Genomic DNA, 57,671 nt, shown 5'->3' on the forward strand with positions numbered 1-57,671 from the left:
AGGGCCAGGTCACCGGTCACGTTCAGCGCGGTACGGCACATGTCCAGGAAGTGGTTCACGCCCAGGATCAGGCCGATGCCCAGCGGGTTCACGCCGACCATCGCGCAGATCATCGCCACCACCGGCAGCGAGCCCGACGGCACACCGGCAGTGCCGATGCCACCGAGGATGCAGACCGCCATCACCATGATCTGCTGGCCGATGCTCAGGTCCACGCCGAAGAACTGGGCCAGGAAGATCACCGTCACGCCCTCGAACAGCGCGGTGCCGTTCTGGTTGGCGGTGGCGCCCACGGTCAGCACGAAGCGCGACACGCGCTGCGGCAGGCCCATCTGGTCGGCCACGCGCAGCGCGGTCGGCAGGGTCGCGTTGCTGGAGGCGGTGGAGAACGCCATCACCGTCGCTTCCTGGGTATCGCGGAAGAACGACAGCGGCGAGCGGCCGGACAGCCACACCGCGGTACCGTAGGTCACGATCATGTGCAGGCCGAGTGCCAGCACCACCACGCCCACGTAGGCACCGAGGCGGATGATCAGCTCGAAGCCGAACAGTGCGGCCAGGTTGAACATGAAGCAGGCCACCGCATAGGGGGCCAGGCGGATGACCAGGTTGATCAGGGTCATCGAAATTTCGAACACGCCTTCGATGGCGCGGCGCAGCGGGGCAACCTTCTCGTTGTCGGTCAGCACCATGCCGATGCCGAACATCAGCGCGAAGAACATCAGCGACAGGATCGCACCGTTGTCCGACGCGGCCTGCAGCACGTTGCTCGGCACGATCGACAGCAGCATGTCCATGCCCTTCGGCGTGCCATGGATGCCAGCGACGATTTCCTTGCTGCGCTCGGCGTTCTCCGACAGCATCAGTGCCGCGGTCTGCGGATCGACGCCCGCGCCCGGCTTGAGCACGTTGACCAGTACCAGGCCGATGCCCACCGCGATGCCGGACAGCAGCACGGTGTAGGCCAGCGTCTTCCAGCCGATGCGGCCAAGGGCGCGGATGTCGCCCATCTCCGATACGCCCATGATCAGCGCCGAGAAGATCAGCGGCACGATCAGCATGAAGATCAGGTTGAGGAACAGGCCCGAAGCCGGGGTGGTGACGTAGTCCATTACCCACTTGGCACCGGCCTGCAGACCATCGACGCTGCCGCCCAGGGCATGCACGATCAGTCCCAGGACCAGGCCGATCGCAAAGCCGATGCCCATCTTCCAATGCAGGGGCAACTTCTTCTTGTCGGCAGCAGCTGCTGTCATACGCGGGTTTCCTCGAAAAATGAATGCACTCTAACAAAGCGCGCAAGCGGCGCCGGTTCAGGTTCGCCGCGGTGGATACAGCGGCGCCAGGCCAGTTTCGGCGGTGCCCTTGGCCGCCGACCAGTGCGGTCCGTCACGGAAGACCTCGCGCAGGCGCGCGCGCAACGATGCCAGTTCGCCCTGCCCGCCCCAACGCGCCTGCTGCAGGTCCAGCAATACCTGGCGCTGGGCCGGGTCTTCCAGCCGGGCGATGACCTGTTCGATGCGTTCCACACCAGCCATCGCACACAGCTGTGCTTCCACCTGGTCGAAACCCTCGCCATCCAGCGCGCGGCGCAGTTCGGCCACGCCGGCACGTCCGCTCGCCACAGTCGGCACAGAGGACTTTCCGGCTGCAGGCGCCGCCGCACGCGGGCGGCGACCTCTCTGCCAGCCCCAAATCAGGGTCAACAGCCACAGCAGTGCCAGGCCGATGGCCGCCGCCATCCACGGCCACGGACGCTCGGACAGGCCGCTGGCACGTGGATCAGTCGCGGCGATACGCGCGTCCTGTCCATCAGTGCCGGGCAGCGCGGCGTCGGTGTCGATCGGTGGCAACGGTGCCGGTGAGGCAGTACCAGTACCGGTGCCGGCCGCAACGGCCAGCGTCAGGTCCGGCAACTTCGCTTCCTGTGCCTTGCCGTTGCGTACATCCCACCAGGGCAGGCGCGGCCCCGGTACCACCAGCGAACCTGGCTGGCGCGGCACGATCGAATAGCGGCGAGTGACCTTCAGGCGCGGCGTGCTGCCGTTGAAGGTCTCCTCGTACTGCGCAGGCTCGGCGAACACCTGCGCCGCGTTGCCGACATCGGGGACCGGCAGGTCGGTGAACTGTGCACGGGTGGCGCCTTCGGCAACCGCTTCGACCACCACGTTTGCGGCCTCACCGGTGCGGGCACTGGTCGGCGCACTGGTGTAGCGCAGCTGCAGGCTCTGCAGGGGCAGCCACGGCTGCGCGGCCTGCGCCGGCTGTGCCTGCACCTGCAGCGTGCGGTCGGCACTGGTGGCATTCATGCGGCCGTCGCCACCGCCGAAGAAATCATCGAAGAAGCCACCCGCGCTGCGCCCGCTGAAACGCGCACCCGCGAGTCGCAACGCGCCGCTGCGCTCGGGGATCAGCAGGAAACGTCGTTCGACCACGTTGTAGCGGCGCCCGTTGACCTGGCGCACATCGGTGCGATCGTCGCCCACGCGCTGCAACGACGCACCCGCCGGGGTATCCAGCACCAGCTCGCCGGAGGCAAGCTGCGAGGCGAAATACAGGCGCACCACCACGCCCACGCTCTGCTGTACATACGGCGTATCGTCATCGACAACAGTTTCGATGAAGGCCATCGCATTGCTGTCGGGCCCCGCCACGGCGGCCGCATCGACCTGCAGCGTCAGTGGCGCGGTGCGCACACTGCCCACCTGCAGGCCCGGCACCACCAGCGCACCACTGCGCCGTGGCGTCAGCGCCACGCCATACAGGTTGCGCTGCTGCATGCTGCCATTGCTCCACTCCACCTGGCGGCTGCTGGTCTGGCCGCTCAGGTCGAAGTCGGTGCGCAATGACGTGAAGTCAGGGGCGCCCTGGTCGCTCTCAACATTGAGGGTGACCGTCTCGCCCATCGCGATGCGGTCGCGGTCCAGCCAGGCGCGCGGCTGCGCCCAGGCCATCAGCGGCAGCCACAGCAGCAGTGCCACCAGTACCTGCAGTGACCAGCGCCCGTGCATGTTGATCGCCCGCGTCATCGCCCTTCCCTCTTCCTGCGTTCGTTTTCCAGCTGGAACTTGGCCCGCAGCAATGCGCCCGGATCATCCGGCACACGTCGCATCCACGCCTCGACTGCTTGCTGCTCCTCGCGCTGGCGCGGCGTGCGGCCCTCACCGCCCGGCACTGGCTTGCCGTCCTTGTCGGCCTCACCCTCGCGCGCCTGCTGCATCGCCTGCTGCATGCGCTGACGTTGCTGTTCGTCGGCCTGCGCCTGCGCCTTGGCATCCTCCACCTGCGGCGGTGCCTGCTGGCCATCGCGGCCCCGCTCGCCGGGCTGCGGTTTCGACTGCGAGGTGTCATCGCCGGGCTTGGGTTGCCCCTGCTGGCCTGACGACGGTTGGCCCTGCCCGGGCGACGTCTGGCCCTGCTGCGGCTGCCCCTGTGGGTTCTGCTGGCCCTGCGGGCTCTGTGGTTGCTTCTGCTGCCCGTTCTGCGGCGGCTTCTGCTGATCCTGGCCCTGGCCGCCACCGGATTGCTTGCGCTTGCGTGCGGCATCGACCACGGCGCGGTTGGCCACCGCATCGGCCATGCCCGGATGCAGTGCCAGCGCACGGTCGTAGGCGGCGATCGCGTCGTCGTAGTTGCCTTCGCGCGCCAGCGTGTTGGCCAGGTTGTACCAACCGGCATCGTTGTCGATGCCTTCGAACTGTTTGCGTGCAGTGGCGAAGTCGCCCTTGCGGTACGCCTGAACCCCCTCGGCCAGGCGCTGATGCTGTACCTGGTCGCTACGCTTCCACAGCGTGCCCTGCGCGGGTTGCGAGGCCTGCGTCGCAGGCGCCTGCGCCTGCACGTCATTCATCCATGGCATCAGGCCGACCGCGAGCACTGCTGCCAGCACCGCACGACGACGGAAGGCCAGCAGTGCCAGCAGCATCACCGGCGGCAGCAGCCAGAAGCCTTCGTCACGCCACTGCTTGCCTTCGCCCGGCCGCTGCGCCGCCGTGCCCTCGCGCGCGTCGAGTACACCGAGCGCACGCAGGTCGCTGTCATCGGCGGAGATGCGTGCATAGCGGCCGCCACCTGCAGTAGCGACTGCACGCAGGCTGCCCTCATCCAGCGCAGCCTGGCGGATCTGCCCACTGCCATCGCGGTAGGCCGCACCGGCTGGCGTGCCCAGGCCCAGCACCGACACCTGCAGGCCCAGGCCGCGCGCCTGCGCCGCCGCCAGTGCCGCTTCGCTGTCTGCCTGATCGCTGACCAGCAGGATCTGCCCCTGCAGCGCACCGATCTGCCGCATCAAGCGTGTCGCCCAGTCGATGCCGCGGTCGGCACGCTGGCCATCACGCGGCATCACGTCCGGCGACAACGCATCCAGATACAGCGCGACGTTGCTGCCATCGTCGGTGAGCGGGGCCACGGTGTAGGCGTCATCGGCGTACACCACCAGACCCACCTGTCCGCCCCGGCGCGCGCGCAGCAACTCGCCCAGTTTCGCCCGCGCCTGCAGCAGGCGTGACGGTGGCAGATCGGTTGCCGTGATCCGGCTGGACAAGTCCAGCACCACCAGCAGCGGTGCGCTGGCCTGGAACATCGGTTGCGCCTGTTGGCGCCAGCTCGGCCCCGCCATTGCCAGCGATGCCAGTGCCCAGCCGAGCAGCAACACCCAGGGCAAACGTGCCCGCCGCCTTGCACCGGCGGCCAGCAGGTGCGGCAACAGGTGCGCGTCCACCGCCTGCCGCCACACATCACTGCGCCGTTGCCGGTACAGCGCCAACGCGATGATCAGCGGCAGCGCCAGCAGTGCCCACAACCACTCGGGCCGCAGAAAGTGCAGCGCGTTCCAATCGGGAAGATTCGAAGCAAACGCGATCATCGGCGACGCTCCGGCCACAGCCATGCCAATGCGCCCAGCAGCAATGCCAGGCCCAACGGCCACGCATAGCGTTCCTCGCGCGGGCGCAGGCTCGGCCCCTTTGCGGCGACCGGCTCCAGGCGATCGAGCTCGGCATAGATGCCGGCCAGCTGCGCGGTGTCCCGCGCACGGAAGAACTGGCCACCGGTCATGCTGGCGATCTTCTTCAGGGTGGCCTCATCGACCGGATCCTGGTCGGTGGAAATCGGGATACCAAACAAGCGCATGCTGCCATCGCCGCCAAACGCGACCGTGTGGATGCGCACGCCTTCGGCACGCGCCACTTCCGCGGCGCGCAGCGGCTCCAGCACACCGGCATTGCTGACACCATCGGTCAACAGGATCAGTACGCGCTGCCCCTCCGGCTGGCTGCGCATGCGCTTCACTGCCAGGCCGATGGCATCACCGATGGCGGTCTCGCGCCCGGCCAGGCCGACCACGCTGTCGCGCAGCTGGTCGCGCACGCTGGCCAGGTCCGCGGTCAGCGGCGTGAGCGTGTAGGCGCGGTCGCCGAAGATCAGCAGGCCGACGCGGTCGCCGGCACGACGATCAAGGAAGTCGGCAAGCACGGCCTTGGCCGCGGTGAGGCGATCGACCGCCTGGCCGCCCAGCACCATGTCGCCCTCGCCCATGCTGCCGGACACATCCATCGCCAGCATCATCTGCCGCCCCTGCTGCGGCGGCGTGATGGCTTCGCCCAGCTGCTGCGGTCGCGCCAGCGCGATGCACAGTGCACACCAGCCCAGCCACAGCAGCAACGTGCGCAACCACGACACTTCAACACGGCCGCCACCAGACAGCGCTTCCAGTTCGGCAGCCGCATAAGGCACACGCAGTGCGGCGCCCGGTTCTGCACGGCGCTTCCACCAGTGCATCAGCAGCGGCAACGGCAGCGCCAGCAGGGCCAGCGGCCACGCCAGCTGCAGGTCCGGCCATGGCCAGTAACTTGCCAGCAGGTTCATCGGCGACGCTCCAGCAGCATCGCCAGATAGCGCTCGCGGGCCCAGCTGCGCACAGCCGCCACGTCGTTGCTGTCGACGCGCGGGCGATACGCGCCTTCGGCCAACAGGCTGCGGCGCGCATCGGGCAAGGTGCCCTGCGGGTCCAAGCGTTGCCACCAGGCATCATCGCGCAACGATTCGCTGCCCGGCTTCGCATGGCGTGCGGCACGGCGCAGCAGTCCTGCGATGGCCGCCAGTTCGGCCGCGGCGTCGCTGGTAGTTGCCAGTTCCTGATCGAACTGCTGCAACCAACGCTGGCGACGGCGGCGACGTCGCCACATCAGCACGGCGATCACCAGCAGCACCAGCGCGACCACCGCGCCGATCATCAGGTAACCGGGGGCTGGCGGCCACCAGGACGGTGCCGGTGGCAGCTGCACATCGCGCAACGGCAGCGCGGCGCTCATGCCGGCACCTCGGTCGGTGACGGCGCCAGCCAGGCGTCGCTGGGCGCATCGGTGGACAGCACCTGCACATCAACACGGCGTGCGCCGAGCTGGCGCCGCAGTTCCTGCAGCGGCTCGACGAAGTGTGCCTGCCAGTGCGCCTGCACCTCGCTGCGACGCAGGTCGAGACCGATACGCTGCTGCGCGGTCTGGAACTGCAACGCCGCCGAGGGAGGATGCAGTTCCAGCGGATCGACCAACAGCACCAGGCTGAGGTCGTGATGCTGGGCCAGCGCGCTCCAGCGCGCCGGTGGAATGCGGATGGCCTGCTGCGGATCGGCCAGCACCAGCATGCGTGCCCCCGGGCGCAGCACGCGACCGGCATGATCCAGCGCGCGCTCCAGGCCCAGATCGTCGGCTGGCGGCTGTGCGTACCAGCGGGTCAGCGCGTCGAGCACGCGCAGCACGCCGCGTGGACCACCTGAGGGGGCGATCGGCGCTTCGCGGTCGCTGCCACGCAGCGCACCCACGCGATCGCCACGGCGCTGCGCCGACCACGCGGCAACAGCACCCGCGCGTGCGGCCTGCACCGATTTGAAGCGCACGCGGGTACCGAAGTACAGCGCCGGCGACGTGTCGGCCACGATCAGGCTCACCCGCTCGCGCTCGGCCTGGAACAGTTTGGTATGGGCGCGGCCGGTGCGTGCCGTCACGCGCCAATCGATGTGGCGCGCGTCGTCGCCGGCCACGTATTCGCGCGACTCGGCGTACTCCATGCCGCGGCCGCGCAGTGGGGACGGTGCCTGGCCCGCGTTGCCGGTGCGGCCACGGCGCGGCGGCGGCGGACGCTGTGCCAGCCGGCGCAGCGCGACCAGTTCGGCCAGCTGTGGGCGCAGCCCGTCACCTTCGAGCGCAGACGGGGCCTGTTCCAGGGATGGATCGGTCATGCGCAGGCTCAGGGTGCCGGCACCCGGGCCAGCAGCTCCTGCACCAGGCGCTCGCCATCCCAGCCCTCGGCGGTGGCTTCATAGCTGGGCAGCACGCGATGGCGCAGCACGTCGGCGGCGACTGCGCGCACATCGTCGGGCGTGACGAAGTCACGGCCGGCCAACCACGCCCGCGCGCGGGCGCAGCGCTCCAGTGCGATGGAGCCGCGCGGGCTTGCCCCCCAGGCGATGCGGCGGCCGAGGCCGGCGTCATAGCGCGAGGGATCACGCGACGCCAGCACCAGTTCGATCAGGTAGCGCTCCAGTGCCGGCGCCATGTGCAGGTCCAGCACTTCGCGGCGGGCGTCGAACACATCCTGCATCGGCAGCTTCTCCGGTGCCGGTGCCGCCTCGCCCAGCGCGCCACGGGCACGCTCGCGGGCCAGCCGCAGGATCTCCGATTCGGCGGCCTGGTCGGGGTAGCTGATGCGCACATGCATCAGGAAACGGTCCAGCTGCGCTTCCGGCAGCGGGAACGTGCCTTCCTGCTCGATCGGGTTCTGCGTGGCCATCACCAGGAACAGCGACGGCAATGCGTAGGTGTGGCGACCAACCGTGACCTGGCGCTCACCCATCGCTTCCAGCAGCGCCGACTGCACCTTGGCCGGCGCACGGTTGATTTCGTCGGCCAGCAGGATCGGGTGGAAGATCGGCCCGGGTACGAACTCGAAGCGGCCTTCCTGCGGGCGCCAGATCTCGGTGCCGGTCAGATCGGCCGGCAGCAGGTCGGGGGTGAACTGCACGCGGGCAAAGTCTGCTTCCAGGCGCGAGGCCAGTGCACGGATCGCCGTGGTCTTGGCCAGGCCCGGCGCGCCCTCCACCAGCAGATGGCCGTCGGCCAGCAGCGCGATCAGCAGGCGTTCGACCAGGGCCGCCTGGCCGACGATCTCGGTCGACAACGCATCGCGCAACTGGGTGAACGCCGCATGCAGGCGGGAAGTGGCCGGCGCGGGCGGCGGCGAGACAGATTCGGGCATCGGCGGTGGCAGGTTCATGGGGGCCTTTGACCGGCGCAGGACGGCACGGGTTCCCGACATCATCGCAGGGTGCCCTGCGATTGGCATCAAGAACGGCTGAACGGCCCATCCACGCATGGCGTGGATCTACCTGTGGAAACGAAGAAGGGCCGCGCATGGCGGCCCTTCTTCGTTTCGCGGGTGGCGCGGGCTCAGTTCTGCTTGGCCACGCGCAGCACCTTCGGGGTGACGAACACCAGCAGCTCGGCCTTGTCCTTGTTGCGGCCGCGCTTCTTGAACAGGTTACCCAGGAACGGCACGTCGCCCAGGAACGGCACCTTGCTGATGCTGTTGCGATCGGTGAACTCGTAGACGCCACCGATCACCACGGTCTGCCCATCCTCGACCAGCACCGCGGTGTTGACTTCGCGACGGTTGATCGACGGCACGGTGCCGTAGCCCTCCAGCTGGATCAGCTGGTCGACTTCGTCCTTCTTCACCTGCATGTTGAGGAACACGCGGTTGTCGTTGGTGATGGTCGGGGTGACCTTCAGCTCCAGCACCACTTCCTTGAACTGCACGTTCGGCGTCGCCACGCCGCCAGCGGTACCACCGCTGATGGTGACGTAGCCGATTTCCTTGCCCTGCTTGATCATCGCTTCGCGCTGGTTGGTGGTGACCACGCGCGGGTTGGAGATCACCTCGCCTCGCGATTCCTGCTGCATGGCCGACAGCTCCACGTCCAGCAGGTAACCGGCATTGAGGATCGACAGTGCCAGCGAACCCGGGTTGCTGGCGGCCGCCACCGGCAGGTTCCAGTTCAGGCCACGGGTGATCGCCGAGCCGGACTTCACCGGCGGCGGGCCGATCCGGCCACCCGCGTCCCAGTCGCGCTCGGCCTTGGCATTGGCCAGGTCGGTCGCAACCTGCGACTTGCGGGTCTCGGCATTGGCATCCAGGCTGCCGCTGAAGTACACGTTGTCACGGCTGCCGCTGACACCGAACTTCGCGCCGAGTTCGCGGGCGAAGGTATCGGTGGCGATGACGATGCGGCTTTCGATCAGCACCTGGTCGACCGGGCGGTCGATCACGTTGATCAGCTCGCGCATGCGCGCGATCTTCTTCGGAATGTCGCTGATCATCAGCGTGTTGGTGCGCTCGTCGGCCACGATGCGGCCGCGCGAGGACAGGAAGCCACTGTCTTCCTGCGAGGAGGAACCACCACCACCGCCACCACCACCACCGCCACTGCCGCCGATGCCCTTGGCCTCGGTCAGCGCTTTGAAGATCTGCGTGGCGCTGTGGTAGTTGATCTGGATGTAGTCGGTCTGCAGGTCTTCGCGGTTCTCGATGGCGATGCGCGCGTCTTCCTTCTCCTGCTCGAACTTGGCCAGTTCAGCCTGCGGAGCCACCCAGATCACGCTGCCGTCGCGACGCTTGTCCAGGCCCTTCGCGCGCAGCACGATGTCCAGCGCCTGGTCCCACGGCACATTGACCAGGCGCAGGGTCACATTGCCCTGCACCGAGTCGGACGCAACCACGTTCAGGTTGGACTCCTCGGCGATCAACTGCAGCACGGTGCGCACCGGCACGTCCTGGAAGTTGAAGGTCACCGGCTTGCCGGTGAAACCGCGCTGGCCGACGGCCTTGGCCGCCTGGGTGACGCTGCCGGCGGTGACCGCACCGACGGCGGCCTGGGCCTGCCGCGGGCTGATCTCGACCACGTACTCGTTGCCGCTCTGGTAGGCCAGCGATTCCACTGCACCGCCGGTGCTCAGCACCAGCTGGGTGCCGGCACCGGACGGCTTGGCGTCGATGCGCTGTACCGGCGTGGCGAAGTCGGTGACGTTCATCGGCTTCTGCAGGTTGGCCGGCAGTCGGGCATTGCCGACGTCGACCACGACGCTGTTGCCCTGCGTGCGCAGGTCAGGGATCGCGCCCTGCCCATCGAACTGCACGATCAGGCGCCCGGCGCCGTCATCGCCACGCTTGAAATCGATCTTGGCCACCGACAGGCCTGCCGGCGCGGCGGCCGGTGCCACGGTGGCGCCCACCGGCTTTTCCGCCGGTGCGGCAGCCAGCGCCGGAGCGCAGGCCAGCATCAGCGCGACTCCCAGCGCGCTGACACGGTTCAAGGTAGAGCGCCGGATGGGACGCAGCCCCTTGGCTTGGTGAAAGGTCATCGTGCTATCCCCAGTAAACGATCATTGATCTTCAAGCGAGAGCGTTGCCGGCCGTTCCAGCCAGCCACCCGCGCCATCCGGCACCAGTTCGATCAGCTCCACGCGGTCTTCGAAGACCGCCGTGACCCGCCCGTCGCTCTGCCCCAGGTAACCGCCCGGGCGAACCCGGTAGGTGACCTTGTCCGGCCCCATCACCAGCGCCACGGTGCCTGCACCGGTGCCGATGGTGCCGACCATGTCCAGCGCATCCAGCGGGAAGCCTTCCAGCGGCTCCTTGCGTCGGTTCGGGTCCGGTCGCAATCCGCCGTTCCCCTGCTGCGGATTGGTCCAGGCATCGGTGAACGGATCGCGCATGCCCTGCGCGGAGTATTCAAAGGTCTCGAACTGCTGCATCACCGGCAGCGGCTCCAGCGGTTGCGCCGGTCGCGCACGCTCGCCTTCCACCCACTTCTCAAGATTCGGTGCGTCGCCGGGCGTGCTGGTCACGCCACGGCCGCAACCGGCCAGCAGCAGTACAGCCAGCACCATCGCACCACGTACGGTCTGCGCGCGCATCACTTCTTGCCCTCCTTGCCAGCGTCGGCCGCCTGCTGCGCCTGCACTTCGGTCTCGTCCAGGTAGCGGTAGGTCTTGACCGTACCGGACAGTTCCAGTGCACCGCTGCGGACGTTGCCGCCGGTCTTTTCCTTGGGCTTGAGGTTGATGTCATGCATGGTCAGGATCACCACCCGCGGCAGCGAGGCCACGCCACTGACGAACGCGCCGAACTGGTGGTAACTGCCCACCATGCGCAGCTTGATCGGCTTTTCGGCGTAGAACTCCTTGATCTGCTCCTGCTCCGGTTCGAACAGCTCATTGGTCAGGCCGCTGGACAGCGCGGTCTGCGAGATGTCGATGATCAGGTCGGGCATTTCGGTCTTGCTCGGCAGCTGCCGCAGCATCTGCTGCAGCACCTGCTCCATCTGCGCCAGCTGCTGCTTCAGCGGCCCCAGGTTCACCGCGCGTTCCTGCTGCTTGGTGAACTCGGTGCGCAACTCGACTTCCTTCGATTCCAGGCCGGCCAGTTCCTCGCGCTTGCCGCTGATCAGCAGCATCCACGCCACGAACATGATGACCAGCGCCAGCAACGAGCAGAAGACGATCTTGGCCTTCTGCGGCCAGTTGCCGATGTCGTTGAAATCCAGGTTCTTGATGTCGATCTTCTGGCTCATGCGCGGTCCCCCTGCAGCAGCGCATTGAAGGCCTGCGGCGGCTGCGCCAGGCGGCTGCCCTCAGGCTTCGGGGCAGGTGCCGGGGCCGGCGCGGCAGCCGGAGCGGCCGGCTGGTTGGGCTTGGCCGGAGCGGCCGACGGTGCAGCAGCAGGTGCGGCAGGTGCCGGCGGCGGGCCTGCCGCAGGAGCTGCAGGCGTCGCGGCATCCGGACCTGCGGCCAACGGAGCCACCGGTGCCGGAGCAGCCGTCGCCACCGAGCCATCGGCGTTCAGGCCCGGCGTCGCCGAAACCTCTTCGCTCTGTGCCGGCAGCTTCACCTTGACCACGAACACGTAGGGCAGCGCCTTGATGTCGGCCAGCGGGCCGGCCTTGCCGTCCTTGTCCTTCTCCGGGTCACGCGCTTCGATGATCGACAGCTCCGGGTTGGTCATCCAGCCGGAGGTCTCCAGGTTGCGCATGTAGGCCGAAACGCGGGCGTTGGACTGGGTGCGGCCTTCCAGCGTCAGCACATCCCCTTCCTGCTTCAGCGCGGTCAGCACCACGCCGTCGGGAATGGTGCGCACCAGCGCGTCGAACAGGTGGACCATCTGCGAGCGCTTGGCCTGCAGTTCCTCGATCACCTTCTTGCGGGCCAGCAGTCGTTCCTTCTGCGCGTCGAGACGATCAATCTCCTTGTTCTGTTCCTTGACCTTTTCGATCTCGGCTTCCAGATAGGCGTTGCGGTCCATCTGGCCGCTCACCTGGCGGTCGTAATAGAACCAGATCATCAGCGACAACAGCAGGCCACCGACGGCGGCCATGCCCAGCATTGCGTAGAACTCGCGCTGGCGTTGCTTGCGCCGCTCGGCGCGCCAGGGCAATAGATTGATGCGTGCCATCAGTCAAAGCTCCTCAGCGCCAGACCGGTCGCGATCATCAGCGCGGGGGCATCCTGGGCCAACGCATGCGCGTTCACCTTCGGCCCCAGGGTCATCTGCGCCAGCGGGTTGGCGACCACGGTTGGCACACCCAGCTGTTCCTCGACCATCTCCGGCAGGCCACCCAACACGGCGCAACCGCCGGCCAGCACGATGTGATCGACGCGGTTGAATTCGCTGCCCGCATAGAAGAACTGCAGCAGGCGGCTGATCTGCTGGACCGTGGCTTCCTTGAACGGCTCCAGCACTTCCATCTCGTAGCTTTCCGGCAGGCCGCCCTGGCGCTTGGCCAGCCCGGCTTCCTCGTAGCTCAGGCCATAGCGGCGCATGATCTCGTCGGTCAGCTGCTTGCCACCGAACACCTGCTCGCGGCTGTAGAGGCTACGGCCGCCGCGCAGGACATTGAGGGTGGTCATGGTGGCGCCGATGTCGACCAGCGCAACCACGCCGTCGATGGACACCGGCAGCTCGCTGGCGACCAGAGCGTAGGCGTTCTCGACCGCGAAGGCCTCCACGTCCATCACCTTGGCCTGCAGGCCACCGAGTTCCAGTGCGGACTGGCGAAGTTCGACATTCTCCGAACGCGACGCGGCCAGCAGCACCTGGACCATCTCCGGGTTGTTCGGGATCGACCCGATCACCTCGAAGTCCAGGTTCACTTCCTCGATCGGATACGGAATGTAGTTGACCGCTTCCAGCTCGATCTGGGCTTCCATGTCGTTTTCGTCGAGATCGGCCGGCATCGGGATCACCTTGGTGATCACCGCCGACCCCGCGACGGCGGCAGCGGCCAGTTTGGCCTTGCTGCCTGAACGGTTCATCGCCCGGCGGATGGCCTCACCCACGGCCTCCACTTCAACGATGTTCTTCTCCACCACCGCATTCGGCGGAAGAGGTTCCACAGCGTAATGTTCCACGCGGAAACGATTGCCGCTGCGGGACAGCTGCAAAAGCTTTACCGCAGTCGAACTGATGTCGACGCCAACAAGCGGCGACTGACTTTTTGGGATGAGCCCCACGGTTTCTCCCCTGCCGACGGGCACTTGGACGCAAGAGCTGCGTCCGCGCATTAATAACGTATTCTTAGCAAATGACAACCGCCCTGCTGTGAAATCCCTCACGGATTCACGAAGCAGCCCCTGGCAATTCCCCTTGCGCTCCCCGGTGCCGACCCCAGCCGCCACCTTGCGTAATCTATACTCTGCGACCACGAAATTCGCAATCGGAATCTGAACCCGATGACTCGACTCCGCCGCTGGCTGCGCTGGATCTTCCTGATTGTCCTGGTCCTGGCGCTGATCGGCGCGGCCGCCGTGGGCGGTCTGTACTATGCCGTTTCCTCCAAGCTTCCCGACGTGCAGACCCTGCGCGACGTGGAAATGCAGGAGCCGATGTACGTCTATGCTGCCGACGGCAAGCTGATGGCGGTGTTCGGCGAGACCCGGCGTACCCCGATCACCATGAAGGACGTGCCGGAAAAGCTGAAGCAGGCGTTCCTGGCGACCGAGGACGCCCGCTTCTACGAGCACGGCGGTGTGGACTACATGGGTATCGGCCGCGCGGTGTGGCTGCTGGCCACCACCAGCGACAAGCGCGTGCCGGGTGGTTCCACCATCACCCAGCAGGTCGCCCGCCAGTTCTTCCTCAGCTCCGAGTACAGCTACACCCGCAAGCTGGCCGAGATCCTGCTGGCGCGGAAGATCGAGTCCGAGCTGAGCAAGGACGAGATCTTCGAGCTGTACCTGAACAAGAGTTTCTTCGGCAACCGCGCCTACGGCGTGGCCGCTGCCGCCGAGTTCTACTACGGCAAGAAGCTGAACGAGCTGGATCTGGATGAGATGGCCTCGCTGGCCGGCATCCCCAAGTTCCCCTCGTCGGGCAACCCGATCTCCAACCCGGAACGTGCCCGCCAACGCCGCGACAACTACGTGCTGCAGCGCATGGCCGACCTGAAGTTCGTCAGTCAGGCCGAGGCCGACGCGGCCAAGGCCGTGCCGATGCACGCCACCGCGCATGAGCCGCCGGTGCAGGTCGATGCCCCGTACGTTGCCGAGCTGGTGCGCCAGGAAATGATCGCCCGCTTCGGCGGCGACGTGGTCAACAAGGGTTACCACGTCACCACCACGATCGACTCCACCCTGCAGACCGCCGCCAACCTGGCCATCCGCGATGGCCTGCTGCTGTACGACCACCGCCACGGCTGGCACGGCGTGGAGAAGCAGGTGCAGCTGGGCGCCGGCGACGATACCGCCGCCCTGGCCGAGCACCTGCGCGGCATGTTCGGCCAGGCCGGCCTGCTGCCGGCGATCGTCGCCAGCACCGGTGCCGACGGCAGCGCTACCGTGGTGCTGGCCAACCGCACCGAGATCGTGCTGCCGGCCGGTGCCGCCAAGTGGACCAACAAGACCCCAGGCAAGCTGGTGCAGCGCGGCGACATCGTGCGCGTGCGCGCCGGCGCCAAGGAAGGTGAGTGGCTGCTGGACCAGATCCCGCGCGGCCAGTCCGCACTGGTCTCGCTGGATGCCCACAACGGCGCACTGAAGGCGCTGGTCGGTGGCTTCAGCTTCTCCGGCAACAAGTTCAACCGCGCCACCCAGGCCCGCCGCCAGCCGGGTTCGAGCTTCAAGCCGTTCGTCTACGCGGCCGCCTTCGACAAGGGCTACAACCCGGCCTCGATCGTGCTCGACGCCCCGGTCGTGTTCCGCGATCGCCGCGGCAAGACCTGGGCCCCGCAGAACGACGGCGGCGGTTTCCGCGGCCCGATGCGCCTGCGTGAAGCGCTGGTGCAGTCGCGCAACCTGGTCTCGGTGCGCCTGCTCGATGGCATGGGCGTGGACTATGCGCGCAAGTACATCAGCGAGTTTGGCTTCGCCGAATCTGAGCTGCCGCCGAACCTGTCGATGTCGCTGGGTACCGCCTCGCTGACCCCGCTGTCGGTGGCGCGTGGCTACGCCGTGTTCGCCAATGGCGGCTCGCTCGTGGATACCTGGCTGATCGACCAGGTCAATGACCGCGACGGCAACCTGGTGTTCAAGGAAAACCCGGCGCTGGCCTGCCGCGACTGCGCCGGCAGCAGTGGCCAGCCGGTCAACCAGGTGGTGGACGGCTTCAACTTCGGTGCCCCCGCCCCGAAGGTGGACCCGGCTGCAGCCGCCAAGGCCGAAGCCAAGACCGAAACCCCGGCCGCGCCGGTCAACCCGGATGCCCGCACTGCCCCGCGCGCGATCGACGCCCGTACCGCCTACCAGCTGGTGTCGATGATGCGCGACGTGGTCCAGCGCGGTACCGGCGTGCAGGCCAAGGTGCTCGGCCGCGAGGACGTGGGCGGCAAGACCGGCTCCACCAACGACCACCGCGACGCCTGGTTCTCCGGCTTCGGCGGGCCGTACGTGACCACCGTGTGGGTGGGCCGCGACGACTTCCGCTCGCTGGGTTACCGCGAATACGGTGGCAAGGCCGCCCTGCCGATCTGGATCGACTACATGCGCACCGCGCTGAAGGACACCCCGATCGCGCAGAACGAGCCGCCCAGCGGCATGGTCCAGGCCACCCTCAACGGCGCGACCGAGTGGGTGAAGGTGGAAGACATGGACCGCCTGACCGACTACGACCTGAACCTCAATACGCCGCAGGCCGACGCCGCCGCGTTCGATATCTTCTGAGGAAGAGTGTGGTGGGTGCCAACCTTGGTTGGCACCGATGCGGCTCTGGTAGAGGCCAACCTCGGTTGGCGCCCTGTGCCGACCAAGGTCGGCACCTACCAAAACGTCGGTGGATGCCAACCGTGGGTTGGCACCGATGCTGCCCCTGGTAGCCGCCAACCTTGGTTGGCGCCCTGTGCCGACCAAGGTCGGCACCTACCAGAGCGTTGGTGGGTGCCAACCTTGGTTGGCGCCCCGTGCCGACCAAGGTCGGCACCTACCAAAGCGTTGGTGGGTGCCAACCGTGGGTTGGCATCGACGCTGCCCCTGGTAGCCGCCAACCTTGGTTGGCGCCCTGTGCCGACCAAGGTCGGCACCTACCAGAGCGTTGATGGGTGCCAACCGTTGGTTGGCACCGATGCTGCTCTGGTAGCTGCCAACCTTGGTTGGCGCCCCGAGCCGACCAAGGTCGGCAACTACCAGAGCGGTTGCATCCGCCATACCCACGCAGATGTCACATCCGTGCGCTAGTCTGTAGCCAGGTCGCAACAGGGAGTCATCGCATGCATCGCGCCCGTCAGCATGCTGCCAGCCAGACCCGCGAGCGGCGTCACCGCCTCGCCCACGAAGCCGCCCGCCTGATGGCCGAAGGCGGCATCCGCGACTACCACCAGGCCAAGTTGAAGGCCGCCAGCCGGCTCGGCATCCACGACGATGCCTCCCTGCCCCGCAATACCGAGATCGAGGACGCCCTGCGCGAGTACCAGCGGCTGTTCTCCGGGCCCCAGCACGGCAACGAACTGCAGCGCCGCCGCGAAGCCGCGATGCGCGCGCTGGAGTTCCTGCACGGCTTCGCGCCGCGCCTGGCCGGCCCCGTGCTGGACGGCACCGCCGATGCCAACAGCCCCGTGCAGCTGCACCTGCACAGCGACGACCCGGAAGCCGTGCACCGCTTCCTGGACGAACACGGCATTCCCGCCGAGTCGCGGACGCGTCGCCTGCGCATGGACCGCGAGCGCTGCCTGGACGTGCCGGTGTGGGTATTCAGTGCCGAAGAGTTGACCTTCGACCTGGCCGTGCTGCCGTACGACGCCCTGCGCCAAGCGCCGCTGTCACCGGTGGATGAGAAGCCGATGCGACGCGCGTCGGTGGCGCAGCTGCGGCAGGTGCTGGCCGAGGCGGAGATCACCGCGTACATCGGCGGGTGACGGTAGCGCCGTTCTTGGTGGGTGCGGACCGTTGGTCCGCGCTCGCCTTTGGTAGGTGCGGACCGTTGGTCCGCACGGTCCTTCAGGCGTCCGGATACCTGACCGAAGTGCAGTCGAGCATGGCTCAAGCCCGTCTACCGCAGCTCATGCGGCTCCTTTGCATCGCCAGTCAGCAGGCGTGCCAGCCACGGCGCACCCGCGCGCCGTGGGTACTCCACCATCATCCGGGCGTGCGTGTCCTGCAGATCAGCCAACAGCCAGGTCTGGTTGTAGACGTCGCCGAACGCGTCGGACCAGGCCGTCTGTATCCGCGCGCGCTCACCCCCGTTGAGGTTGGGCATCCTGTCCAGCGGCACCTCCAGCACCGGCGCCAGCGCCTCGTTGATGGCCGTGTTTTCCGCCTGCGCTGCGCGGAGCAGTGACAGCCGATGCTTCAGCTGCCAGCACGGGTACGGGAAGCAGCTGCCCGTGGCCTCGATGTACGCCGCCATGTCGGCCAGCATATGGGCTTTCAGCTGCCACACCATCGCACTGTCCAGCAGCTCCCGTACCCGCATCGTGCGCAGCGTACCGGCCCGGACTTCTTCCGGCGTGGTGAACGGCTCGCCGGGTGTGGTGCCGCCATGTTGCACCAGCACGATGCGATGAATCGCTTCGCCGGTGATGTTCTCCACGCGCAGCGCTGCCACCTCCGGGTGCACGCGCGGCGGCGGCACGCTCACCACCCGCCAGTGGTACCAGAGCACCAGCACCATGCCGGTCAGGCACAGCAGGGTGAACAGCACCCAGCTGTCCAGATTCCGGGTGTAGTAGAAGTACCGCGCCCGCCACAGATAGAACGTGCGGTAGCTGATGAATCTGCTTACCCAACCATACATTGCCATCTCCTCGGCAAGGACCCCGGCGCGACGGGGTGGATTACGCGCGTCACGCCAGGGCTCCATGGCTTACCAGCCGATGCCCACACCGACGCCCATGCTGCGCTCACCGCTGTTGGTGAACGCACCATTGAGGCTGAAGGTGGCCGAGCCCTTCTCGTTGAGCACGCGCTGGTAGCCCACCGCCATCGCCGACTCACCCTCGCTGTAGCCCACGCCCGCACCGAGGCGGTTGTAGGTGGCCAGGCCGGCGGTGTTCATCGCCATCGCGCTCTGCGCACTACTCATCGCCGCCATGCGGTTGAAGCGCTTGTCCATCTTGTCCAGGCGGCGCTCGAAGTTGCTGATCGCACCATCGGTGTACTCGTTGGCACGGGCCAGCATCTTCTCCAGTTCTGCGGTGTCGACCTGCGGCTTGGGCGTGTCGTCCTTGTTGGCCTTCGGCTGCGGTGTGGGCTTGTCGCCCTCGCCTACCGAGGCGACCTGCTGGGAGTCCTTGCCTCCCGGAAGCACAGGAGTTTCCTCGGTCTGCGGCTTCGGCACCGAGGACGACGCCAGTGCACGCGGTGCCGGGGCATCGTCGATGCGCTGCTCCAGCCCATCCATGCGGCCATTGAGCTGCTGCTGCATCGAATGCAGCTGGCCACCGTTGACTGCGTCGCGGCTGCCTGGCGCCACTCGGCCGTCGGCAAGATTGGTCAGCACCATGCCGTTAACGCCATTCAGCGCGATCTGGCTCATGCCGTCGGCACGGGCGGAAGGTGAATCCTGGAAAATCGAATTGAGCTGACCTTCCACCTTGTCCGCGCGACGCCCGGCGGTGATGACGGCGCCATCGAGTGCCATCAACGCATCCTCGACGGTGTTCTGCGTACCGCCCTGCACCGTGTAGGTCGGGGCGATGATGTTGCCATTGGCATCCATGCCTGCGCTTCCGCCGAGGGTGGCGATGGAGTCCTTAAGCTGGGAGACGGTGGTGGCGTCGTGGTCAGCTGTACCGCGCGCGACGTTTACGAGACGACGCTGAAGCAATCCGGCCCCGAATGAAACAACATTAACCTCGGAAGCAACAGAACCCGCACCGATAGCCACACTGTTCGAAGCCGTCTTCTCGACGGCACTCCCTGCCCCTAAAGCCACGCCGTTGCCCGCCTCAACGCTTGAAAACACGCCGAGCGAAAATCCATTCTCTGCAGCAGCATCAACATAAGCAGCTCGTCCCAGCGACACCGAATTTTTCGCTAGAGCAGCCGCAAAGCTACCAACTGCAACAGCCCCTTCCGATGTCATCGAGGCTTCGGCAGAGTCCCCAATAGCAACCGCTACCAGGCCGGCCTTGGCACCCTGGTTCGGCCCACCACTGCCGACATGCAAGAACTTGGACTGTTCCGCAATCGATCCAATTCGATCAATAGCTTCCTGTGCTGAGCGTTTAGCTCCATTCGCAACTTCACTCACCGCATACAACTGCTTGCCGTTGATCGCATCCGAGCTATCCGCATTCAACGTCCCATCCGAAACACCAGTGATTGTCCGACTTCCACCTGCACTGTTGCGCACATCCAGTACTGTACCGCCGTTCTTCTCGCCCAAGCGCACGCTGCCAGACGCAGATACCTGCGCCACCAGTCCACCCAGCGCCGCTGTCTCGGCCAGCGCCTTGGCCGCATCCGTCTTTGCCACGCCAGCTTCCGTAGCCGCAGACCTTGCAATGCCCTCCACCGTCGCCACCTTGTCATTGGTCGCGTTGAGCTGCCTCCCGTTGACGGCCTCATAGCTGCTGGCGCTGACCACACCATCGGCCACGCCGGTCAGCCTCCGATTCGCGTTTGCGCTGTTGCGCACATCCAACACGGTACCGCTGTTCTTCTCACCGATCCGGACATTACCGCTGGCACTGGCCTGGCTGAGCAGCCCGTTGAGCGTTCCAACCTGGGTCAGAGCGGTGTTCGCAGTAGTCTTGGCTTCACTGGCGTCACTCAGTGCGGTGCTGACGTTGCTGTTGGTGGTGTTGAGCTGCCGACCCGTCACCGCATCGGTGCTGGTGGTGGACAACGCTGCGTCCGCGACTCCGGTGATCTTGCGGCTCGCATTGGCGCTGTTCCGCACGTCCAGAACGGTGCCGCTGTTGGCTGCGCCCAGGCGGACATTGCCCGAGGTAGCGGTCTGGCTCAGAAGCCCGGAGAGCGTGTTGGCCTTGGTCAGCGCGCTGTCTGCGCTGGTCTTCGCAGTGTCAGCAACGGATCGGGCGGCCGTGACATTACTGTTGGTCGCATTCAACTGTTTGCCTGATACAGCCTCAGTGCTTGTGGCGCTGATCGTGGCGTCTGCCACACCCGTGATCTTGCGGTTGGCGTTTGCGCTGTTTCGGACGTCCAGTATGGTGCCGCTGTTGCTTCCGCCTACACGGACGTTACCTGAGGCGGACGTCTGGCTCAGCAGTCCAGAGAGCGCACTCGCTTTCGACAATGCACTATCCGCGTTGGTCTTCGCGGAGTCTGCGACGGATCGGGCGGCCGTGAGGTTGCTGTTGGTGGCGTTAAGCTGCTTGCCCGAAACGGCCTCAGTGCTTGTGGCGCTGAGCGTGGCGTCAGCCACGCCCGTGATCTTGCGGTTGGCGTTAGCGCTGTTGCGGACGTCCAGCACAGCACCGCTGTTGCTGCCGCCCAGGCGGACATTGCCAGATGCGGATGTTTGGCTCAGCAATCCACCCAGCGTGTTCGCTTTGTTCAGCGCATTGTCTGCATTGGTCTTCGCGGAGTCGGCCAAAGAACGTGCGGCAGTGACATTGCCATTGGTGGCATTCAGCTGCTTGCCCGTCACCGCGTCCGAACTCGTGCTGTTGAGTCGCGCGTCTGCCACATTCACTACTCGGCGCTTGGTACTGCTGTTGCCAACAGAGACCGTGTTCGCCTCGTTGGCGACCGAGCGCACACCCAATGCCACAGATCCCGACATGGAAGCGCTTGCTTCATAGCCCATTGCCATCGCGTCGTAGGACGCAGTGGACTTGTTGCCCACAGCGATGGCACCTGAATAGCCACTGGTACCGGCACGGGCATCTCCCCCCAACGCAATGCCACCGATACCGCCCCCGGTAGCTACCCGCGAGCCGCTACCAATTGCAATTGCGTTGCCACCGTCGGCTCGCGAATCATTGCCATAAGCCGTGGCACCCCAGCCACCGCCGGCGTATGCGCCGTCACCGACTGCGGTGGCGTACCAATGTTCGATCTTGACATTCGTCCCGATGGCGACATTACGCTCGCCAGTTGAACGGATACCATTTCCGTAGCCGACTGACCGTTTTCCGGAGATGGTGGAGCGAGAACCCACCACGACAGTGTCATCACCGGTTGCCGTTGAATCCCGGTAAGCAACGTCGTTCACAATCGCGAGTTGATAGTACTTGGATTGAGGGGCGATCGATTTCTGTGGAACTCCGCTATCCAGGCCAATGAGCATTGTAGGCAGGCCCGCATGCATTCCTATCTGCGGGAAATTTCCCTGCTCCTCCGAGGCAATCTCAGGCAGATTCTCCAGGGGTTCTTTGTCGACATCCTCAACAGCCATAGTGTTTACCGAGAACATCAGCAGTGCGGCGCCCGCCCCTCCACTGATCGACCGCCTCGCACCACTTCCACGATTGGTCAGCTCGCTTCCTACCACCCAGCAACGCTTGGCGGCACTCCAGATACGACGGTAGATGTGATTCATGCTCTTTCCTTAACAGGACAAGGGAAATGAAGCCCCGCACTTATGCGGGGCGATGAAGGTCAGACGCTCTGCACCAGGGTCGTTACGTGATCGCGATAGCTGTCGTTCGACAGTCGGTACTGCAGCTGCAGGGTGTTGCCCGGCTGGAGCTGGAACGGCAAGGTCAGCGCAGCGTCGGGATAGAGGCTTTTCGACAGTTCGCGCGGTGTGCACACGCCACTAGCGTTGCACTCGGCAGCACCGGTGATGCCCACACGCAGCGTGCCGGTGTTGCGCAGGGTGTTGCCCTGCAGTTGCAGATCCACGCTGCCTTTGGCGGGAACCACGTTCACCAGCGCGCCCCAGACCAGGCTGACACCAACGTTGGCCTGCGCCGCCTGCTCGTCGCCTTCCAGGATCGTGCCGTCGGGGCCCTTTACCCCCTCGAAGTAGATGCGGTAGGCCGCCTCCTTCTCGACGGTCTGCAGTGGAATCACCCGGATCAGGCGATTGCCACCACCGCTGAGTGCGAACTTGCCGGGCGTGACGGCAATCGCCGCATCGGCAGCTTCCACTTCAATCTCTTCCTCACCCACCTGTGCCGGGTTGGTGATGCGCAGCAGGCGTGCCTGCACGTACTGCGGCTGGGTGGATTGCGAGTACACGCGGATCTTCGTGCCGTGCTTGGCATCCACCGCTGCACGCATCGGATGAATGGAAAGATTGGCCTGTGCCGGCGCGGCCAGCAGTGCGCTCAACGGCAACAGGCAGAACAGCAGCTTCTTCATGATGGGCCTCCGTGGGGATCAGGGTTTGGTGGTCGGCACGCGCAGCTCTACCGTCAGCTCGCCCTCGTAGAGACCGGGGCGTTTGCTGGCGATGGGCGTGGGCGGTGTTTCCAGCGTCAGTGGCGTGGGCACGCAGTACACGGGTTGGCTGATGCCCGGCAGCAGCACCATGCGCAGCTGTGCGCTGTCGATGCCGCGAAGCAGCTGTTCCTCACCGTGCTTCATCGCCAGAAGGTTGCCGCCGTAGTTCAGGCCAACCTGGTAGTCGAGGCGCTGGGTGTCGTCGCTGCCGCCGTCCTGATGCCAGACCGCGAAATCCCGCCCAGGCGGTGGGCGCGGCCCGCTGTCACGTACAGTGACGCCGAGGAATTCGCTCTGCGAACCCACACCGTCGTACAGGCACATATCCACGTCCTTGCGCCCGCCGACGACCTTGCGGATGGGGTCGTAGCGCAGGTCCATGTTGACCAGGGGTGCAACACCATCGAAGCCTGGGAAGTAGATCGAGATGGCGTCGTAGTCGGTGACGGTGAAGTCGAAGTTGAAGACGTAAGTTGCCAGATGCTGAGCGGGCGGCTTTCGAAGGTGAAGCTCAAGTGTTCCTCGCCAGGTTCCAGCGACGAGATTGGATAGCTCCTTCGTGTCAAGCACCAGCCCCAGCCCAGTTCCACCCGCACTGTCCGAGCCACACCTGCCAGATTCTGAAGATTCCAGCCGATAGAGCAGCACTCGCCAGAAATCCGTGCTGCATCGCTGAGTGATATCTGCACGATAGATGGCACCATCAATCGTGAGGTCTCTTGTCATACCACCACGCTGCTCCTGAAACCGAAGGGGAACCGGAGTTCCATACGCCTCTAGAGAAGCAACGTCTTCCGTCTCACAACGACCGGTTGCAGAATCCGAACGAGAGGTGCAGGTCAGGTAGAGCTTTCCATAATGCTTATCAGGATCGGGGTCGTAGGCGATCAGTGCTTTTGGCGGCATGATCTCGATGTTCCCCGGCATCGCCGAGCGATCCCACGCCATCTTGATATCGCGCGCAATCACACCACTCGGCGGATCCGTATCTGGCGGACGTTGCGCCCACGCCCTAGGCGCCAGCACCACCAGCGCACACACCAGCATCAACACCAACAACACACGCCGGTTCATGGCGTTCCTCCTGCAGCAGCGGTCTGGGGCGTGGCGGCGATCAACGCGCGTTCCTGCAGCAGGCGGGTCACGCGGGCCTGCTGGCGGATATCCGCCGGCAGCTGCGCCACGGCCAGCGGCTCGCAGTGCACGGCGCCGACCAGCAGCACCACCTGGCGGCGCTCGCGCACCTGCAGCGGGCAGTGCAGCAGGCGGTCGTCCTGCAGCAGGTACAGCGTTGTCTCGCGACGCGGGAAGTCGGCGACGAAGCCGCCGTTGGCGCTGGTGCCGGGCACCGGCGCGTTGAGGATGCGGGCGCCGCCCAGCGGCGCTCCGGCAAGATCCTTGGCGTTGCCGATGAAGGTGTAGGTCACCTCGATCGGCACCGGCATGCGCATCAGCCGCCCAGGGCTGAGGAACATCGGCCGTGCGCCACCCACGCCGGTCACGCGGATGGCGGCGATGCTGTCCAGCGTGCTGGCGTCCTGTACTTCGGCGCGGTGCGACTGATACGACGACAGCGGCAGCAACCGGCGCTCACCGATCTGCAGGCGCTGTCGGCGCAGACCGCCCACCTGCAGTTCGGCCGCCACGCCACGCAGGTCGATGTCATCGGTATCGGCCACCTGCACGGCCAGGCCGGCGTCGGCGCCGTTGCTCCCGCTCCAGTAGAAGCCGCGCTTGCCCAGTGCGAAGCCGGAGCTGTGCATGCCGCTGTAGGCAGTCTCGCTGCGGCCGCGCTGCTGGTAGTGCGCCAGCGTGGCGCCACTCTGGCCGAGGCTGTTCTGCAGCTGGCCGCTGAGCGTGGCGCTGTAGCGGTCGCTGTTGTTGGCGCGTAGTTCGGCCGACAGCTCGCGGTACTGCGCATCCACTTCCTGGCGCAGGCTGTGGCCAACGCTGTAGTTGATGTCCGGGCGCTGGTGCTGCGGCTGGCGCACGTCCACGCTGTAGCGACGCTGGCCGCTGCCGGCGGTGCCGCGCAGCAGGCGGGTCAGGCTCAGGTTGAAGTAGATGCCGCGGTCGCGTTGGTCACTGCCGCGCAGGCTGTCGCTGGCACGCTGCTGCCACACACCCACGCGGGTGGAGACGCTGAAATCCTGCCAGCGATGGCTGCGGCTGAAGCTGGCCTGCCAGGTGCGGCTGAGCTGCGGCTCACGGCGCGGCTGCCATGGCGCCGGCGGTGGCAGCAACGGATCCATCCCGGCCAGCGGATCGTCTTCCGCGCCCGGCAGGATGCGCCCGGCGCGCCAGGTCTGGCGCCGCGTGTAACCCACATAGGCACTGCCACCGGCCAGCGGCAGCGCCATCGAGGCGCTGAGCGAATTGGTACAGCCCAGCTGGTCGCGGGCGTCGGCCTCGAACTGGCAGGCCTTGCCGCGCATGCGCTGCTGGTAGATGTTCCAGGATGCGGTGCGGCGGTACGACAGCTGGTGCTGCTGGCCGGTGCTGCCATCGTTGCCGCGCATGCCGCCGAAGCTGGCGCGCAGTTCCTGGGTGGCGTACAGGCGGCGCAGGTCCACGCGCAACTCGCCATAGCGGAAGCCGCCCAGGTCGGCGGCGCCGGCCACCATCGCCACGTCGCGGCCCAGCGGCACGCGCATGCCGGCCACGGCCACACGCTCGCCATCGAAGCGATCACTGCGGCGCTCGTTGCGCCTGCCGCCCTGCACGAACCACTGCCACTGACTGTTGGTCCAGTCTCCGCCCTTGTCGAACGGCGCGTCTTCGCTGCGCACCAGCACGCCGTCTTCGTAGATGCGCAGGGTAATGGTGTAGTTGCCGAACGGGAAGTTGCGGGTGTCGATCTGGTTGATGCCGGCCTGCAGATAGGAGGTCTGCAGCAGGCGCGTGCCGTCGTAGGCATCCACGCGTGCGTCGCGCGCCAGCAGCACGGTCAGCGGCGTGGCCTGCACGGCGGCGTCGGCGTCCACATAGGCCTGGGTGGTGCCCACGCGCAGGCCCTGGAAGCGGTCCAGCGGCAGCATGCTGAAGCTGAAAGTGCCGCCCTGCGGACTGGATAGATTGCGGCGGTCCATGCGCCCGGCCTGCAGGTAGTGCGCCTGCCCCAGGTCATGGCGGTAATAGACGTTGTCGAACTGGAACGTGCTGTCACTACCACGGCTGCGGTAGCGCTGCTGGTTGAAGTTCCATTCGGCGGAGACATGCCCGCGGTCGAACAGGCCCAGCACGCCGGTGCCACGCGCGGACAGCGTCTGGTAGTCGCGGCTGCCACTCACATTGATCACCTGCTGGTGCAGGAAGGCGTTTTCGGCGTTGGCGCTGACGGTGTGGAAGCGCTCGGCAGCCGGCTTGCCCGGAATCCACTGGCGGGCAACGAACAGGCGCAGCGCGCCCTCGCCCTCGTCGTACAGCGCGCGCACGGCGGCGGGGTCCTCTGGTGGATCGAGATAGCCGCAGCCGGCGGTGGCGCCGCCGAAACGGCAGGCCAGATGGCTGTTGCGCGGCATGGGCTGTGACAACGCGGGCAGCAGCGTGGCCTGCGCCTCGGCGGGCAGATCCAGCGCCTGCAGCACGCTTGCGGGATCTTCCAGCTGCACGTGTTCCAGGGTCACGCGCACCGGCGACAGGCCGGCCGAGCGGCCGAACAGCTGGATGTCGAGTTGTTCGGTCTGGCCTTCGACCAGATCCTCGAAACCGGCGGGGACACCGTGGGCCGCTACCAGGGGAGTAGCCAGCGCCAGGGCGAGCGCGACCGCCAGCCGGGTAACGGCGGGGGCGTGTGGGGTCATGGGGGCACCGCTGGAGAAACGGCCGGCCCGCAATGCGGGCCGGCGCTGGGGAAGCCTTCGATCAGGGCTTCTGGCTCAGCACGATGTTGACGACGCCCGAGTAGCGACCCTGGGTCGTAAGCGGCGCCGGAGCGGTCTGGGCGATGACCAGCGGCATCGAGATCGAAGCGCCCGGGGTCGAGCCGGCACCAGTGAACAGATCGGCTGCCTTGAATTCGACAGCAGTGAGGCCCAGTGCCCGGTTGTTGAGGCTGACCGTCATCGGCACGGTGATCTTGCCGTCACCGTTGGCCAACACGAATGCACCGCCGATCTTGGCCTCGATGTCGGCCGTTTCATCATTGGAGTGGATGCGCACGTGCTGGGTGTCCGGAATCAGGCCACGCAGCGGATCGTGGGTCAGGGTGACGGCGTCCGGCAGCGGCGTGCCATCGTCGCGCAGCAGGGCCAGGGTCGGGTCGACGTCGGCGTAGACGGAGATCTTGGTTTCCACGGCGTGCGCGGACAGCGAAGCCGTGGCCAGCGCTGCAGCGAGCGCGGCCTTCTTGATAATGGCGTGCATGGGTTGTCTCTCTCGGACAAGGGGGAATATGAAAGCTCCCCTCCCCAAGGAGAAAAGGGAGGGAAGCGCCGCCCGCGGGGATGGGTGCGGGCGACGGAGAGAATGTTAGGAATCCCTTGTTGTGCAGGCCATTCAAGCTTTCCTAAAACATTGAACGTTAAGGAGAATCCTTGAAGGCGTTCAATCTTTGAGGGTTATGCAATTTCCCTCATTTGTGGAATGCAACAAACCTCATTGCCTTGCCTTTATAAAATCGAGCCGCGCTCGACTGCTGTTCACGCGGCGGGCGTGAGTCGAGCATGGCTTGACTCTGCAAATGCCTATCCAGGCGTGGCATGGATCTACTGGATGGCATCAAGCCGCCTTTCGGCGGCCTGATGGTACTTCGTGTTGGCGCGCGATCAGAAGAAGATCGCGTACAGGATCAGCAGCGGAATCGGTACGCCCAACAACCAGAGCAGAATCATTTTCATGGCAGGTCTCCTTGCATGGAACGGGGGTTACAGGTCGCGACGGCGGCCGCCCCAGGTGGCGCTGAGGCTGGCGAAAAACGCGCCGATCAGCAGCGTGATGAACAGCCACAGCGCGGCATACGCTGCTGCCTTGCGGGCGTCGTCGGCGGCCTGCTTGGCGGCGTTCTTGGCCTTCTCCAGCGCAGCACGCATGCGCGTCTGCACATCGGTCACGCGCGCCTGCGCTTCGGCCTGACTCATGCCGGTCTCGCGCGCGATCAGCTGGGACAGGTACTGGGTGTCGGCCGGGTCCAGGCCATCCCCCTGCAGACTGTTGACGATGATGCGGTTCACCTCGGCACGCACTTCGCGGCGATCACCCATCGGGCCATTGCCGGGCGTCGGACGCGGCGGTGCGGCCATGCGTGCGTCGCGCGGGCCGACGCTTGCGGCCGGCGGCGGCGGGGCCGCATTCGGATCCATCGGCGCACCCGGCGGAGGCGGCGTTGCAGGATCAGACGGCCCTGCGCTGGTGGCGCTGCGGAACAGCGAGTCCACCCAGTAGTTGAGGTCGCCTTCCGGCGCAGCCGCCGCAACGCTACCGGCGCCCGCTGCGGCAACGCCGGCGGTGGATACTGCGGCACCAGCCGTGGCACCTGCCACCTTCGCGCCCGTGCCCAGCACCCCACCGATGGCCGACGTGAGCAGACCGGCGGTGAGCAGCGTGGCCACCGCCCACGACACGAAGCCATGTGCGGTGTCGCGGAAGTAGGTCTCATCGCCGTGGATCTGCGTCCACTTGGTACGCAGGCGACCGGCCAGATAGCCACCCAGACCAGAAGCCGCCAGCGCGGTGAAGGTGAGCCAGATGATGCTGGACCAACCGAAGGTTTCCTTGCTGACGCCTTCGAACGACCACGGCGACACCGAGGACAGCCCCAGGCCCACGCCGAGAATCAGCAGGATGAGGGAGAGTGCAGCGGCAGCGGCGGCACCGGCGAAGATCGCGCCCCAGGACACGGCGCTTTCGCTGGGAGGAGCGACGATAGGGGCGGTGACGACAGTGGCGACGTCAGGGCCGAGCGGGCCGCGCTCGGGTGGGTCGAATCGGGTACTCATGGGACGGACGCTCCGGATCAGATGCTGCGGATGCAGCTGGCGTCCTGAGGCTGCGCGAGCGCTTGTGAAGCTGGCGAGACCCCTGAATCACGCGGTCTTGCCGCGGTGAAGAGCGTGCCAACCAAGGTTGGCACCTACCGATGGTTTTTCGCGAGTGTCGTAAGCGTGCCAACCAAGGTTGGCACCCACCAATGGTTTTTCGCGAGTGTCGAAAGCGTGCCAACCAAGGTTGGTATCCACCAGAGCCGAAGCAAAAAAAAACGCCCCGCGGATGCGGGGCGTTCTCGGCACAACCTACGCGGGGCGATCAGCCCTGGTAGTCGCGCACGTCGCTGCCGGTGTAGACCTGGCGCGGACGGCCGATCTTCATTTCCGGGTCAACCTGCTGTTCCAGCCAATGCGAGACCCAGCCGGAGGTACGGCCCAGGGCGAACATGACGGTGAACATTTCGGTCGGGATCTGCAGCGCCTTGTAGATGATGCCGCTGTAGAAATCGACGTTCGGGTACAGCTTGCGGGCGACGAAGTACTCGTCCTGCAGCGCGGCCTGTTCCAGCTTCACGGCCACGTCCAGCAGCGGATCCTGCACGCCCAGCTGCTTGAGCACCTTGCTGGTCATCTCGCCGATGACCTTGGCGCGCGGGTCGAAGTTTTTGTACACGCGGTGGCCGAAGCCCATCAGGCGGAAGCCGGAGGTCTTGTCCTTGGCCTTGACCACGGCGGACTCGACGTTGTCGGCGCTGCCGATCTCTTCCAGCATCTTCAGCACGGCTTCGTTGGCACCGCCGTGGGCCGGACCCCACAGCGCGGTGACGCCAGCGGCGACCGACGCGTACGGGTTGGCACCGGTCGAGCCGACCAGGCGCACGGTCGAGGTCGAGGCGTTCTGCTCGTGGTCGGCGTGCAGGATGAACAGCAGGTCCAGCGCCTTGACCACGTCCGGGTTCAGATCGTACTGGCCATCAGCCGACTCGAAGGTCTGCTTCAGGAAGCGGCTGACGTAGTCCAGCGAGGTGTCCGGCTTGTTGGCCGGCAGGCCCTTGCCGTGGCGGTAGATCAGCGCCGACAGGGTCGGCACCTTGGCGATCAGGCGCACGGCGGCCTGGCGGCGCTGTTCGGCGTCGGACAGGTCCAGCGAGTCGTGGTAGATGGCCGACAGCTGCGCGATCGCGGCTGCCAGGATGGCCATCGGGTGGGCATCCTTGGCGAAGCTGCCGATCAGCGTGTTGATCGAATCATCGACGTTGGCTTCGGCGGTCAGCTCATCGGTGAAGGCCTTCAGCTGCTCGGCGCTCGGGCGCTCGCCGTTGATCAGCAGGTAGGCCACTTCGACGTAGCTCGACTTTTCCGACAGCTGTTCGATCGGGTAGCCGCGGTACAGCAGCACGCCCTTGTCGCCGTCGATGTAAGTGATGGCGGACTTGCAGCTGGCCGTCGCGGTGAAGCCGGAATCGTAGGTGAAGAACCCCGTTTCCTTGGTCAGCTTCGCGATGTCGACGCAGTCGTTGCCAAGGGTGGGTTTGATGACGGGCAAAACGACGGACTTATCGCCGGCGTTGAGCGTGACCTGATCAAGATCGGACACTGTGTGCGCTCCTTCATGGGAAGGCGCCTGCCCAAGCGCATTGGTCAGGCACGTGAATGACGTCCTCGGCCTGTGCCGGGGATCACGCCATTATCGCACAGCAGCATTTGCCCGGCGCTAGACAGAAGTCGTAGACGGCAGGCGGCCAGAACCCGGCCAGCAAGCGGCCCGGATCGGCAAAAGCGTTGTCACACGAACGCAGTGTTCCGTCCATCCAAACGCCCGTTGGGTTGGCGTTGGGGAAAAACAAACGGCCGCGCAGAGCGCGGCCGTCGGTTCGAAGCTGGATCGACAGATCAGCGCGCGTAGCGCTTCTGGAACTTGTCGATACGGCCCGAGGTGTCGATGACCTTGTGCTTGCCCGTGTAGAACGGGTGCGAAGCAGAGGAAATTTCAACCTTCACCAGCGGGTAGTCGTTGCCGTCTTCCCACTTGATGGTTTCCTTCGTCGCCATGGTCGAGCGGGTCAGGATCTTGAAATCGGAGGTGACGTCATGGAAGACGACGTCGCGGTAGTTCGGATGGATATCGGCCTTCATGGGCTCACACCGTAAATGGGCTGGTGGTCAAGAGCGGCATTATAAGCACCGGTTGCCGCCCGGGGCAACCGGTGCCTGTCAATCGGCTTCAGTCCGCGCCCAGGGCCTGGCGCACCAGGGCCTCGAAACGCTGCTGGTCGTAGGCCATCAGCAGATCGCAGTTGTCCGGCTGGCCGGTCTGGCGGTTCCAGTCGACGATGGTGGCGCCGCGGCTGAACGTGCCGTTCAGCTCTACGTTCAGCGGCCGCGATTCGACCTGCAGCTGCCCTTCCGGGTTCAGCGCCCAGGCCATGGCGACCGCGTCGGCGGTGTACCAGCGGCCGCCCTTGCTGTCTTCGGACAGGCCACGGGTCTTGCGCGAGATCAGCTCGTAGAAGCGGGCACGATCGGAGTCGGCCTGCAGCCATTTCTCGGCTTCTTCCAGCGGCAGGCCGTGGGCGACGGTGGCCTCCCAGTCCGACACCAGCAGGTGCTTGAACGAGGTGAACACCACGTGCGCCGCTTCCGGATCGAAGGCGATGTTGAATTCGGCCGCCGGGGTGATGTTGCCGTGGCAGGTGACCGCCCCGCCCATCACCACGATGCGCTTGATGCGCTGGGGCAGGGTCGGGTCCAGCTTCAGTGCCAGCGCCAGGTTGGTCAGCGGGCCGAGCATCACCAGCATCAGTTCGCCGGCATGCTCGTGCGACAGGCGCAGGATGGCCAGCGCAGCGTGCTCGGCCTCAGCCCGGCGGCTCGGCGGCGGCAGGTCCACGTCACCATAGCCGTCACGGCCATGCACGTGGGCAGCGTCGACGGAGGGATGCAGCAGCGGATCCGGGCTTCCGGCAAACACCGGCACGTCGGCGCGGCCGACGATGTCGCAGAGCTTGAGGGCGTTGCGGACGGTGTACTGCAGGCCGACATTGCCGGCGGCGATGGTCAGGGCGACCACGTCATGCCGTTCATCGGCAAAGGCCATCAGCAGGGCCAGGGCGTCGTCCACACCGGGGTCGGTGTCGATCAACAGGGGGATCTTGTGGGTCATCGTTGCCGTCTTCAGATCGGCAACGAAGTGTGGACCGGGATGATGACCGTTGCAAGTACGGGGGTTGGGGGTTCTGGCAGGGCTGCGCCCTGCACCCGCCGAAGCGGTAGTGCCGGCCGCTGGCCGGCAACTTCAACAGCAACGTCAAAAGCAGGCTATCCGTGGGATGGCGGGGTGGGTCCGATGGCGGGGGACGGCGTGAATACATCCATGTAGCCTCGGTCGCGCCATCCATGGCGCTCACGCCCCCGCCACCGGACCCACCCCGCCTTCGACAATTTCCCGCGGTCTGTCGGGACGGCGTTCTGCTCTGAACGGCGTTCTGCTCTGGTAGGTGTCGACCTTGGTCGACACATCCACGCAATGCGTGGAGGAACATGTAAATGATCGAAGCGGCTCTCTGTAGAGTCGAGCCGTGCTCGACTCACGCGCGCAGCGCGAAAAGCAGCCGAGCGTGAGCTCGGCTCTACAGTAGATCCACGCCATGCGTGAATGTGTCGACCAAGGACCACACCCACCAAGGCGGCATTACGCCGAGGCGTAACGCACGGCGGTGCCGATCCAGCGCTGCACCACGCGATCGGCCAACGCGGGCTGCTGGTCCAGCAGTCGCTCGGCCAGCGCGTGGACGCCGGGCAGCAGCCCGGCATCGCGGGCCAGGTCGGCGATGCGGAAACCGGCCAGGCCGGTCTGGCGGGTGCCGAGCAGTTCGCCGGGGCCACGCAGTTCCAGATCCTTCTCGGCGATGACGAAACCATCGTTGGTTTCGCGCATGGTCTGCAGGCGCTCGCGCGCCATCTGCGAAAGCGGCGCCTGGTACAGCAGCACGCAGCGCGATACCGCCGAACCACGACCGACGCGGCCGCGCAGCTGGTGCAGCTGGGCCAAGCCGAGGCGCTCGGCGTTCTCGATCACCATCAGCGAGGCGTTCGGCACATCCACGCCCACTTCAATCACGGTGGTCGCCACCAGCAGGTCGATCTCACCGGCCTTGAACGCCACCATCGTCGCCAGCTTCTCGGCGGCCTTCAGGCGACCATGCACCAGCCCGACGCGCACGCCCGGCAGCAGCGCCTGCAGCGATTCGTAGGTGGCCTGCGCGGGGGTGGCATCCAGTTCTTCGCTTTCCTCGATGAGCGTGCACACCCAGTACACCTGCCGCCCTTCCTCGCAGGCCAGCGCGATGCGCTCGATCAGTTCCGGGCGACGGTCATTGTTGAGGGCGACGGTCTGCACCGGCGTGCGCCCCGGCGGCAGTTCGTCGATGGCCGACACGTCCAGGTCCGCGTATTCGGACATCGCCAGCGTGCGTGGAATCGGCGTGGCGGTCATCACCAGCTGGTGCGGCACGTTGTGCGCGCCCGCGCCCTTGTCGCGCAGGGCCAAGCGCTGGTGCACGCCGAAGCGGTGCTGCTCGTCGACGATGGCCAGGGCCAGATCCTGGAATACCACCGCCTCCTGCATCAGTGCATGGGTACCGACCACCACCTGCGCTTCGCCGCTGGCGACCTGCTCCATCACCTTGGCGCGCGCCTTGCCGGTGACCTTCCCGGCCAGCCAGGCGATGCGCACGCCCAGCGGTTCCAGCCAGCCGCGCAGGTTGTTGAGATGCTGTTCGGCCAGCAGTTCAGTCGGCGCAGCCAGCGCGACCTGCTTGCCCTGCTCCACCGCCAGCATGGCGGCCAGCGCGGCGACCACGGTCTTGCCGGAACCCACATCGCCCTGCACCAGCCGCAGCATCGGGCTGGGGCGTGCGAGGTCTTCGCGGATCTGCTTGAACACCCGCGCCTGCGCACCGGTCAGCGCGAATGGCAGCTGCTTCAGCAGCGCCTTGGCCAGCTTGCCAGGACCGGCCAGCGGCGGTGCATGGTGTGCCTGCAAGGCAATGCGCTGGCGGCGCAGGCTGAGGTGATGGGCCAGCAGTTCTTCCATCGCCAGGCGGCGCTGCGCCGGGTGGGTGCCGGCGGCCAGCGCGGCCAGGTCGGCATCTGGTGGCGGCCGGTGCACGGTCAGCAGCGCGCTGCGCAGTGACGGCAGGCCAAGGCCATCCAGCCAGCCGCTGGGCAGCAGTTCCAGCGTGCTTTCCTCGGGCAGTCGATCCAGGGCCTGGCCGATCAGCTTGCGCATGGTCATCGGGCCGACGCCTTCGACGGTGGGATACACCGGGTCGAGGCGGTCGCCGAGTTCGGGATCGTCGTTGCGGCCCAGCACCTGGTAGCTGGGGTGGACGATTTCCAGGCCGAGGTGGCCAGGCTTGGGCGTGCCAAAGCAGCGCAGTCGGTTGCCGACTGCGAACTGGCCGACCTGCTGCTGGCGGAAATGGAAGAAGCGCAGCACCAGGCTGCCCTGCCCTTCGTCTTCCACGGCGACCTTCAGCATCGGCCGGTAGCGCATGCCGCGCTCGACCGCGACCACCCGCACTTCCACCTGCGCCGGTACGCCCGAACGCAGGTCTTCGATGCGGGTCAGCCGGGTCCGGTCTTCATAGCGCAGCGGCAGGTGAAGCCAGAGATCCTGCAGGGTGGCCAGGCCACGCGCCTGCAGTTTGGCGGCCACAGCCGGACCGACGCCCGCGAGCATCGCCAGGGATGCTTCGCCGGACGGTGACAGTACCGGAGTGACCGCCGCCTTGCGTGCCACGTGGCGGTCAGTCGATGACCATCACCGCGTCGACCTCGAAGTTGGCGCCCTTCGGCAGGCCGGAGACTTCGATGGTGGAACGGGCCGGGTACGGGGCCTGGAAGTAGTCCTGCATGACCGCGTTGACCTTGGCGAACTCGCCCAGGTCGGTCAGGTACAGGCCCAGACGCACAACCTTGTCCAGCGAGCCGCCGGCGGCTTCGGCCACGGCCTTGAGGTTGTCAAAGGCGCGACGGGCCTGCGCTTCGACGTCGCCGGCGCCGACGATGTCGCCGGTGGCCGGGTCGAGCGGGATCTGGCCGGAGAAGTACACGGTGTTGCCGGCGCGCACGGCCTGCGAGTACGGGCCGATGGCGGCGGGGGCCTTTTCGGTGTTGATGATCTGGCGGGACATGGGTCGCTCCGGTGCTTGGGGGAAAACAGAGCGGTGATTGTACCGGGTGGGGCTGCATCCACGCATTGCGTGGATCTACCGCGCCGCTTCGGTAGTGCCGGCCGCTGGCCGGCAACCCCATGAACGTCGGAAGCAACGCGAAGTTGCCGGCCAGCGGTCGGCACTACCGGGAACATCCACGCTTGGCATGGATCTACTGCGATGCAACCGGTAGCGACGGGCCATTCCCGGCGAGTGCGCAATCATCCACGCATGGCGTGGATCTACTGGCGGCGTACCGACTGCACGACCGACAGGCGGCGCAGGCGGCGCATCACTTCGGCCAGGTGGTTGCGGTCGCGTACCTGGATGTTGAACGCCAGCACGGCAGCGTTGAAGTCGCGGTCCAGGTAGTCCACGCGCTCGATGTTGGAATGGCTCTGCGCGATGGCGGCGGCCAGCTGCGCCAGCACGCCGGTGCCGTTCTCCACTTCCACCACCAGCGAGGTGTCGTAGTCGCCGGAGACGGTGGTATCCCAGCCGATCGGCACCCAGCGCTCGGGCGACTTGCGCAGCTCGGCCAGGTTCGGGCAGTCCATGCGGTGCACCACGATGCCCTTGCCGGCGGTGTGGTAACCCATGATCTCGTCGCCGGGAATCGGCTGGCAGCAGCCAGCGAAGGTGACCACGCCACGCTCGCTGCCATTGATCAGGATCTTCTCCTGCGAATGGTGGCGCGAGTGCGGGCCGCCACGCAGTTCGGCGTAGGCCATCAGCGCCTGCGCGGCCTGGGTCGGCATCCAGTTGCCCAGTGCGACCTCGGCCAGCAGCGCCTCCAGGCGCGGGAAGCGGTGTTCGGCCAGGAACGCATCCAGGCGCCCCTTCGGCAGCCGCTCCAGCGACGAATCCATCGCTTCCAGCGCACGGTCGAGCATGCGATGGCCCAGCTGCACGGCGTCTTCGTGCTCCAGCTGCTTGAGCTGGTGGCGGATGGCGGTGCGCGCCTTGCTGGTGACCACGAATTCCAGCCACTGCGGTTTCGGCGTGGCCGAGCGTGCGGTGATGATCTCCACCGACTGCCCGGACACCAGCTTGGTGCGCAGCGGCACCAGTTTCTTGTCCACGCGCGAGGCCACCGCCATGTTGCCGACATCGGTATGCACGGCGTAGGCGAAATCGAGCGCGGTGGAATTGCGCGGCAGGGCCAGGATCTTGCCCTTCGGCGTGAACAGGTAGACCTCGTCCGGGAACAGGTCGACCTTGACGTTGTCGAGGAATTCCAGCGAGGACCCGGCAGCACGCTGCGAATCGATCAGTTCGACGATCCAGGCGTGCGCGCGGCTCTGCGCGCTGTTGGGCGAATCGCCACCGAACTTGTAGGTCCAGTGCGCGGCCACGCCGCGTTCAGCGATCAGGTCCATTTCCTCGGTACGGATCTGCACTTCGATCGGCGAGCCATACGGCCCGAACAGCACCGTGTGCAGCGACTGGTAACCGTTGGCCTTGGGAATGGCGATGAAGTCGCGGAAGCGACCATCCAGCGGCTTGAAGGTGGCATGCACCGAGCCCAGCGCGTGGTAGCAGCTGGGCACGCTGCGCACGACCAGGCGGAAGCCGAACACATCCATCACCTGGTCGAAGGATTTGTTCTCGTCGCGCATCTTGTTGTAGATGCTCCACGGGGTCTTGATGCGGCTGATCAGCCGATGCTCGATCCCCTCCTTGGCCAGGCGCTGTGACAGCTGCACTTCCACCTGCGCCATCGCCTCGCGGCGCACCACCGGCTGGCTGCGGATGTGTTTTTCGATGATGGCGTGGCGCCACGGGTACAGCGCCTTGAACCCCAGGTTCTGCAACTCGCTCTTGACCAGGCTCATGCCCAGGCGCTGGGCGATGGGCGCGTAGATCTCCAGCGTCTCGCGGGCGATGCGGCCGCGCGCTTCGCGGCTCTGCGCGCCCAGCGTGCGCATGTTGTGCAGGCGGTCGGCCAGCTTGATCATGATCACGCGCAGGTCGCGCGACATCGCCAGCAGCATCTTGCGGAAGCTCTCGGCAGCCGCTTCCTGGCGGTCGCGGAACTTCAGCTTGTCCAGCTTGGTGACGCCGTCGACCAGTTCGGCCACGGCTTCGCCGAACTCGGCAGCCAGTGCCTCACGGGTCAGCGGGGTGTCTTCGATGGTGTCGTGCAGGATCGCGGCAATCAGCGCTTCCACGTCCAGGCCGAGCTCGGCCAGCACCTGGGCCACGGCCACCGGATGGGTGATATAGGGCTCGCCCGACTTGCGCGTCTGCCCAGCATGCGCGGAGGCTCCGACTTCCCAGGCACGGCGCAACAGCGGCAGCTGTTCCGGCGGCAGGTAATGGGCGGCGCGTTCAAGCTGGAGGACGTAGTCGGGTACGGCGGCAGCGGGGGCTGCGGCGACCTTGGCAGTGGGGCCTGGGTTCATGCCCGCAGCCTATTCCAGCGCGACGTTTACGGCAAATCCTGAATGCGAAACAGCCCGCACGGGGCGGGCTGTTTCGGCACATCCAACGATTACGTTGATCGATGCGATCAATCGTCGTTCTTGGACATGTCTTCGTCGGCGACCACTTCCGCAGCAGCCCACTCCAGCGCTTCGCGCTCGGCGCGCTCACGCTCGGCCTTCTCGACTTCGTCGATCAGCGCGTTGTCGATCTTGCGGGCGGCGATTTCGCGCAGCGCCAGCACGGTCGGCTTGTCCTCGGTCTCGCTGTTGTCCAGCGTGGCCTGCACGCCGTTGGCGAGCTGGCGGGCACGCTTGGAAGCCATCATGACCAGTTCGAAACGGTTGTTAACGACTTCCAGGCAATCTTCTACGGTGATGCGGGCCATACGGGCTCCCGGCGACCGGTCGGCCGCTCAGTCGAATGAGGGAAAGGGGACGGAGTGTACTGGCAGGGGCTGGACAAAATCAAGCCAACCCCTACCCGATTCTTTTGGAATCAGTCAGTTGCGCCCGGATCAGGGGTCAGCAGGGCCTGGATCAGGCCGGCGTGGCGGACCTTCTGGGCCTCCCGGCGCAGGCGGCTGGCGGTGAAGATGGCGCACAGCTCGTCCACGGCGGTGTCGAACACCTCGTTGACGATCACGTAGTCGAACTCGTTGAAGTGCAGCATTTCATCGCGGGCCGCACCCAGGCGCTGGGCGATGACCGCCTCGCTGTCCTGGCCGCGCTTGCGCATGCGGTCCTGCAGGGCCTGCTTTGACGGCGGCAGGATGAACACGGTGACCGTGCCCGGCACCAGCTGGCGCACCTGCTGCGCGCCCTGCCAGTCGATCTCCAGCAGCACGTCCTGGCCGGCGGCCAGCTGCGGTTCCACCGACTGGCGGGCGGTGCCCTTCCAGTCGCCGTGCACCCAGGCATGCTCGAAGAAGTCGCCGGCGGCGATCATTTCCTCGAACTTCTCCGCAGAGACGAAATGGTAGTGCTGGCCGTTCACCTCACCCGGGCGCATCGCGCGCGAGGTGAAGGAGATCGACAGGGCGATCTGCGGGTCACGCGCCAGGGTGGCATTGACGATGCTGCTCTTGCCGGCGCCGGACGGGGCCGCAACGATGTACAGCGTGCCGCGCGCAACGGCGTCCGACGGCTTCGATGGGGCGCTCATGCGGGGGATCCAACGGGTTGATTTCGCAAGATTTTTCCTCGGTGTTCCAGATCCGGCGCGGAGGATCGCGCCAGGACGGCGGGGGCTGCGCGGAACATCCTGGAACCAGGCCCGGCAGACGCTTCCCCGGGGTGCGGGCACGCAACTTTACCAGAGCGGCCCCTTTGCGCGCCCGTCCGGCAGGCGCCGGGCCTTGTGCCACATGGGCATCCGGGGGCCTGTGCTATAACCGGGCCGTACCCAACGACAGCCCGGAGGCCTGCGCCTCCCCGCCATCCCAGGAGAACGGCATGCCATCGATGAGCCGCCGCCAGTTCCTGAAAGTGACCGGGACAACCCTGGTCGGCTCCAGTCTGGCATTGATGGGCTTCGCGCCCGGCATCGCGCTCGCGGAGGTCAGGCAGTACAAGCTGACCCGCGCGACCGAGACCCGCAACACCTGTACCTACTGTTCGGTGGCCTGCGGCATCCTGATGTACAGCCTCGGCGATGGCGCCAAGAACGCCGAGCCGAGCATCTTCCATATCGAGGGCGACCCGGACCATCCGGTCAACCGCGGCACGCTGTGCCCGAAGGGTGCGGGCCTGGCCGACATCATCCACAGCAAGTCGCGCCTGCTCTACCCCGAGTACCGGGCGCCGGGCTCGAACGAGTGGAAGCGGCTGAGCTGGGACGATGCGCTGGACCGCATCGCGCGGCTGATGAAGGAAGACCGCGATGCCAACTTCGTGCAGAAGAACGAAGCCGGGCAGACGGTCAACCGCTGGCTGACCACCGGCATGCTGGCAGCCTCGGCCACCAGCAATGAAACCGCGGTGCTGACCCACAAGGTCGTCCGCTCCCTTGGCATGTTGGCATTCGACAACCAGGCACGTGTCTGACACGGCCCGACGGTGGCAGGTCTTGCCCCGACGCTAGGCCGTGGTGCGATGACGAATCACTGGGTCGACATCAAGAATGCCGACCTGATCCTGATCATGGGTGGCAATGCCGCCGAGGCGCATCCGTGCGGGTTCAAATGGGTGACCGAGGCCAAGGCACACAACAAGGCCCGGCTGATCGTGGTCGATCCGCGCTTCAACCGCTCGGCCGCGGTGGCCGACGTGTACGCGCCGATCCGTACCGGCACCGACATCGTGTTCCTGGGCGGCCTGATCAACTACCTGTTGACGGAGGACCGCATCCAGCACGAGTACGTGCTGAATTACACCGACATGTCGTTCCTGGTGAAGGACGAATTCGCCTTCAAGGACGGCCTGTATTCGGGGTACAACGAAGAGAAGCGCAGCTACGACCGTTCCAGCTGGGACTATGCGTACGGTGACGATGGCTTCGTGCGCAGCGACCCGACGCTGAAGGACCCGCGCTGCGTCTACACCCTGCTCAAGCAGCACTACGCGCGCTACACCGTGGAGATGGTCGAACGCATCTGCGGCACGCCCGCCGACAGCATCCGCCAGGTCTGGGAGATGATCGCGTCCACCGCCGGCAAGGACAAGGCGATGACCATCCTGTACGCGCTGGGCTGGACGCAGCACTCGGTGGGTGCGCAGAACGTGCGCGCCGGCACCATGGTGCAGCTGCTGCTGGGCAACATCGGCGTGGCCGGTGGTGGCATGAACGCGCTGCGCGGGCATTCCAACATCCAGGGCCTGACTGACATCGGCCTGATGTCCGACCTGCTGCCCGGCTACCTGACGCTGCCGAAACAGGACGAGCAGGACTACGACGCCTACATCGCCAAGCGCACGCAGAAGCCCCTGCGCGCCAACCAGATGTCGTTCTGGCAGAACTACCCGAAGTTCCACGTCAGCCTGATGAAGTCGTGGTGGGGCGACGCCGCCACCGCCGACAACAACTGGTGCTTCGACCACCTGCCCAAGCTCGACAAGCCGTACGACATGCTGCAGGCGTACGAGCTGATGAACGAGGGCAAGATCCACGGCTACATCTGCCAGGGCTTCAATCCGCTGGCCTCGGCGCCGAACAAGGGCAAGCTGATCAGTGCGTTCTCCAAGCTGAAATTCATGGTCAGCATGGATCCGCTGGAAACCGAGACCATCGCCTTCTGGCAGAACCATGGCGCACTGAACGACGTCGACCCGAGCACGATCCAAACCGAAGTGTTCCGCCTGCCGACCACCTCCTTCGCCGAGGAGAACGGCGCGGTGGTGAACTCCTCGCGCTGGCTGCAGTGGCACTGGAAGGGGGCCAATCCGCCGGGCGAAGCGCGCAGCGACATCGAGATCATGTCCGAGCTGTTCCATCGCATCAAGGCGATGTACGAGAAGGACGGCGGTGCATGGTGGGAGCCGGTGCGCGACCTGGCCTGGAAGTATTCCAACCCGGAACTGCCGACGCCGGAAGAACTGGCGATGGAATACAACGGCAAGGCGCTGGCCGACGTGTTCGATCCGAAGGACCCGACCAAGCTGGTGCGCAAGGCCGGCGAGCAGCTGGCCGCGTTCGGCGACCTGCGCGACGACGGCAGCACCTCCTCCGGCTGCTGGATCTACATCGGTGCCTGGGGCCCGACTGGCAACATGATGGCGCGGCGTGACAACAGCGACCCTACCGGCATCGGCAACACGCTGGGCTGGGCATGGGCATGGCCGGCCAACCGCCGCGTGATGTACAACCGCGCTTCGTGCGACGTGGCTGGCCAACCATTCGATCCGCGCCGCACGCTGCTGGCATGGAACGGCAAGAACTGGGGCAGCGTGGACGTGCCGGACTTCAAGGCCGACGAAGATCCTGCCGGCGGCATGGGTCCGTTCATCATGAACCCGGAAGGCATCGCCCGCTTCTTCGCCAAGGCCGGCATGGCCGAGGGACCGTTCCCAGAGCACTACGAGCCGTTCGACACGCCCCTGCGCAGCAACCCGCTCAGCCCCGGCCAGACGTTGACGCTGAACAACCCGGCAGCACGCGTGTTCGCCAGTGACCGTGCCCAGATCGGTTCGCCGGATGAATTCCCGCATGTGGCCACCACCTACCGCCTGACCGAGCATTTCCACTTCTGGACCAAGCACGGCAAGCTCAACGCGATCATCCAGCCCGAGCAGTTCGTCGAGATCGGCGCGGCGTTGGCCGACGAGCTGGGCATCAACAACGGCAGCCGCGTGCGGGTCAGCTCCAAGCGCGGCCACATCGAAGCGGTGGCCATGGTGACCAAGCGCATCAAGGCCCTGCAGATCGATGGCCGGACCGTGCACCAGGTGGGCGTGCCGATCCACTGGGGCTTCCTCGGTGCAGCCAAGCCCGGATACATCGCCAATACGCTGACCAACGCCATCGGTGACGGCAACTCGCAGACGCCCGAATCGAAGTGCATCCTGGTCAAGGTCGAGAAGGTGTAGGAGACACGCCATGTCACTGCAATCCCTGGACATCATCCGCCGCTCGGCCACCACCACGCCTTCGCCAGAGGCGCGTGGCGCGCACACCGGCCAGGTCGCCAAGCTGATCGATGTGAGCAAGTGCATCGGCTGCAAGGCCTGCCAGGTCGCCTGCATGGAGTGGAACGACCTGCGCGACGAGGTCGGCAGCTGCGTCGGCAGCTATGACAACCCGCCCGACCTGAGCGAACAGTCGTGGACGGTGATGAAGTTCCGCGAGTACGAGGACGAGAAAGGCAAGCTGGAGTGGCTGATCCGCAAGGAAGGCTGCATGCACTGCAGCGATCCGGGCTGCCTGAAGGCCTGCCCGTCGCCGGGCGCGATCATCCAGTACGCCAACGGCATCGTCGACTTCCAGGAAGAGAACTGCATCGGCTGCGGCTACTGCGTGACCGGTTGCCCGTTCGACGTGCCGCGCATCTCCAAGAAGGACCACAAGGCCTACAAGTGCACGCTGTGTTCGGACCGGGTGGCGGTAGGCCAGGAACCGGCGTGCGTGAAGACCTGCCCGACCGGTGCGATCACCTTCGGCAGCAAGCAGGCGATGACCGAGCACGCGGCTGGACGCGTGGAAGACCTGAAATCGCGCGGCTACGAGAATGCTGGCCTGTACGACCCGCAGGGCGTTGGCGGCACCCACGTGATGTACGTGCTGCAGCATGTGGACAAGCCGGAGCTGTACGCCGACCTGCCCAAGGACCCGCGCATCAGCCCGATGGTGGAGGTCTGGAAGGGCGTGGCCAAGCCGCTGGGCGTGCTGGCGATTGCCGCCACCGCCTTCGCCGGCTTCCTGCATTACATCGGCATCGGCCGCAACACGGTCAATGACGAGGAAGAAGAGGAAGCCGAGCACGAGGCGAAGAAGATCGAAGAGGAGCAGCGGCCATGAAGTACGCCCCGCACCCGCGGCAGATCATCCGCTACCGCGCGCCGACCCGCATCAATCATTGGATCGTGGCGATCTGCTTCGTGCTGACGGCACTGTCCGGGCTGGCGTTGTTCCACCCTGCCCTGTTCCCGTTGACCCAGCTGTTCGGTGGCGGACCATGGACGCGCATCCTGCATCCGTTCATCGGGCTGGCCATGGTGGTGGGTTTTGCGCTGCTGGCTTTCCGTATGTGGCGCGACAATCTGCCAACCGCCGACGATGGCAAGTGGATGCGCGGCATGCGTGATGTGCTGCGCAACGAGGACGAAAAGCTGCCGCCGGTGGGCCGCTTCAATGCCGGCCAGAAGCTGCTGTTCTGGGCCATCATCGGTTGCCTGTCGGCGCTGCTGCTGACCGGCTTCGTGATCTGGCGGCAGTACTTCAGCCACTTCTTCCCGATCGGGCTGATCCGCTTCTCGGTGCTGGCCCACGCGCTGTTTGGCTGGGTGCTGGTCTGCGCGATCGTGGTGCACATCTATGCGGCGATCTGGATCAAGGGCTCGGTGCGGGCGATGACCCAGGGCAAGGTGACCTATGGGTGGGCGTACAAGCACCACCGGCAGTGGTTCCGGGACATCCTGCGCGGGCGTCGGGAACAGGGTTAGCGGCAGGGCCTGCGGCCCTGCACCCGCCTCAAGCCAAGGCAACAGCAACAGCTGCTATCCGTGGGATGGCGGGGTGGGTCCGGTTGCGGGGGACGCCGTAAACCCGTCCATGGGGGCTTGGCCGCGGCATCCATGCCGCGGACACCCCCGCAACCGGACCCACCCCGCCTTCGACAGTTTCCCGGTGCTGTTGGTGGGTGTCGACCTTGGTCGACACGATGAACACGGCAACAACCGATGGGGTCAGATCCGTTTTCCTATGGAAAACGGATCTGACCCCAAGCATTCAAATGGCCGGCTGTGCGCTGGACGCCGGCGCCTACAACGGCGAGGATGGAGGCTGGTTCTTCTGGCTGGCCCTGCATGGCGCAACGCATCCTTGAACCCGGTGAGATCGAGACGCTCGCCTCGCGCGACGTGCCGCGCATCATCCTGCCCGATACCGAGTCACTGTTCGCTACGCGCGCGGCGCGCCTGCGCAGCCTGGCCGCGCACAGTGCCATCGGCGGCTACCTGCAACTGCTGGCGGCGCTGGCCGATGCACAGCAGGCGCTGCTGGAGGAATTGACACCGCAGCAATGCGAGGCGCTGCAGGTTCAGGCGCGCGCGCAGCAGTCGAGTGCGGCCGCCAGTGCCGGCATGCCGTTGCGGCCAGCCAACACACTGCAACTGGATGGGCGCTGGCGCGACTGGCTGCGCACGATGTGCCAGCACTGTGCCGACGAAGCCGGGCTGCCGGTGGAAACCCGGCAGGAGCTGCTGCGCGTGGCCACTGCCGATGACGCCTGGCTGGATGCACAGGCTCACGCTGTGCTGGAACGCGATGACGCGCCCTCGGTCGACGCAGTCGCTGCGCTGCTGGTGATGAACGCATTGCAGGTGTACTGGACAGTGCTGGCGGCCAGCTTCCGCCCCACCGACCTGAAGCCGCTGGCCGATGCGCCGGGGCTATGCCCGCTGTGCGGCACCCTGCCCGTGACCAGCGTGGTGCAGGCTCGTCCGCCCTACGCCTCCTACCGCTACCTGTCGTGCTCGCTGTGCGCCTGCCAGTGGCACTACGTGCGCGTGCAGTGCAGCCAGTGTGGTGCCGCCGGCAAGGACATCGCCTACCGCGCCCTGGCCGATGCCGACGGCGATACCGGCCAGGCCGTGCGCGAGAGCGCGGTGCGCGCGGAAACCTGCGACCACTGCCACAGCTACCGCAAGATCTTGTATCTGGAAAAGGACCCGTCACTGGAACCGGTGGCCGATGACCTCGGCACGCTGGCGCTGGACCTGCTGCTGGGCGAGGAAGGCTACGCGCGTGCCAGCCAGAATCCACTGCTGTGGCAATCCGACAGCGACTGACCGATGCCACGCACGCCCCGCACCCCGGCATCGGCCGCCGCCCTGCCTTCGCTGGACAAGCTGCTGCGCCTGCCGGCGCTGTCGGCACTGATCGAAGATCACGGTCGCAGCCGCATCACCCTGCTGCTGCGTTCGCACCTGCAGGTGCTGCGTGATCGCATTGGCGCCGCGCAGCTCTCGACCGGACAGCTGCAGCAGGCCATTGAGGGCCCGGCTCTGGTCGCGGCGCTCGACGCCGCCCTTGCCGCCGATGCACGGCTGGACCTGCAGCCGGTGTTCAACCTGACCGGCACCGTGCTGCATACCAACCTGGGCCGCGCGCTGTTGCCCGATGCTGCCGTGCAGGCGGTCACCCGCGCGATGACCGCGCCGGTCGATCTGGAATTCGACATCACCCGCGGCCGCCGCGGCGACCGCGATGCACGGGTCCAGGCGCTGGTCTGCGAGCTGACCGGCGCCGAAGCCGCCACCGTGGTCAACAACAATGCCGCGGCGGTCCTGCTGCTGCTCAACAGCCTGGCCAACCGCCGCGAGGTGGTGGTATCGCGCGGCGAACTGGTGGAGATCGGCGGTGCCTTCCGCATTCCCGATGTGATGCGCAGCGCCGGTGCGCGGCTGCTGGAAGTGGGTACCACCAACCGCACCCACCCCGCCGACTTCGCCCATGCCATCGGCGCGCGCACCGCACTGCTGATGGAAGTGCATGCCAGCAACTACGCGATCACAGGTTTCACTGCCAAGGTCGACACCGCTGCGATGGCGGCCATCGCGCACGACCATGGCCTGCCGCTGGTGGTGGACCTGGGCAGTGGCAGCCTGTGCGATCTGGCCACGTTCGACCTGCCACACGAGCCGACCGTGCAGGAAACACTGGCGGCCGGTGCCGACCTGGTCTCGTTCAGCGGCGACAAGCTGCTGGGCGGGCCTCAGGCCGGCATCATCGCCGGTCGCGCCGACCTGATCGCACGGATCAACCGCAACCCGCTCAAGCGCGCGCTGCGCATGGACAAGATGGGCCTGGCTGCGCTGGAAGCGGTGCTGGCCCTGTACCGGGAGCCGGAACTGCTGGCACAGCGGCTGCCGACACTGCGTACGCTCTCGCGAACACAGGATGACATTGATGCGCAGGCCCAGCGCCTGCTGCAGCCGATGCGTTCCACGCTGGCGACCGGCTACACGCTTGAACGGGCGTCGATGCACAGCCAGATCGGCAGCGGTGCACAGCCGCAGGCGCAGCTCGGCAGTGCCGGCCTGCGCATCACCACTGCGCACCGTGGCGGACTGGACCGCTTGGCCAAACGCCTGCGGCAGCTGCCGCGCCCCGTGCTGGGGCGCATCGCCGATGACGCGCTGTGGCTGGATCTGCGCTGCCTGGAATCCGCGGACGAAGCGGCCTTTCTCGCGCAATGGAGCACGCTGCAAGCATGATTGTCGGCACCGCCGGGCATATCGACCATGGCAAGACAAGCCTGGTGCGGGCACTGACCGGCATCGAAACCGATCGCCTGCAGGAAGAACGTACGCGCGGCATCTCCATCGAACTGGGCTATGCCTATGTCCCGGTGGAAAGCACGGGCGACGGGAGTGCCGAGGCGATGCTGGGCTTCGTCGACGTGCCGGGCCATGAGCGCTTCGTGCATACGATGGTGGCCGGCGCCACCGGCATCGATGTTGCCCTGCTGGTGATCGCCGCTGACGACGGCGTGATGCCGCAGACCCGCGAGCACCTGGCGATCCTGCAATTGCTGGGCGTGGATCGCGGCGCGGTGGCGCTGACCAAGATCGACCGCGTGGACGCCGCGCGCATCGCCCGGGTCGAGATCGAGATCGCCGCACTTCTGGCCGCGACGCCGCTGCAGGATTCCCCCGTATTCGCCTGCAACAGCACTTCCCCCGATGACGCCGGCATCAACGCCTTGCGCGCCCACCTGCACGCATGGGCCGCGGGCGATGCCAACGCGCGCCAGGCCGCGCTGCGCAGCGAGCTGTTCCGCATGCCGGTGGACCGCGTGTTCTCGTTGGCGGGCCACGGCACATTGGTGACCGGCGCGGTGCATGGCGGCGTCGCCACGGTGGGCGAGCACCTGCAACTGATGCCCGCCGCCACCGATGTCCGCGTGCGCAGCATCCACGCGCAGAACCAGCCCAGCGAACACGCCATGGCTGGGCAGCGCTGCGCGTTGAACCTGGCCGCCATCGCCCGCGACGAGATTCATCGTGGCGACTGGATCGCCGACCCGCGCGCGCTGCTGGCCACCACCCGCATCGATGTGCGGCTGCGGCTTTCCGCGCTGGCCGCACCGTTGCGTGACTGGGCACCCCTGCACATCCACTGGGGCACGATGCACCGGCAGGCCCATGTGGTATTGCTGGAAGACGACGATCGCGGCAATGGGCAGCTTGTGCAGCTGGTCTTCGAGGCGCCGGTCTGTGCGATGTGTGGTGATCGCTTCATCGCCCGTGATTCAGCCGCGACCCACACGCTGGGCGGTGGCATCGTGCTCGACCCGGACCCGCCACAGCGGCGCCGGCGCAGCCCGGCACGGCTCGCTTGGCTTGGGGCGCTGGAACAGCTGGCCGCAGGTGCGGGAATCGGCCCGCTGTTGCAGCAGGCTCCCTTCGGCATTGCCATGGCCGCGTTGCAGCGCTACTGCCGGCGCGCCGCCGACCAGATCGATCTGCCTGCGGACGCACAGCGTATCGTCACCCGCGATGACACGGTGATCATCCTCGCCTCGCACTGGCAGGCATTACGCGAGCAGGTGATCGCCTCGCTGCGCGGCTGGCACGAGCGACGCCCGGACGAACCCGGCGTCGACAGCGGCCGCCTGCAGCGCAGCACCCTACCCTCCCTTGCAGCGAGCCTCTGGACGGCTCTCCTGCAGGACCTGCTCGCCGACGGCACGCTGCAACGCGTGGGCGCCTGGTGGCGCCTGCCCGGTCACAACCATGCACCACCGGAACGCGAACGACTTCTACTGGAACGTGTGCTTCCGCAACTGCATGCCGGTAGCTTTGATCCGCCATGGGTGCGCACCCTGGCCGCCGAGATCGGTCTGGCCGAGGACGATGTCCGGGCGGTCCTGCGCCGGGCCGCAGCGCGCGGCGATCTGTTCCAGGTGGTACCGGACCTGTTCTATGCGCCGGCCCGCATCGCCGAGCTGGCCGCGATCGTCGCGCAGCTGTCACAGGCCAGCGGCACGGTGGATGCGGCGGCCTTCCGCGATGCCATCGGCCTGGGCCGCAAACGCAGCATCCAGATCTTGGAGTTCTTCAATCGCGTTGGCTACACTCGACGCGTCGGTGACCAGCATCGGCCGCGCGGCGACCTGCAGTGGAACGCAGCCCGCGACTGAGCCCACCGGTACCGCCGTACTTTCGGAAGGCATGCGCATCCGGGCATGCGGCTGGGCTTCAAACCCAGTAGGGGGCGTCGATCGTTCCCTGGTAGGTTCGACTCCTGCTGCCTTCCGCCATTCGTGTTTCCGCAGGAGATGTCGGCATGGCCACGCACGCGCAGTCCCCCGCTCCTTCAACGGCCGATGCCCCGCAACGACTGACCTCGCTGGCCCACGGTGGCGGCTGCGGCTGCAAGATCGCCCCGGGCGTGCTTTCCGAACTGCTGCGCGGCGTTCCAGCGCTTCCGGCACCGGCCGAACTGCTGGTCGGCCGTGAGACCAGCGACGACGCCGCGGTGTATCGCCTCGATGACCGCCAGGCGATCGTCGCCACCACCGACTTCTTCATGCCGATCGTCGACGACCCGTTCGACTTCGGCCGCATCGCGGCCACCAACGCGCTGTCGGACCTGTATGCGATGGGCGCGCGCCCACTGTTCGCACTGGCCATCGTCGGCATGCCGATCAATACGCTGCCACAGGACACCATCCGCGGCATCCTGCAGGGCGGCGAACGCGCCTGCGCTGATGCCGGCATCGTGGTGGCCGGCGGCCACAGCATCGATTCGGTGGAACCCATCTACGGCCTGGCCGCGATCGGCGTGCTCGATCCGCAGCGGCTCAAGCGCAATGCCGATGCCCGCGCTGGCGACGTGCTGGTGCTGGGCAAGCCGTTGGGCGTCGGCGTGTATTCGTCGGCGCTGAAGAAGGAGGTGCTGGATGCCGACGGCTACCGGCAGATGATCGAGTCAACCACCCGCCTGAATACCGTGGGCATCCCCCTGGCCGCGCTGGACGGCGTGCATGCGATGACCGACGTCACCGGCTTCGGCCTGCTCGGCCACCTGCTGGAAGTGTGCCGCGCCAGCGGCGTTGCCGCCGAAGTGGACAGTGCGCAGATCCCGCTGCTGCCGCAGACGTTGCCCCTGCTGCAGCGTGGCTGCGTGACCGGCGCCTCCAACCGCAACTGGGCCTCCTATGGCACCGAGGTGCGCTTCGCCGATGGGTTGCCGGCACATTGGCAGCCACTGCTGACCGACCCGCAGACCAGCGGCGGCCTGCTGGTGTCCTGCGCCCCGGAAGCGGTGGATGCGGTGCTGGCCTGCTTCCACGACGCGGGGCTCGGCCAAACGGCCGTGGTGGGGCGATTGGGCGCAGGAGCGCCGGGCGTCAGCGTGCGCTGATGCGCTGAAACGACAAGGGCGCCCGAAGGCGCCCCTGCTGTACCGCTGGATGCAACATCACTCGATGTTCTGCACCTGTTCGCGGATCTGGTCGATCAGCACCTTCAGCTCCACCGCGGCATTGGACGTACGGCTGTCCACCGACTTCGAGCCCAGCGTGTTGGCTTCGCGGTTGAACTCCTGCAGCAGGAAGTCCAGGCGACGACCGACCGGCTCGCGCTGCTTGAGCACGCGGCGGATCTCGACGATATGGCTGCCAAGACGGTCCAGTTCTTCATCCACGTCCAGCTTCTGCAGCCACAGCACCAGCTCCTGCTCGGCGCGGCCGGGATCGACCGGGTGCGGCAGGTCAGCCAGGCGTGCGGCCAGCTTGGCGCGCTGACCGTCGCGAATGGCCGGAATCAGCGTGCGGACTTCGGTGGCGATGCGTTCGATGCCGTCCACGCGCTCGCTGATGGCCGCGGACAACTTGCCGCCTTCACGCTCACGGGCCTCGACGAAGCCGTCCAGCACCTGGTCCAGCAGGGCCAGTGCCTCGACCTGCAGGGCGGCGGCATCCGTGGCCTCGCCGCGGGTCACGCCCGGCAGCTGCAGCAGGTCGGTGAAGCTGACCTGCAGGTTCGGGAAATCGGAGGTCAGGCGGTGGGCCAGGCGGCCCAGCTGGCCCAGCAAGGCCTCGTCCACCTGCAGGTTGGCGGCCGCTTCCGGCGCGCGCAGGCGCATCACCAGATCCAGCTTGCCGCGGCTCAGGCGCGCGGCGATGCGCTCGCGCAGCTGCGGTTCGAGCGCCCGCAGTTCCTCGGGCAGGCGGGTGCCGACCTCCAGGAAGCGGTGATTGACCGAGCGCAGCTCGCAGCCCAGCGTGCCCCACGGGGTGACCCGCTCGCCGCCGGCATAGGCGGTCATGCTTCGAATCATGGATTGTGTCCGGTGCGTGCAAAGGGGGAATGGTACCCTAGCGCCCTCACCAGAGCCCCCTTGCCCGCCCCGTGAAGGCTGCGGGCGTGGCGGCGTACTCCCTTGCCATTACGGAACCCGCACCATGTCCGATTCCCGCCCCAGCGGCCGCCAGCCCGACCAGCTCCGCCCGGTCGTCATCCAACGCGGCTTCACCCGCCATGCCGAAGGTTCGGTGCTGGTGTGCTTCGGTGAAACCCGCGTGCTGTGCACCGCCAGCGTCGAGAACCGCGTGCCGGGCTTCCTGCGCGGCAAGGGCGAGGGCTGGGTGACCGCCGAATACGGCATGCTGCCGCGCGCCACCCACACCCGCAGCGACCGTGAAGCGGCCCGTGGCAAGCAGGGCGGCCGCACGCTGGAGATCCAGCGCCTGATCGGCCGCAGCCTGCGTGCCTGCGTGGACCGCAACGCGCTGGGCGAACGCACCATCACCCTCGACTGCGATGTGCTGCAGGCCGACGGTGGCACCCGCACCGCCGCCATCACCGGCGCCTACGTGGCCCTGGTCGATGCGGTGAACGTGCTGATGAAGCGCGGCGACATCAAGCGCAACCCGATCCTGGGCGCAGTGGCCGCGGTGTCGGTAGGCGTGTACCGCGGCACCCCGGTGCTGGACCTGGACTACGCCGAAGACAGCGACTGCGACACCGACATGAACGTGGTGATGAACGACGGTGGTGGCTTCATCGAGCTGCAGGGCACCGCCGAAGGGCACGCCTTCCGTCGCGATGAACTGGACGCGCTGCTGGGCCTGGCCGAGAAGGGCGTGGCCGAACTGCTGGCCGCGCAACAGGCGGCGCTGTCGGCATGAACCGGCGCCTTGCCCTGACCACCCTGGTGGTGGCCGACTATGACGAAGCCATTGCCTGGTACACCGGCAAGCTCGGCTTTGCACTGTTGGAGGACATCGACCAGGGCCACAAGCGCTGGGTGGTGGTGGGCCCGACCGACGGCAGCGCCGCCGCCCTGCTGCTGGCCCGTGCCAGCGACGAGGAACAGCGCAGCCGCATCGGCAACCAGACCGGTGGCCGCGTCGCCTTCTTCCTCAACACCGACGACTTCCACCGCGACCACGCGGCGATGCTGGCCACCGGCGTCGAGTTCCTGGAAGCGCCGCGCGAAGAGCCCTATGCAACGGTCGCGGTGTTCCGCGATCTGTATGGCAACACCTGGGACCTGCTGGAGCCCCGCCAATGAAGAAACTGGTACTGGCCAGCCACAACGCCGGCAAGCTGGTGGAGATGCAGGAGATCCTCGCCGACCTGCCACTGCAGATCACCTCGGCCGCCGAACTGGGCCTGGGCGATGTGGAAGAGACCGGCCTGACCTTCGTCGAGAACGCGCTGCTGAAGGCACGCGCAGCCTGCGAAGCGACCGGCCTGCCGGCGCTGGCCGATGATTCGGGCCTGATCGTCGATGCCCTCGGCGGCGCGCCGGGCCTGTACAGCGCGCGCTATGCCGGCCACCCGACCAACGCCGCGGCCAACAACGCCAAACTGCTGGAGGCGATGGCCGACATCCCCGATGGCCAGCGTAGCGCCCGCTTCTATGCGGTGATCGTGCTGCTGCGCCACGCTACCGACCCGCAGCCGCTGATCTGCGAAGGCCGCTGGGAAGGGCAGATCATCCGCGAACTGCGTGGCACCAATGGTTTCGGCTACAACCCGGTGTTCCTGGACACCACCCACGGCCTGACCGCCGCGGAAATGGAGCCGGCGCTGAAGAACGCCATCAGCCACCGTGCCATTGCCCTGCAGCAGCTCAAGCAGCAGCTGGCGACGCTGTACTGACGCCACCCGATCGAACCAGGGAAGCCGGCCAGCGGCCGGCACTACCAATGAAGCCCATGCCGCACGCCCACGACCACTGCAACCACCTGCCCGGCGAAGCCTGCTCCGCTGACCACGACAGCCCGCCGCGACTGGTGCCACCACCGCTGTCGCTGTACGTGCACCTGCCGTGGTGCGTGCGCAAATGCCCGTACTGCGATTTCAATTCGCACCAGGCCAAGGGCGAGCTGCCGTTCGATGCCTACATCGACGCCCTGCTGCGCGACCTGGACCAGGACCTGCCGCTGGTCTGGGGCCGGGTGGTGCACAGCGTGTTCTTCGGCGGCGGTACCCCCAGCCTGTTCCCGCCGGAAGCGATCGACCGCTTCCTGCAGCAGGCCAGTGCGCGCCTGCGCTTCGCACCCAATGCCGAAATCACCCTGGAAACCAACCCGGGCACGGCCGAGCATGGCCGTTTCGACCGCTACCGCGCGGCCGGCGTGAACCGCCTCAGCTTCGGCATCCAGAGTTTCGACGACGCCATGCTCAAGCGCCTGGGCCGCATCCACGACAGTGGCGAAGCCGAGCGCGCGGTGAAGATGGCGCAGGACGCGGGCTACGACAACTTCAACATCGACCTGATGTACGCGCTGCCGGAACAGACCCTGGCCGGTGCCGAGGCTGATCTGGAACGTGCGTTCGCGCTGCAGCCTGCGCACATCTCGCACTACCAGCTGACCCTGGAACCGAACACGGTGTTCTTCGCGCGGCCGCCGCAGGGCATTCCCGATGAAGACAACGCCTGGGACATGCAGGAACATTGCCAGGCGCTGCTGGCGCAGGCCGGTTTCGGCCAGTACGAGGTCAGCGCCTACGCGCGCCCCGGCCGGCAGAGTGCGCACAACCTGAACTACTGGCGTTTCGGCGATTACCTGGGCATCGGTGCCGGCGCGCACGGCAAGATCAGCTCGGGCGCCGAGGAACACGTGCTGCGCCGCTGGAAGCTGAAGCACCCGCAGGCCTACCTGGACAGCGCCGGCACTCCGGCCTCGTTCGGTGGCGACGACGTGATCGCAGCCGAACGCCTGCCGTTCGAGTACATGCTCAACCTGCTGCGCCTGCACGAAGGTTTCGGCCTGCGCGATTTCGAGTCGCGCACGGGGCTGTCGCGCAGCGTGCTGGACGCACCGCTGGCCGAGGCCGTGCAGCGCGGCTGGCTGGAAGTCACGGATGGGCATGTGCAGCCGACCGAGCTGGGCCGCCGATTCACCAACGACGTGGTAAGCCTGTTCCTGGAAGATTGATCCTCGCGTGACAGAGGGTCGTGCCGGCCGCTGGCCGGCAATCCGGTAAAGACAGCGCTGCCGGCCAGCGGACGGCACTACCGTTCATCCGCCGGGCATGACCGGACGAACTGCACGCGCATTCACCCTAAAGTAGCGCTGACCGCGGCCGACACGGTAGATTCACAAGATCGATCCGCGGGAATCCGGGTACCGCTCGCCGATGTCAGCTGTCTTTTCCATTACCTCTGCCGACAAAGCCCGTCTGGCCGCCAGCGACCTGCCTCCGCGGGTGCGTGAGCTGCTGGGCGCGTTGATCGGCCTGTGCCGGCAAACGCTGGCCGCGCCGCTGATCCTGACCGTTGAAGCGCTGGAGCAGACGCTGCTGCACGACGCCGACCGCGCACGCAATCCGATGCAGCAGGCAGATCTGATGGCCCAGCGGGGCCAGCTGCATGCCTTCGCCGGCCATTTCGCCGACCGCATGCTCGATGCCGTGGCCGAAGCACTGGCGGGCCTGCGCGAGCCGTCCACCACCACCGCTGCCCATGCCACGCCGCCGCCCTTGCCGGGCATGCTGGGCCTGTCGCTGGTCGATGAGCGCGAGGTGGATCGCGACCTGCTGCTGACCGAGATGGTCCGGCGCGAGACCCTGCGCTCAACCAATACGTTGAACCTGCTGGGCCAGCGCCTGGGTGTGCTCGCAGCGGCGCCGGCGTTCGAGGCCGATACCCTGCCACTGGCACCGCAGGCCCTGTGCGCGATGGTGCGCCGGATCGCCGAACAGGACACCCTCGGCGTGGAGGTGCAGCTTGCGCTGTACCGCAGCTTCGAGCGGCAGGTACTGGAGCGCCTGGGTGACATCCTGGACCGCGCCAACGCGCTGCTGGCCCAGCACGGTGTGCTGCCGGGCCTGGTCTACACCCCCTACCTGGCACGCTCGTCGAGCACGCGGAGGATCCTCACCCAATCGGTGGGTGGCGGCCGCGCAACGCAGCCTGCCAAACGTACCGCCGCGCCATTGACCGGCTGGAACGGCTCCGCCCCCGCCGGTTCCTGGTCGAACCTGGTGCAGGATGCCTTCAACGATACAGGCAGCGCGGGTCCCGCCGCCCCTGGCGTGACCACGTCCACCAGCAGTGCGCTGCACGAACTGCTGCAGCAGGCCCGCCATGCCACGACGGTCCCTGCAGATACTGCGGCCGTGCCCAGCGCAGCGGTCGATGCGGTCCTTGCACGCCTGCAGGCCCAGTCCAGCGCGGCCACCGGTGTTGCCGACCTGCAGGCTGCCGTGGTCGCGCAGCTGCGCAGCGAGCACGGCGCTACTGCCGAGCTGGGCAGCCACGACCGTGACAATCTTGACCTGCTGCGCATGCTGATGCAGCAGGTACAGCAGCAGCAACGCCCCGATCCGGTGCCTGCCGCGCTGCTCGCCCGCCTGCAGGTGCCGCTGGCGCGCGCGGCGATGGCCGACCCCGGTTTCTTCGTGCGCGACGAACACCCCGCACGCGAACTGCTCAACCAGATTGCCGAAGTCGGCGCCAACTGGCTGGGTGACGATGATGTGGATCCGCAGCTGCTGCAGCGCATGGCGCAGAGCGTGCAGGGCCTGCTGGGCCAGGACGCGCGCTCGCCCGAGGCCTTCGCCACCGCCAACGAAGACGTGCAGCAGCACCAGCGCGCGGCGGCCCATCGCGCCGAATTGGCCGAGCGCCGCCACGTCGAGGCCGCACGCGGCAAGGAACGACTGGAACTGGCACGTCGCCAGGCCAATGCACAGATCGACCAGTGCTGTGACGCACAGGAGCCGCCGCGCTTCGTGCAGACCCTGCTGCGCCAGGCCTGGGCCGATGCACTCACCCTCACCCGCCTGCGCCACGGCGACGATTCACCGCAATGGCAGGAGCGCCTCCACCAGACCGAGCGCATCGCCGCGGTAACCGCGCAGGCCGTCGATGCCCCCGGCGGTACCGATGCCTCGCTGGCCAGCGATGTCGAGTCCGCGCTGGTGCAGGTCGGCTATCACGCCGAGGAAGCCGCCGCCGTTGCGCGCCGCCTGGCCACGCCCGGCGGCGAGGACGAAAGCACCTCGCGCACTGAACTCAGTGCACGGCTGAAGGCGCGTGCACGGCTGGGCGAACATGCCGCCAGCGGCAGCGGCCCCGCGTCGCTGGCACCGCGCAGCAGCGCCGAAGAGGCCGCCTACCAGCAGCTGGGCACCCTGCCCTTCGGCAGCTGGTTCGACATCGACAACGGCGATGGCAGCCTGCGCCGGCAGCGCCTGTCCTGGTACAGCCTGCTGACCGGCCACGCCCTGTTCGTCAATCCGCGCGGGCAGAAGGTCGCCGATACCGACCTCGACACGCTCGCCCGGCAGATCAGCGCCGGACGCGCGCAGCTGGTCACCGAAGACAAGGGCCGGCTGGTCGATCGCGCGTGGCAGGCCAGCCTCGGTGCGCTGCGCGCGCTGGCCGGCGGCCGTTCCAGGGAGACCTCCGTTTGAACACCCAACCACCGCAGGACACCCGCCGCGCACCGCGCCGCCAGGTTTCGGACCTGGTGCCGGTGACCGACCAGATGCGCGAAAGCGTGGTGGGCCGGCTCGGTAATGTCTCCGAGACCGGCATGCTGATGCTGGCCAGCACGCCGCTGCGCGAGGACGCGCTGTACCAGTTCCGCTTCCCGTTGCCGATGGGCGACGGCCGCCACGAGGCCATCGACGTGGGCGTGCACCTGCTGTGGAGCGAACCGGCGCATGTGCCGGGCCAGAGCTGGACCGGCTTCCGTTTTCTCACCCTGTCGCGCGAACATCGGCAGCTGCTGCGCAAGTGGGTGGGCGAAGACAGCGACGAGGGACCGGTTTCGACGGCCTGAGTGCCGGTTCCAGCACAGCGGTTTTTCCCGGTATGCGGCAGAATCTAGGGCCGTTTTCCGTGTCGAGCCACCGCAATGATCCAGCAAGACCCCGGCGCCCTGTATCCCGACCACCTGGCCGTGCTGTGCCGACGTGCCGAACAGGCGCTGGCCCGCGGCGGCTTCGATCACCTGGTGGTGCCCAGCGGCACCCTGCACTACCAGGTGTTCGACGATCGCGATTACCCGTACGCGGTCAATCCGCAGTTCAAGGCCTGGCTGCCGCTGACCCGCGTGCCCAACAGCTGGATCGTGTTCACCCCCGGCAAGCGCCCGGCGGTGATCTTCCACCAGCCCTTCGATTACTGGCACGTGGTGCCGGACGCACCGAGTGGCTGGTGGGTGGAGCACTTCGACATCCACATCATCCGCAAGCCCGAGGAGGCGCTTGCCCTGCTGCCGGCAGACCCGTCGCGCTGCGCGATCCTCGGCGAACCGCAGAGCACGCTGGGCAGCTACGTGCCGAACAACCCGGCACCGGTGGTGAACTACCTGGAATGGCACCGCGGCAGCAAGACGCCGTATGAAATCGCGCTGATGCGCCAGGCGCAGGTGCTGGGCGTGCGCGGCCACCGCGCCGCCGAAGCCGCGTTCCGCAACGGCGCCGACGAGTTCAGCATCCACATGGCGTACTGCCAAGCGGTGGGCCAGGACGCCAACGAGCTGCCCTACGGCAACATCGTGGCGCTGAATGAACATGCCGCCGTGCTGCATTACACCGAGCTGGGCCGCAAGGCACCGCAGCCGCTGCGCAGCTTCCTGATCGATGCCGGCGCCAGCGCGCACGGCTATGCCAGCGACATCACCCGCACCTACGCCGCGCAGGGCCACGACGAATTCGCAGCGATGATCGCCGCCGTCGACGCCGCCCAGCAGCAGATGTGCGCGGCGGTGCGCCCGGGCTTCGACTACAAGCAGCTGCACGTGGACGCACATCTTTCACTGATGGGCGTACTGAAGGACTTCGGCGTGATCAAAGTGTCGCCGCAGACCGCAGTTGAAACCGGCGTCAGCGCCGCGTTCTTCCCGCACGGCATCGGCCACCTGATCGGCCTGCAGGTGCACGACGTGGCCGGTTTCGCAGCCAGCGACGAGGGTGGCCGCATCGAGCGCCCGGCGGGCCATCCGTACCTGCGCCTGACCCGCGTACTGGAACCGGGCATGGTGGTGACCATCGAACCGGGCCTGTACTTCATCGACATGCTGTTGAACGAAGTGAAGGACGCCGGCCAGGGCGATGCGATCAACTGGGACCGCGTGGACTTCTTCCGTCCGTATGGCGGCATCCGCATCGAAGACGAGGTGCTGTGCACCGAGGGCGAAG

General features: G+C 66.8%; 44 protein-coding genes and 1 tRNA gene (2 of these 45 cut by a window edge). 17 read left to right on the top strand and 28 right to left on the bottom strand.

Going from position 1 to position 57,671, the window contains the following annotated elements; all coding sequences use genetic code 11:
- From EGM71_RS16535 to EGM71_RS16590, 12 genes are all read right to left on the bottom strand, one after another.
- Window positions 1-1,256, bottom strand: partial view of a dicarboxylate/amino acid:cation symporter gene (locus EGM71_RS16535; protein WP_188485743.1) — the 5' portion only. 64 nt of this gene lie to the left of the window's left edge; the window shows 1,256 of its 1,320 coding nt (coding positions 1-1,256); it begins with the start codon at window positions 1,254-1,256; its stop codon lies off the left edge, out of view.
- 57 nt (window positions 1,257-1,313) lie between these two features.
- A complete protein-coding gene (locus EGM71_RS16540; RefSeq protein WP_188485745.1) occupies window positions 1,314-3,029 on the bottom strand; it encodes a BatD family protein in 1,716 nt (571 codons plus the stop codon).
- On the bottom strand, window positions 3,026-4,864 hold the full coding sequence (locus EGM71_RS16545) for a VWA domain-containing protein (RefSeq protein ID WP_188485747.1): 1,839 nt from the start codon (window positions 4,862-4,864) through the stop codon (window positions 3,026-3,028). The genes EGM71_RS16540 and EGM71_RS16545 overlap by 4 nt, the downstream gene beginning before the upstream one ends.
- Complete coding sequence (locus EGM71_RS16550; protein WP_188485749.1) at window positions 4,861-5,865, bottom strand: vWA domain-containing protein; 1,005 nt, start codon at window positions 5,863-5,865, stop codon at window positions 4,861-4,863. Before EGM71_RS16550 ends, EGM71_RS16545 begins: the two co-directional genes overlap by 4 nt.
- Entirely contained in the window at window positions 5,862-6,311 is a 450-nt protein-coding gene (locus EGM71_RS16555) for a DUF4381 family protein (protein ID WP_188485752.1), read from the bottom strand. Before EGM71_RS16555 ends, EGM71_RS16550 begins: the two co-directional genes overlap by 4 nt.
- Window positions 6,308-7,237, bottom strand: coding sequence for a DUF58 domain-containing protein (locus tag EGM71_RS16560; protein WP_188485754.1), 930 nt, complete (start codon window positions 7,235-7,237; stop codon window positions 6,308-6,310). Before EGM71_RS16560 ends, EGM71_RS16555 begins: the two co-directional genes overlap by 4 nt.
- Window positions 7,238-7,245: 8 nt before the next feature.
- Window positions 7,246-8,271, bottom strand: a complete 1,026-nt coding sequence (locus tag EGM71_RS16565) for an AAA family ATPase (RefSeq protein WP_188485755.1) — start codon at window positions 8,269-8,271, stop codon at window positions 7,246-7,248.
- Window positions 8,272-8,444: 173 nt separating this feature from the next.
- Window positions 8,445-10,415 carry a type IV pilus secretin PilQ gene (locus EGM71_RS16570; RefSeq protein ID WP_188485757.1) on the bottom strand — a complete coding sequence of 657 codons (1,971 nt, stop codon included), beginning with the start codon at window positions 10,413-10,415 and terminating at the stop codon, window positions 8,445-8,447.
- A gap of 21 nt (window positions 10,416-10,436) precedes the next feature.
- Complete coding sequence (locus tag EGM71_RS16575; RefSeq protein WP_005418914.1) at window positions 10,437-10,970, bottom strand: pilus assembly protein PilP; 534 nt, start codon at window positions 10,968-10,970, stop codon at window positions 10,437-10,439.
- On the bottom strand, window positions 10,970-11,626 hold the full coding sequence (locus EGM71_RS16580; RefSeq protein ID WP_005418916.1) for a type 4a pilus biogenesis protein PilO: 657 nt from the start codon (window positions 11,624-11,626) through the stop codon (window positions 10,970-10,972). The genes EGM71_RS16575 and EGM71_RS16580 overlap by 1 nt, the downstream gene beginning before the upstream one ends.
- Window positions 11,623-12,504, bottom strand: a complete 882-nt coding sequence (locus EGM71_RS16585; RefSeq protein WP_188485759.1) for a PilN domain-containing protein — start codon at window positions 12,502-12,504, stop codon at window positions 11,623-11,625. Before EGM71_RS16585 ends, EGM71_RS16580 begins: the two co-directional genes overlap by 4 nt.
- Complete coding sequence (locus tag EGM71_RS16590) at window positions 12,504-13,562, bottom strand: pilus assembly protein PilM (RefSeq protein ID WP_014038321.1); 1,059 nt, start codon at window positions 13,560-13,562, stop codon at window positions 12,504-12,506. Before EGM71_RS16590 ends, EGM71_RS16585 begins: the two co-directional genes overlap by 1 nt.
- A gap of 219 nt (window positions 13,563-13,781) precedes the next feature.
- Here EGM71_RS16590 and EGM71_RS16595 point away from each other — a divergent pair, with 219 nt between their 5' ends.
- On the top strand, window positions 13,782-16,205 hold the full coding sequence (locus EGM71_RS16595; protein WP_188485760.1) for a penicillin-binding protein 1A: 2,424 nt from the start codon (window positions 13,782-13,784) through the stop codon (window positions 16,203-16,205).
- 542 nt (window positions 16,206-16,747) lie between these two features.
- Window positions 16,748-17,392, top strand: a complete 645-nt coding sequence (locus tag EGM71_RS16600) for a hypothetical protein (protein WP_012511978.1) — start codon at window positions 16,748-16,750, stop codon at window positions 17,390-17,392.
- A gap of 134 nt (window positions 17,393-17,526) precedes the next feature.
- On the opposite strand, the gene EGM71_RS16605 is transcribed toward EGM71_RS16600, so the two are convergent.
- The 15 genes from EGM71_RS16605 to gmk form a co-directional block, all read right to left on the bottom strand.
- A complete protein-coding gene (locus EGM71_RS16605) occupies window positions 17,527-18,270 on the bottom strand; it encodes a hypothetical protein (protein ID WP_188485762.1) in 744 nt (247 codons plus the stop codon).
- A gap of 69 nt (window positions 18,271-18,339) precedes the next feature.
- Window positions 18,340-21,987 (bottom strand): ESPR-type extended signal peptide-containing protein, encoded by a 3,648-nt coding sequence (locus EGM71_RS16610; protein ID WP_188485764.1) that lies wholly within the window; start codon window positions 21,985-21,987, stop codon window positions 18,340-18,342.
- Between the two features lie 59 nt (window positions 21,988-22,046).
- Complete coding sequence (locus EGM71_RS16615) at window positions 22,047-22,754, bottom strand: pilus assembly protein (protein WP_188485766.1); 708 nt, start codon at window positions 22,752-22,754, stop codon at window positions 22,047-22,049.
- Between the two features lie 18 nt (window positions 22,755-22,772).
- On the bottom strand, window positions 22,773-23,909 hold the full coding sequence (locus tag EGM71_RS16620) for a CfaE/CblD family pilus tip adhesin (RefSeq protein WP_188485770.1): 1,137 nt from the start codon (window positions 23,907-23,909) through the stop codon (window positions 22,773-22,775).
- Window positions 23,906-26,638, bottom strand: a complete 2,733-nt coding sequence (locus EGM71_RS16625) for a TcfC E-set like domain-containing protein (protein WP_188485772.1) — start codon at window positions 26,636-26,638, stop codon at window positions 23,906-23,908. Before EGM71_RS16625 ends, EGM71_RS16620 begins: the two co-directional genes overlap by 4 nt.
- Before the next feature lie 61 nt (window positions 26,639-26,699).
- Window positions 26,700-27,200 carry a CS1 type fimbrial major subunit gene (locus EGM71_RS16630; protein ID WP_188485774.1) on the bottom strand — a complete coding sequence of 167 codons (501 nt, stop codon included), beginning with the start codon at window positions 27,198-27,200 and terminating at the stop codon, window positions 26,700-26,702.
- Window positions 27,201-27,700: 500 nt separating this feature from the next.
- The gene (locus EGM71_RS16635; protein ID WP_188485776.1) at window positions 27,701-28,771 is read right to left on the bottom strand and encodes a hypothetical protein; all 1,071 of its coding nucleotides are present in this window, start codon (window positions 28,769-28,771) and stop codon (window positions 27,701-27,703) included.
- Window positions 28,772-29,078: 307 nt separating this feature from the next.
- On the bottom strand, window positions 29,079-30,356 hold the full coding sequence (locus tag EGM71_RS16640; protein ID WP_014038331.1) for a citrate synthase: 1,278 nt from the start codon (window positions 30,354-30,356) through the stop codon (window positions 29,079-29,081).
- A 296-nt stretch (window positions 30,357-30,652) separates the two neighbouring features.
- Window positions 30,653-30,895, bottom strand: coding sequence for a type B 50S ribosomal protein L31 (locus EGM71_RS16645; protein WP_010484049.1), 243 nt, complete (start codon window positions 30,893-30,895; stop codon window positions 30,653-30,655).
- Window positions 30,896-30,983: 88 nt separating this feature from the next.
- Complete coding sequence (locus tag EGM71_RS16650) at window positions 30,984-31,922, bottom strand: nucleoside hydrolase (protein ID WP_188485778.1); 939 nt, start codon at window positions 31,920-31,922, stop codon at window positions 30,984-30,986.
- Between the two features lie 528 nt (window positions 31,923-32,450).
- Window positions 32,451-34,562 carry an ATP-dependent DNA helicase RecG gene (gene recG, locus EGM71_RS16655; RefSeq protein WP_188485780.1) on the bottom strand — a complete coding sequence of 704 codons (2,112 nt, stop codon included), beginning with the start codon at window positions 34,560-34,562 and terminating at the stop codon, window positions 32,451-32,453.
- Window positions 34,563-34,569: 7 nt separating this feature from the next.
- Window positions 34,570-34,956 (bottom strand): RidA family protein, encoded by a 387-nt coding sequence (locus EGM71_RS16660; protein ID WP_005410875.1) that lies wholly within the window; start codon window positions 34,954-34,956, stop codon window positions 34,570-34,572.
- Between the two features lie 263 nt (window positions 34,957-35,219).
- Window positions 35,220-37,382, bottom strand: coding sequence for a RelA/SpoT family protein (locus EGM71_RS16665; protein WP_005410876.1), 2,163 nt, complete (start codon window positions 37,380-37,382; stop codon window positions 35,220-35,222).
- 107 nt (window positions 37,383-37,489) lie between these two features.
- Complete coding sequence (gene rpoZ / locus EGM71_RS16670; protein WP_005410877.1) at window positions 37,490-37,789, bottom strand: DNA-directed RNA polymerase subunit omega; 300 nt, start codon at window positions 37,787-37,789, stop codon at window positions 37,490-37,492.
- A gap of 110 nt (window positions 37,790-37,899) precedes the next feature.
- Window positions 37,900-38,565 carry a guanylate kinase gene (gene gmk, locus EGM71_RS16675; protein ID WP_014038334.1) on the bottom strand — a complete coding sequence of 222 codons (666 nt, stop codon included), beginning with the start codon at window positions 38,563-38,565 and terminating at the stop codon, window positions 37,900-37,902.
- 290 nt (window positions 38,566-38,855) lie between these two features.
- On the opposite strand from gmk, the gene fdnG reads away from it, so the two are divergent.
- The 8 genes from fdnG to selD all read left to right on the top strand — a co-directional run bounded on the left by fdnG (window position 38,856) and on the right by selD (window position 49,425).
- The gene (gene fdnG / locus EGM71_RS16680) at window positions 38,856-41,924 is read left to right on the top strand and encodes a formate dehydrogenase-N subunit alpha (protein ID WP_188485782.1); all 3,069 of its coding nucleotides are present in this window, start codon (window positions 38,856-38,858) and stop codon (window positions 41,922-41,924) included.
- Between the two features lie 10 nt (window positions 41,925-41,934).
- On the top strand, window positions 41,935-42,852 hold the full coding sequence (gene fdxH / locus EGM71_RS16685) for a formate dehydrogenase subunit beta (protein ID WP_012481154.1): 918 nt from the start codon (window positions 41,935-41,937) through the stop codon (window positions 42,850-42,852).
- The gene (locus EGM71_RS16690) at window positions 42,849-43,496 is read left to right on the top strand and encodes a formate dehydrogenase subunit gamma (protein WP_188485784.1); all 648 of its coding nucleotides are present in this window, start codon (window positions 42,849-42,851) and stop codon (window positions 43,494-43,496) included. The genes fdxH and EGM71_RS16690 overlap by 4 nt, the downstream gene beginning before the upstream one ends.
- A gap of 363 nt (window positions 43,497-43,859) precedes the next feature.
- Entirely contained in the window at window positions 43,860-44,843 is a 984-nt protein-coding gene (fdhE, locus tag EGM71_RS16695) for a formate dehydrogenase accessory protein FdhE (protein ID WP_188485785.1), read from the top strand.
- Window positions 44,844-44,846: 3 nt separating this feature from the next.
- Window positions 44,847-46,271, top strand: a complete 1,425-nt coding sequence (gene selA, locus EGM71_RS16700; protein ID WP_188485787.1) for an L-seryl-tRNA(Sec) selenium transferase — start codon at window positions 44,847-44,849, stop codon at window positions 46,269-46,271.
- Complete coding sequence (selB, locus tag EGM71_RS16705) at window positions 46,268-48,199, top strand: selenocysteine-specific translation elongation factor (RefSeq protein WP_188485790.1); 1,932 nt, start codon at window positions 46,268-46,270, stop codon at window positions 48,197-48,199. Before selA ends, selB begins: the two co-directional genes overlap by 4 nt.
- A 24-nt stretch (window positions 48,200-48,223) precedes the next feature.
- Window positions 48,224-48,319: transfer RNA gene (locus EGM71_RS16710), tRNA-Sec, on the top strand.
- A 26-nt stretch (window positions 48,320-48,345) separates the two neighbouring features.
- Window positions 48,346-49,425 (top strand): selenide, water dikinase SelD, encoded by a 1,080-nt coding sequence (gene selD / locus EGM71_RS16715; RefSeq protein ID WP_188485792.1) that lies wholly within the window; start codon window positions 48,346-48,348, stop codon window positions 49,423-49,425.
- A gap of 57 nt (window positions 49,426-49,482) precedes the next feature.
- On the opposite strand, the gene EGM71_RS16720 is transcribed toward selD, so the two are convergent.
- Window positions 49,483-50,343, bottom strand: coding sequence for a YicC/YloC family endoribonuclease (locus EGM71_RS16720; RefSeq protein WP_019661992.1), 861 nt, complete (start codon window positions 50,341-50,343; stop codon window positions 49,483-49,485).
- A 124-nt stretch (window positions 50,344-50,467) separates the two neighbouring features.
- Between EGM71_RS16720 and rph the strand changes: the two genes are divergently transcribed.
- From rph to pepQ, 7 genes are all read left to right on the top strand, one after another.
- A complete protein-coding gene (rph, locus tag EGM71_RS16725) occupies window positions 50,468-51,193 on the top strand; it encodes a ribonuclease PH (RefSeq protein ID WP_049426699.1) in 726 nt (241 codons plus the stop codon).
- Entirely contained in the window at window positions 51,190-51,579 is a 390-nt protein-coding gene (locus EGM71_RS16730) for a VOC family protein (protein ID WP_188485794.1), read from the top strand. Before rph ends, EGM71_RS16730 begins: the two co-directional genes overlap by 4 nt.
- Complete coding sequence (gene rdgB / locus EGM71_RS16735) at window positions 51,576-52,172, top strand: RdgB/HAM1 family non-canonical purine NTP pyrophosphatase (protein WP_188485796.1); 597 nt, start codon at window positions 51,576-51,578, stop codon at window positions 52,170-52,172. The genes EGM71_RS16730 and rdgB overlap by 4 nt, the downstream gene beginning before the upstream one ends.
- A gap of 56 nt (window positions 52,173-52,228) precedes the next feature.
- Entirely contained in the window at window positions 52,229-53,455 is a 1,227-nt protein-coding gene (gene hemW, locus EGM71_RS16740) for a radical SAM family heme chaperone HemW (RefSeq protein WP_223224487.1), read from the top strand.
- 202 nt (window positions 53,456-53,657) lie between these two features.
- A complete protein-coding gene (locus EGM71_RS16745) occupies window positions 53,658-55,937 on the top strand; it encodes a DUF1631 family protein (protein ID WP_188485798.1) in 2,280 nt (759 codons plus the stop codon).
- Window positions 55,934-56,308: a PilZ domain-containing protein gene (locus EGM71_RS16750; RefSeq protein WP_188485800.1), complete on the top strand. Its 375-nt coding sequence runs from the start codon at window positions 55,934-55,936 to the stop codon at window positions 56,306-56,308. Before EGM71_RS16745 ends, EGM71_RS16750 begins: the two co-directional genes overlap by 4 nt.
- Window positions 56,309-56,383: 75 nt before the next feature.
- Window positions 56,384-57,671, top strand: partial view of a Xaa-Pro dipeptidase gene (gene pepQ, locus EGM71_RS16755; RefSeq protein ID WP_188485802.1) — the 5' portion only. It continues 44 nt past the right edge of the window; the window shows 1,288 of its 1,332 coding nt (coding positions 1-1,288); its start codon is at window positions 56,384-56,386; the stop codon falls past the right edge of the window.

The organism is Stenotrophomonas maltophilia, from assembly GCF_006970445.1.
Taxonomy (GTDB): Bacteria; Pseudomonadota; Gammaproteobacteria; order Xanthomonadales; family Xanthomonadaceae; genus Stenotrophomonas; species Stenotrophomonas maltophilia_AU.

Coding starts and splice junctions, on each gene's coding strand:
- EGM71_RS16540 (WP_188485745.1), bottom strand. CDS start 3,029: ATGACGCGGGCGATCAACATGCACGGGCGCTGGTCACTGCAGGTACTG.
- EGM71_RS16545 (WP_188485747.1), bottom strand. CDS start 4,864: ATGATCGCGTTTGCTTCGAATCTTCCCGATTGGAACGCGCTGCACTTT.
- EGM71_RS16550 (WP_188485749.1), bottom strand. CDS start 5,865: ATGAACCTGCTGGCAAGTTACTGGCCATGGCCGGACCTGCAGCTGGCG.
- EGM71_RS16555 (WP_188485752.1), bottom strand. CDS start 6,311: ATGAGCGCCGCGCTGCCGTTGCGCGATGTGCAGCTGCCACCGGCACCG.
- EGM71_RS16560 (WP_188485754.1), bottom strand. CDS start 7,237: ATGACCGATCCATCCCTGGAACAGGCCCCGTCTGCGCTCGAAGGTGAC.
- EGM71_RS16565 (WP_188485755.1), bottom strand. CDS start 8,271: ATGAACCTGCCACCGCCGATGCCCGAATCTGTCTCGCCGCCGCCCGCG.
- EGM71_RS16570 (WP_188485757.1), bottom strand. CDS start 10,415: ATGACCTTTCACCAAGCCAAGGGGCTGCGTCCCATCCGGCGCTCTACC.
- EGM71_RS16575 (WP_005418914.1), bottom strand. CDS start 10,970: ATGCGCGCGCAGACCGTACGTGGTGCGATGGTGCTGGCTGTACTGCTG.
- EGM71_RS16580 (WP_005418916.1), bottom strand. CDS start 11,626: ATGAGCCAGAAGATCGACATCAAGAACCTGGATTTCAACGACATCGGC.
- EGM71_RS16585 (WP_188485759.1), bottom strand. CDS start 12,504: ATGGCACGCATCAATCTATTGCCCTGGCGCGCCGAGCGGCGCAAGCAA.
- EGM71_RS16595 (WP_188485760.1), top strand. CDS start 13,782: ATGACTCGACTCCGCCGCTGGCTGCGCTGGATCTTCCTGATTGTCCTG.
- EGM71_RS16600 (WP_012511978.1), top strand. CDS start 16,748: ATGCATCGCGCCCGTCAGCATGCTGCCAGCCAGACCCGCGAGCGGCGT.
- EGM71_RS16605 (WP_188485762.1), bottom strand. CDS start 18,270: ATGTATGGTTGGGTAAGCAGATTCATCAGCTACCGCACGTTCTATCTG.
- EGM71_RS16610 (WP_188485764.1), bottom strand. CDS start 21,987: ATGAATCACATCTACCGTCGTATCTGGAGTGCCGCCAAGCGTTGCTGG.
- EGM71_RS16615 (WP_188485766.1), bottom strand. CDS start 22,754: ATGAAGAAGCTGCTGTTCTGCCTGTTGCCGTTGAGCGCACTGCTGGCC.
- EGM71_RS16620 (WP_188485770.1), bottom strand. CDS start 23,909: ATGAACCGGCGTGTGTTGTTGGTGTTGATGCTGGTGTGTGCGCTGGTG.
- EGM71_RS16625 (WP_188485772.1), bottom strand. CDS start 26,638: ATGACCCCACACGCCCCCGCCGTTACCCGGCTGGCGGTCGCGCTCGCC.
- EGM71_RS16630 (WP_188485774.1), bottom strand. CDS start 27,200: ATGCACGCCATTATCAAGAAGGCCGCGCTCGCTGCAGCGCTGGCCACG.
- EGM71_RS16635 (WP_188485776.1), bottom strand. CDS start 28,771: ATGAGTACCCGATTCGACCCACCCGAGCGCGGCCCGCTCGGCCCTGAC.
- EGM71_RS16645 (WP_010484049.1), bottom strand. CDS start 30,895: ATGAAGGCCGATATCCATCCGAACTACCGCGACGTCGTCTTCCATGAC.
- EGM71_RS16650 (WP_188485778.1), bottom strand. CDS start 31,922: ATGACCCACAAGATCCCCCTGTTGATCGACACCGACCCCGGTGTGGAC.
- EGM71_RS16660 (WP_005410875.1), bottom strand. CDS start 34,956: ATGTCCCGCCAGATCATCAACACCGAAAAGGCCCCCGCCGCCATCGGC.
- EGM71_RS16665 (WP_005410876.1), bottom strand. CDS start 37,382: ATGAACCCAGGCCCCACTGCCAAGGTCGCCGCAGCCCCCGCTGCCGCC.
- rpoZ (WP_005410877.1), bottom strand. CDS start 37,789: ATGGCCCGCATCACCGTAGAAGATTGCCTGGAAGTCGTTAACAACCGT.
- gmk (WP_014038334.1), bottom strand. CDS start 38,565: ATGAGCGCCCCATCGAAGCCGTCGGACGCCGTTGCGCGCGGCACGCTG.
- fdxH (WP_012481154.1), top strand. CDS start 41,935: ATGTCACTGCAATCCCTGGACATCATCCGCCGCTCGGCCACCACCACG.
- EGM71_RS16690 (WP_188485784.1), top strand. CDS start 42,849: ATGAAGTACGCCCCGCACCCGCGGCAGATCATCCGCTACCGCGCGCCG.
- fdhE (WP_188485785.1), top strand. CDS start 43,860: ATGGCGCAACGCATCCTTGAACCCGGTGAGATCGAGACGCTCGCCTCG.
- selA (WP_188485787.1), top strand. CDS start 44,847: ATGCCACGCACGCCCCGCACCCCGGCATCGGCCGCCGCCCTGCCTTCG.
- selB (WP_188485790.1), top strand. CDS start 46,268: ATGATTGTCGGCACCGCCGGGCATATCGACCATGGCAAGACAAGCCTG.
- selD (WP_188485792.1), top strand. CDS start 48,346: ATGGCCACGCACGCGCAGTCCCCCGCTCCTTCAACGGCCGATGCCCCG.
- EGM71_RS16720 (WP_019661992.1), bottom strand. CDS start 50,343: ATGATTCGAAGCATGACCGCCTATGCCGGCGGCGAGCGGGTCACCCCG.
- rph (WP_049426699.1), top strand. CDS start 50,468: ATGTCCGATTCCCGCCCCAGCGGCCGCCAGCCCGACCAGCTCCGCCCG.
- EGM71_RS16730 (WP_188485794.1), top strand. CDS start 51,190: ATGAACCGGCGCCTTGCCCTGACCACCCTGGTGGTGGCCGACTATGAC.
- rdgB (WP_188485796.1), top strand. CDS start 51,576: ATGAAGAAACTGGTACTGGCCAGCCACAACGCCGGCAAGCTGGTGGAG.
- hemW (WP_223224487.1), top strand. CDS start 52,229: ATGCCGCACGCCCACGACCACTGCAACCACCTGCCCGGCGAAGCCTGC.
- EGM71_RS16745 (WP_188485798.1), top strand. CDS start 53,658: ATGTCAGCTGTCTTTTCCATTACCTCTGCCGACAAAGCCCGTCTGGCC.